Here is a 57,671-nt window from a genome sequence, read left to right as displayed (position 1 = left end):
CACCTCTGTAGCGGGTGAGATTTCTTACCGTCAAGATGATCCTCTACAAATTGATGACGTGGAGATTTTATACGCGGGTATGCCAGAGCAGTTAGCCAATGCAGGTTTACGTCCTGATTTAGCGGGTATTTCTCAGTTAGGTCGTGACATTGGCGTAAAAGCCACACCAGGTAACTATGCGCAAGGTTATATCCTGCGTGATACCGCACAAGCTCAAGTCACCTTAACCCATTTGTTTGGCCCAATGTTAGGTGCTGATAACTTTACGATGTTGGCTGAAATCGGTGGTGTCAGAATCAACAATATGCCAAGCCAAGACGTATTGCGCTTAAACGGGCCCAGCACCGATCGTAGCGGTGGCCCGTTAATTGGTGCTAATGGCGTGTCAGATGGTTTGCATACTGGCTTATCAAATGGTGCTGAAACAAACCCGTTCCCAACTGCGTCAGCCTGGGGTTACCGGATCTTAGCAAAAGCTGATTACAATAACGTGTTTGCTGGGGTGAACTTATCTCAACGTTTAGTGTTATCACATGACGTGAATGGTATTACACCTGACCCACTGTTTATGTTTGTTGAAGATCGTAAGTCGGCATCTTATGCCTTGTCTTTCGATTATTTGAGTAAATGGTCTGGTGAACTCAGTTACAACTGGTTCTGGGATGGTGTTGGTACAACAAACAACATTGCAGATCGCGATTTTATTTCATTCAATATTAAATACTCTATTTAAGGGACGAGCACGAATTATGAAAAAACTCACCCTGTTAGCTTCAGCTGTAGCGTTAGTGTTCAGCTGTAATGCACTGGCTAAATTACCGGCTGATCAAGTTGCCCGTTTAGGTCAAGATCTTACGCCAATTGGCGCAGAACGCGCTGGCAATGCCGATGGTTCTATTCCGGAATGGACTGGTGGTATTAAATCTGCTCCAGCGGGTTTTACCCCGGGTAATCACCATCCAAACCCATTTGCTGATGACAAAGTGTTATTTACTATCAGCAAAGCGAATCTTGAGCAATATCGTCAGTTTTTAAGCCCTGGCCAAATTGCTTTATTTGATTTGTATCCTGATACATTCAAAATGAATATCTACCCAACACGCCGTAGTGCGTCTTTTCCACAGTACTTTTATGATGCGACTAAACAAATTGCTGGTAGTGCTGAGTTAGTGCAGGGAGGCAATGGTTTACGCAATGCCGCTATTGGTATCCCGTTCCCTGTGCCATCTAACGGTGTTGAGGCGGTTTGGAACCACATTGTACGTTACCGTGGTGTAGCCGCTTCTCGTAATGGTGGCCAAGCTGCACCGACGTCGAATGGTACTTTCACGATCATTGGTTTTGACGAAGAAATCATGTTCAAGTATTCACATCCTGATGCGACGCCGGCTGCATTAGAAGCGGAAAACATCCTGTTCCGCTTTAAACAAAGCGTAAACTCACCTGCGCGTTTAGCGGGTACAGCGTTGTTGGTGCACGAAACCATGGACCAGGTGGCAACACCGCGCCAAGCATGGACTTATAACACCGGTCAGCGTCGTGTTCGTCGCGCACCAAACGTGGCTTATGATGCACCAGGTACTGCGTCAGATGGTCTTCGTACCACGGACGATTTCGATATGTTCAACGGTTCTCCAGATCGTTATGAGTGGACGTTAAAAGGCAAACAGGAAATGTTTATTGCCTACAACGATTACAAACTGCATAGCAACACCCTTAAGTATGACGATATTTTGCAAGCCGGTCATATTAATCCAGAACATGTGCGTTATGAAAAGCACCGTGTTTGGGTGGTTGAAGCAACCTTAAAAGAAGGTACCCGTCATGTTTATGGTAAGCGAGTATTCTTTATTGATGAAGACAGCTGGCAGATCCATGTAGCGGATTTATATGACAACCGTGGTGATTTGTATCGTGTTGCTGTTGCTCATGGCTTGAACTACTACGAAGTGCCAACGCACTGGAGTACTTTAGAGGTGTATCACGATTTGAACTCTCGTCGTTATATCGCTATCGGTTTAGATAACGAAGACAAGATGTATGATTTCTCGGTAACCCTGTCTGATAATGATTTCACACCAGCTTCGCTGCGTCGTGAAGGTACTCGATAACACTTAGTTCGAAACAAGGCTGGCTAGTAGCCAGCCTTTTTTTTAACAAGACCAGTGTCATTCACTGCTATATTTTAATTAACTGACGCGCTAAGCAGAGTGAACTCAGCTCATGTATAACAAAATTTTTACCGGATGTCTGGCCGCGATGTTCCTGGTTCAGGGTGCTTATGCACACGCCAGCGATGCAGACGAAAACACCGAAATGTCGCCTAAAGCGGCTTATATGATGCCGTTGGCAAGCCAATCGCTCTTAACTGATGTGGTTAAGGTCGGGCAGCAAGGTTTTGCAGCTGTGGGTCAACGTGGTCACATATTGCTGAGCAATGATGCCAAAAACTGGCAACAAGCTACTGTGCCTGTTCAATCATTACTTACTTCGGTCTATTTTACAGACGATCAGTATGGCTGGGCGGTTGGGCACGACGCGACCATTTTACATACTCAAGATGGTGGCAAAAACTGGCAACTGCAGCAATTCCTGCCAGAACAAGATAAGCCTTTGATGGATATTTATTTTTTCAATCGGCAACAAGGCTTGGCTATTGGCGCATACGGTCTGTTTTTTACGACGTCTGATGGTGGAGTGTCTTGGCAACCGACCTTCCACAAAACCTTAGTTTCAGCAGATGACGCTGAATATTTAGCTGATTTAGAAGAAACCGATCCTGAAATGTATTTATTAGAACGCGAGTCGGTGTTGCCACATTTTAATCGGTTAATTGTCAACGATCAGCAAATCATCATGGTGGGCGAAGCGGGTTTTATGGCCAAAAGTGACGACGCCGGCGCTAGTTGGCAGCGTTTAGAAGAATTTTACAATGGCTCCTTGTTTGCTGTGCATCGCACAGAACAGGGCAGTATTGTGACTGCGGGTTTACGCGGTCACGTTTTTTTAAGTGAGGATGATGGCGATAGTTGGCAGCAAATTGATTTGCCGGTGTCTGCTACCCTCAACAGTCTTTTTGCTGATTCAGCAGGTCGACTGTTTATCACTGGTAATGCTGGCGCACTGCTGCGAAGCGAAGATAACGGTCAAAGTTTTCAAGATATGTCACAAGCCGATGGTCGCGCTATTTTAAATGGTGTCGCCCTAGGTGAGCAGTTGTTACTGGTCACTGAGGTAGGCATTAAATTAACACCATTAAGTAAGTCTGAATAATATGAGTATGAATTGGCTGGTAAATAAAATTGAAATTGGCTTGTTTCGGCATCGGCTGATCGTGATTGTGCTTTTTGCACTCACCACGTTATTGCTGTTGTTTAAAGCAACAGACATTAAATTGGATGCCGCTTTTAGTAAGAACATCCCCTTAAAGCATGAATACATGCAAACCTATCTGAAGCATGAAGCGGATTTTGGTGGTGCAAATAACATTCTGATCGCCATGTGCGATGCCAGTGGTGATATTTTCAATGCCAATTTTTTTGATAGCTTTCGTCGTGCCCACGATGATGTGGTGTATACACCCGGTATTGAGCGGGTATTAGTTAAATCTCTGTTCAGTCCTAGTACGCGTTTTATTGAAGTGGTAGAAGATGGTTTTGCTGGTGGCCCAGTGATCCCGGCTAATTTTACGGCCGACGCGCATGGTCTTGCCAAAGTAAAAGAAAATACCGAAAAAGCCGGTGTGGTTGGCCGGATGGTTGCTGACGATTACAGCTGTGCCATGATCACCGCTTCGTTATTAGAGTTGGATCCAGAAACCAACTTACCCGTCGATACCATTGCTTTTGCCTCGACGTTAGAAAACGACATTCGGGCAAAATATCAATCTGAGCAAATCAGTGTGCATATTATTGGTTTTGCCAAAATGGTTGGCGATGTGGCTGAAGGTGCTAAGGGTGTCGTGGCGTTCTTTGGCGTTGCGATTGTAATCACTTCCATCATGGTATTTTTGTTCTCCGGCTCGTTAATGCTTACAGTATTGCCCATTGCTTGTTCATTAATTGCGGTGGTTTGGCAAATTGGTTTATTAACGGTACTGGGTTTTGGTATCGATCCGATGTCGATACTGGTACCGTTTTTAGTCTTTGCCATTGGTGTAAGTCATGGTGTGCAAATGATTAACTCCACCGGTAAACGGGTTGCTAGCGGCATGAATGCAAAAACGGCCGCCCAAGCCAGCTTCCGCAAATTGTTAGTACCTGGCGGTGTGGCGCTGTTATCGGATACGGTGGGTTTCTTAACGCTATTAATTATCGAAATTGGCGTGATCCGTGAGCTTGCTATCACAGCCAGTTTAGGTGTTGCTGTGATCATCCTGACTAACTTGGTGTTGTTACCGGTGTTAATGTCGTTTGTGCGCTTTAGCGATAAGTACAAGCAAAAAGTAGCTGCGCCTAATCTGCGCGCGGAAAAGGTATGGATGGCCTTATCGGCCTTCGCAACTCGGCCTTATGCAACGGTCATTTTACTCGCTACGGCCTTGTTATTTGCTTATGGCCATTGGCAAAGCCAGCAGTTAAAAATCGGTGATCTGCATGCCGGTGCCCCGGCTTTACATGAAGACTCTCGTTATAACCAAGATACCTTTATGATCACCGACCGTTTTGCAATTTCGGTGGATTATATCAATGTGATGGTTGAAACCATTCCAAGTGCTTGTACTCACCATGAAATAATGGATCGGATCGATCAATTTCACTGGTTAATGGAAAACGTACCTGGGGTGCAGTCAGCCGTTTCTTTGCCGTCGGTATCAAAAGTGATTAACGCAGCCTACAACGAAGGTAATGCGAAATGGCGAGTTTTACCCCGTAACACACAAAGTTTGGTGCAAGCGTCTTCGCGCGTTGAAACCAGCACGGGTTTACTTAACGCCGATTGTTCGGTGATGCCAGTGATGTTGTTTTTAGAAGACCACAAAGCTGAAACCATCGAGCGTGTTGTTGCTGCGGTGAAGCAATACGGTGCAGAATTAGGTGATGAGCAAACGCGGTTTGCGTTAGCGACAGGCCCTGCAGGAGTGATGGCCGCCACCAATGAGGCGGTGAGCGATGCGCAACAACCGATGATGTGGTATGTCTATGCTGCGGTCATCGTATTGTGTTTACTGAGTTTCCGCTCTGTTCGGGCAACGGCTGCCGTGATTATCCCGCTGTATGTCGTATCCGTGTTAGCGACCGCGTTAATGACGAAATTGGAAATCGGTTTAACCGTATCGACGTTGCCAGTGATTGCGCTGGGTGTGGGTATTGGTGTTGATTACGGCATTTATATTTTATCAACAATGAGCCAGCAGTTGCGTGAAGGTATGCCACTGCGCCAAGCTTATTTTGAAGCCTTAAAAGAGCGGGGCAGCGCAGTCTTGTTTACAGGTATCACCTTAGCGATTGGTGTAAGCACCTGGGTGTTTTCAGCACTGAAGTTCCAGGTAGATATGGGGATCCTGTTAACCTTCATGTTTATTGTCAATATGCTCGGCGCTATTGTGGTTTTACCGGCACTGGCGAGCTTCTTTTGGCGCAAAAACTAAGCGATTGCGCTTAACGCGTTTTGACATATTTATGCAGTGATGCAATGAGAAAATGGCCGTAAGGCCATTTTCTATTTAGGGTGCTTGAATAATCAACCAAATCTTCAGGCTAAACACTGGTTTAACCAGCATAAAAGCCAGAAATATCACTTCAAAAGCGCTACAATAATTACTACACTGCACCTGCACCATCCCTTATAATTTTGTGGATCATGCGACCTCGCAGTGATTGATAAAAGGATGTAATAATAATGACCAAGTTAGACAGTCTACCCTCAGTGTTACTACAAAACGTCAGCAAGCTCATCAAACAAAAAGTAAAAGAGCAAGTAACGTTAGTCGAAAAGTTTGCTTTAACCCTCTATGGAAATATGTCCAATGAAGATTTAGTCGGTCGTAATGACAGTGATCTCTATGGTGCTGCCCTCAGTTTATGGCAAACATTAAATCAGCATGCCGATGCTGCCGCGCGGATCCGGGTGTTTAACCCTGAACTGGCTCGCCATGGTTGGGAATCTAAGCACACTATTGTTGAGTTAGTTGTGCAAGATATGCCATTTTTAGTTGATTCGGTGCGAATGGCGTTAACCCGTCATGGCATTACCGCACACTTGTTATTACACAACCCGCTGCAAACTAAACGTGAGAAAGACGGCACCATAACCGATTTTTCAAAATTAGGTCGTTTAACCGATCCCACCACACAACAAACCGTGTTTCATATTGAAATTGACCGGATGACGGATGCTAGCGCTATCGACGCGTTAAAAGCCGAGTTGTTGTCTGTGATGGAAGATGTGTCTTTAGCTGTGCAAGATTGGCAACCGGCTAAGCAAAAATTAGAAGCGGTGATCGCGGCATTACCTAAGCATGCGGGTAAAGCCAGCAAAGAAGACATCGCCGAAACTACGGCGTTTTTAAATTGGTTAGTGAAAGATAACTTCACTTTACTGGGTTATCGCGCTTATGACATTAATCCGGTAAAGGGCGATTACCAAATTGTTGCTCATAAAGACAGTGCGCTCGGCTTAATGCGTCGTTCTGAACCACGTGATTTGATGTTATCCGAATTACCCGAGCGTGGCCGTGTGCAAGCGTTAAATAGCTCGTTGCTGGTATTAACCAAAACCAACAATAAATCTCGTGTACATCGCCCAGCCTATATCGATTATATCGGTATCAAGCGTTTTGATAAGAATGGTAAGGTGGTGGGTGAGGATCGCTTTATCGGTCTTTATTCATCCAGTTTGTACAACAACAGTGCAGCGGATATTCCATTACTGCAAAGTAAACTGCAACAAGTGATGACCCGTTCAGAATTCGCGGTGGGCACACATGCCTACAAAGCGTTATTGAATATTTTAGAAACGTATCCGCGTGATGAATTATTACAAGCGAACGTTGATGAATTATTAGATGTGAGCATGGGCGTACTGCAAATGCAGGAGCGTGACATGACACGTTTATTTTTGCGTGCAGATACCTTTGGCCGCTTTGTTACGGCGATGGTTTATGTGCCGCGAGAACGCTATAACACGCAATTACGTAAAGATACGCAAGCCTTACTGGCACAAGCTTTAGGATCGACTGAGCCAGTTGAGTTTACTACGTATTTCTCTGAATCTGTGTTGGCCCGCACCCATTATTTGGTGCGGATCAATGACCGCCAAGTTGAGTATAAAGTGAAAGAAATTGAACGTAACCTGGTTGAAGCCGCCCGTACTTGGGAAGATAAACTCGAAACAGCCTTAATTGGTGTTTATGGCGAAGCCAAAGGTCGTGACCTTAGTCGTAAGTATTTACATGCCTTTCCACGTGCCTATAAAGAAGACATGTTACCGAATGATGCCCTGGTTGATATCGGTAAGTTAGAAGGCTTAAATGCTGAACATAAGCTGGAAATGTTGTTCTACCGGCCACAAGAAGAGAGCAAAGACAGCAAAGCAGTACGTTTAAACTTATTCCATAAAGATCATCCTATCCACTTATCTGATGTGTTACCGATGTTAGAGAACTTCGGTTTACGGGTTATCGGTGAAACGCCTTATGCGGTGAAGTGTCCGGATGGTTCTGTTAGTTGGATCTTAAACTTCGCTATGGAGTTAACGGGGGAGTTACCGGCCGACTTTGCTGCAGCACAACAAAGCTTTCAAGATTCTTTAACCAAAGTTTGGTTAGGGCAGTTAGAAGACGATGGTTTCAACCGCTTAATTTTAGGTGCAGGCATTACTGGTCGTGAAGCGTCAATTATTCGTGCGTATGCTAAGTATAAACGGCAAATTGGTAGCACCTTCTCGCAGGCTTACGTTGAAAATACGTTCTCGCGCTATGCGGGTTTAGCCAGTTTATTGGTGCAGTTGTTCAGCATGAAGTTCGATCCAAAATCGAAAGTTACCGCTAAGTCGATTGAAAAACTGGAAGATCAAATTGCCGCACAGTTAGAAAATGTCGCTAACTTGGATGATGATAGGATTATCCGCCGTTTCGTTGATATGATTAACGCAACCTTGCGTACCAACTATTATCAAAAAGCGGCTGATAACAGCGACAAGCCATACATCTCATTTAAGATCAAACCTGATCTGATCCCTGAAGTGCCATTGCCGCTACCGATGTTTGAAATTTTCGTTTATTCACCTCGGGTTGAAGGTGTGCATTTACGCTTTGGTAAGGTGGCGCGTGGTGGGCTACGTTGGTCAGATCGACGCGAAGATTTCCGTACCGAAGTGCTTGGCTTGGTTAAAGCCCAGCAAGTTAAAAACACCGTTATTGTGCCGTCAGGTGCAAAAGGCGGTTTTGTATGTAAAAAACTACCGGAAACCGGCGGGCGCGAAGCCTTTATCAATGAAGGTAAAGATTGCTATCGCACCTTTATTCGTGGTTTGTTAGATATTACCGACAATATCGTGCAAGGCAGTATCGTTCCACCTACTGATGTTGTGCGTTTAGATGAAGATGATCCGTATTTAGTCGTCGCAGCAGATAAAGGCACGGCGACCTTCTCAGATATATCAAACGGTATTTCGGAAGAGTATTCCTTCTGGTTAGGTGATGCCTTCGCTTCAGGTGGCTCTAACGGCTACGATCACAAAAAGATGGGCATTACTGCTCGCGGCGGATGGGAAGCAGTTAAACGTCACTTCCGTGAAATAGGCATCAATTGTCAAACGACTGATTTTACCTGTGTCGGTATCGGTGATATGGCCGGTGACGTATTTGGTAACGGTATGCTGTTGTCAAAACATATCCGCTTGCAAGTGGCATTTAACCATATGCATATCTTCGTTGACCCGAATCCTGATGCGGCAAGCTCGTTTAAAGAGCGCGAGCGTTTATTTAATCTGTCGACATCAACTTGGGATGACTATGACAAGTCATTGATTTCAGAAGGTGGTGCTATTTTCAGTCGTAGTGCGAAATCCATCAAACTTTCACCACAAATGAAAGAGATGTTAGGCACGAGCAAAGCGACCATGACGCCGAATGAATTAATTCGTGAATGCTTAACCATGCCAGTGGATTTAATTTGGAACGGTGGTATCGGTACTTATCTGAAAGCGACGAATGAAAGTCATGCTGAAGTGGGCGATCGTGGCTCAGAAGCCCTGCGGGTGAATGGACGTGATTTAAAAGCGAAGATCTTCGGTGAAGGGGGTAACTTAGGTGCGACGCAGCGTGGTCGTATCGAGTTTGCTAACAACGGTGGTCGTATCAATACCGACTTCGTTGATAACGTCGGTGGTGTCACCTGCTCTGATAACGAAGTTAATATCAAGATACTCTTGAATGCGCTTGTCACAGGTGGTGATTTAACCATCAAACAACGTAATAAGTTGTTAAACGAAATGACGGATGATGTGGCGGCAATCGTGATTAAAGATTGTTACCGTCAAACGCAAAGCATTAGCTTGTCTTCATTACTCGGCTCTGAGCAAATTAAAGAATACACCCGTTTTATCCACGCTTTAGAAAAAGACGGTAAGCTAAATCGTGAATTAGAATTCTTACCTTCTGATGATGATCTTGCCGATCGTATGGCTAAAGGCATGGGCTTAACGCGTCCAGAACTGGCTATCCTAACGGCCTATGGCAAGATGGTATTAAAAGAGCGTTTAGTTACGCCAGATATCTCGGATAATGCCTATTTCCAACAGTTACTCAGTGGCGCTTTTCCAAAAGTATTGCAAACAAAGTTTGCTGAGCAAATCAGCCAGCACCCGTTAAAAGCCGAAATTATTGCCACTAAACTGGCCAATATGCTGGTTAATGAAATGGGGCCTAACTTTGTGCAACGAATGTTCGAAGAAACGGGCGCCTCAGTATCGGAAGTGGCCATTTGTTATGCTATCGTCCGTGAGTTGTTTGAAGTGGGAAGCCATTGGAAACAATTAGAATTACTCGACAATAAAATTGCCGCAGATTTACAAAGCCGTGTGCTGTTCCAGTTACGTCGTACTATTCGCCGTGCCACGCGTTGGTTTGTGCGTCATCGTGACAAGTCATTAGATATCAAACAAACGATTGCTTTCTTCCAGCCTGCTTATAATGATCTGGTTCACGATCTGTCGAAATACGTGGCCGAGCGTGAAATGCAGGAATTAACGGAAAAGAGCAAGGTGTTAACTGAACAGGGTATCCCGGCTGAGATTGCCCGTTATCTGACGCAGTTAAGCACGGTATTTTCGGTAATGGATATTGCCCAAGTGGCGGATAATCAACAACTGCCATTAGCGATGGTCTCAGAAATTTACTTCAAACTGGGCGACAAGCTGGAGTTACATTGGTTCCTCGAGCAAATCACTCGTCAACCGGTTGCCAACCACTGGCAAGCGCTGGCACGTGCCTCTTATCGTGAAGAATTAGATTGGCAACAACGAGGTTTAACTGCGGTAGTGGTGAAAAACTGCGGTAATGCTTGTGATACCGACGAAATAATTGACAATTGGTTAGATCAACACCATAGCTTAGTTGAGCGCTGGCGCTCAATGTTAGCCGAGTTTAAAACAACGCAAAGTCATGAATTTGCAAAATTCTCAGTGGCGATGCGTGAATTGATGTTGTTAAGTCAGTCAGTTTGATGCTGTTGTTTTAGCCGTAAAGTCATTACAATACCCCGGTTTTTCCGGGGTTTTTTATTGCAGGACCAACTATGTTTTATTCATTGACCAAGAAACTGTTATTTACCTGTGATGCTGAACGCTCGCATGACTTCGCTTTAGGCAGCCTAAAACGGCTAGCGCATTCTCCTGTTGCAGGCTTATGGCGGCAACAATTAGTGGCAAAACCCAAAACCATAGCAGGGATCCATTTTGATAACCCGGTTGGTTTAGCCGCCGGTCTAGATAAAAATGCGGATTGTATTGATGCTTTTGGCCAAATGGGTTTTGGCTTTATTGAAGTAGGTACAGTAACGCCACGGCCACAAGCGGGTAATGATAAGCCGCGGATGTTCCGTTTACCACAAGCCGAAGCCATTATTAATCGCATGGGCTTTAACAATAAAGGTGTTGACTATCTCGTTAACAATGTCAAAAACAGCCAATTCAAAGGCGTGCTGGGTATTAATATTGGTAAAAACAAAGATACCTCGAACGAGCAGGGTAAAGACGACTATATTCACTGTATGCGCAAGGTTTACGCCCATGCCAGCTATATCACGGTCAATATTTCTTCGCCAAATACGCCGGGCTTACGTGATTTACAATTTGGTGAAGCCTTACTCGATTTATTAATGGCGGTAAAAAACGAGCAATTAGACTTACAAGCTCAATATGATAAGTATGTGCCGGTTTTCGTGAAGATAGCACCGGATATGGATTTAATCGCGGTGGAACAAGTCGCTGATACCTTACTGCGCAGTAAAATGGACGGTGCTATTGCCACCAATACCACTTTAGACCGAAGCCAAGTGGTGAATTTACCTTTTGCCAATGAAGCAGGTGGCTTAAGTGGTTTACCCGTACAACACAAAAGTACGGAAGTCATTGCTCAATTACGCCATAAAGTAGGTAAGGACTTTCCTATTATTGGGGTGGGCGGTATCAACAATTCGGCTTCAGCGCAAGCAAAACTTTCGGCAGGGGCTGATCTGTTGCAAGTTTACACCGGGTTTATCTATCATGGCCCTAAACTCGTGAAAAACATCGTTGAATCGCTATAAAAAAGCGTTTTTAATGTGAATTGCGCTTTTCAAATCTGATCTGCGTGCTATAGTACTTTGTAGTTATCTGTTCTGTTTCAAGGAGTAAAGAACATCAGATGTTAACGCCATCAGAACATTGGGTTTGGTATTATTGCCAAAATTCAGATCGTTTGTTGTTAACCTTGAGTGCATCGTCATCGTTCACTTCCGAGTTAACGGGCGCTGTGCTCAATCAAAAAATCGTCTCACAGCCTTTTTCGTTAGAGGAAGCTGAGGCTTTTTGGCGTTTTCATGATGTGTTATTACCTTTGCCCTTGAGTGATGAAGAGCGAGAACAGTTTGCTTTGCATGCCTTAGCTAATCGTTATCGCCAATTATCTGCGCATAAAAGCTGGTATTTTGTTACTCAGCGCCAACAAGACATTGGTTTGTATCAATTAGTACAGTTACAGGGTAAAGATATTATTCCTGCTTTAGTGGTCGCCTCAGACTTAGAATGTATCGAATGTTTACTACTAACCAAAGGCGAAACCTTAGCGGGTAAGTTGCTCACTCGTGGCAGCGTGATCCGCGTATTGCGTAATCGTGCACAACTCTTTGAAATGAACGTTGATTTTGCCCAAACAGCCTAACGGCATCCCTTCTGCTTGGCGCCATGTTAAACTACAGCGTGGCTTTAAAGGGTAGGTTAACGTGTCATGCTTCGCATAAAAAAATTACTGCAGCAAGCGCTGCAGCGCACTACTAGCGATAGTGATAGCCCTAGCCATTCAGGGTTAAGTAAAAAACGCCGTCTGTTACTACTCTTTCTTGTCTTATTTCATCTGTCAGGTTTGTTGTCTTCGGTTGATGCCTTGATGTCATCTCGTACCGCGCAAGGCAGTATTGCTTGGTTAGTGTCGCTTAATACCATGCCTTATGTTGCCGTGCCGGCTTATTGGATTTTTGGCCGCAGTCGATTTCAGGGGTATGTGATTTCCCGACAGTCTACGGATAACGAATTAGCAGCCAAGCATCAGTTAAAAACCAGCAGTGTTGATCCCTTTATTCGCGATGAAACCTTAGCAATAAGTCAGTTAGATGCGGTGGAACGCCTAGCTAAAATGCCGTTTTTAACCGGTAATCAACCAGAATTATTAATTGATGGTGCACAGAGTTTTGCTAGCATGTTTGCTGGGATCCGAGCTGCAGAAGCGTATGTGCTGGTACAATTCTATATTGTTAGATACGATGAATTAGGTCGCCAGTTGCAGCAATTGCTGATTGATAAAGCGCGCGCTGGCGTGAAAGTGTATTTTTTATATGATGAAATTGGTAGTTATCGTTTTCCGCATCAGTATATTCGCGCATTACGAACCGCCGGTGTTGATATTCGGCCATTTCAATCCACTAAAGGCCCGGGTAACCGTTTCCAACTGAATTTTCGCAATCATCGCAAAATCGTGATTGCGGATGGTCAATTCGGCTGGTTAGGGGGCTTAAATGTGGGTGATGAATATTTGGGGCAGGATCCTCGCTATGGCGCATGGCGAGATACCCATTTAAAATTAACGGGCCCCGCAGTACAAGCCTTGCAGCTGTCTTTTGTGGAAGATTGGTTTTGGAGTACCGACAGCCTGCCGGCATTACAATGGCAAGCCCAGGCCGCAGCAAAGGGTGATGCTGCGGTATTAATCTTACCCTCAGGCCCTGCAGATCGATTTGAAACGGCCAGTTTACTGATCCAGCATGCCATACACAGTGCCAAACATCGGTTTTGGATTTCCAGCCCATACTTTGTGCCAGATGAAGGCACATTAGCGGCGTTAAAACTGGCGGCGCTTCGCGGTGTTGATGTACGGGTGTTGATCCCAGAGCGGACAGACAATGTGTTGGTCACCCATGCGGCCTATGCTTTTATTGGGCCTTTATTGGATGCGGGCGTAAGCATTTATCGTTATCAGCAGGGTTTTTTGCATGCTAAAAGCTTTATTGTTGATCAACAACTCGCCGCAGTGGGCACCATTAATTTAGATAATCGCTCGTTTCGACTAAATTTTGAAATTACGGCACTGGTGCTTGATGACACCTTTGTACAGAACTTGGCGGCACAATTTCAGCATGATTTTGCGCGGTCGCGCCAAATGAACTTAACCGAATTACAGGCTCAGCCTTGGTGGCATCGTGTGTTTGCACGTGCGGCTCATTTGCTGGCGCCGATCCTTTAGGAGTATTGCGATGCAAGTGCAAGCAAACTATCAACAGTTTATCGAAGTGTTACAGCACGCCCTGCGGGCTGAGCAACTGGTGAAAGTGGTGTTGAGTAAATACCACGGCCCCGAAGCCGCTCTACAACGCTTAGAAATGACACCCGTGCAACTTAAAGCACAATGGCAATTAAAGTGTGTTTATCATTATCAAACGAATCACATCACAAAAAACCTATTACCAGAGCAGGCCCTTAGCCTCATTGCCGGCTTAGTACAGAATGACTTTCGGCAAGCGAATTTACAAACAAGCACACAGCAATGTCAGCTTAGTTTAAGTAAAAAAGGCAAGTTTTTATTAAGCTGCCAAACCCAACACACGCAAACGGTCAGTGTGGCCAGTCATAATCGGCAAAAGCAGCGCTATGTCGAGCAAAGCCAGCCGTTTTTAAAAGCGTTAGGGGTCACTGATCAGCAAGGTCAGATTATTCCGGCGCTATCCAATAAATGGAAACAGCTGAATAAGTTTGTCGAAATTTTAGCGGCTGCGGTAAAAGAATCCGGTTTGAGTCAGCGGCAACAGTTACGCGTAGCCGATTTTGGCTCGGGTAAAGCTTATTTAACCTTTGCTATGCATGATTACTTTACCCATACCTTAGGTTTAACGGTGCAGGTTACCGGTGTAGAGTTGCGCCAACCTTTAGTGGATTTATGTAATAACACGGCGCAAAAGCTGGGGTTAAGCGGTCTGGATTTTGAACAAGGTGATGTAAAGCACTTTAAAGCTCGGGGTATTAATATCATGGTGGCGTTACATGCTTGTGATACCGCGACGGATCACGCACTGCATATGGGGATCCGTACCGGAGCAGAGATCATCATGTGCTCACCCTGTTGTCATAAAGAAATTCGCCCTCAGGTACGCTTACCCGACGTGCTAGCCCCCATGCTACAGCATGGTATACATTTGGGGCAGGAAGCAGAAATGCTCACCGACAGTTTGCGCGCATTGCTATTAGAAGCACACGGCTATCAGACCAAGGTGTTTGAGTTTATTTCGTTGGAACATACCAGTAAGAACAAAATGATCTTAGCAACAAAGCGCCAAAACCCTGAGGATAATAGCGCTGTGTTAGCCAAGATTGCCGCTTTAAAGCAGTTTTATGGAGTAGAGCAGCATTGTTTGGAGCAATTATTGGCGGCGTCCGCAAACACCGCCTCTTGTTAGAGTGTTAACGCAGAGCCGCCGCCAAATGTTTTACGGCAAGGTTCTGTGGGCCTTTTTTGGTGAGGTAATTGCTTGCGCTATAGCCCCACCAATCCCAACAGCCAAACGGGTTTAACGTGCTTTTTTCAACTTGCGGATATAACACCACCAGTTGATTGGCTTCAGCATAGTCATTTAAACCGGTTTGTCGCAGATAGGCTTCTCCGATCTGGCTAGCGTCTTGTCGACAGCCATGAAAGCTAATGTGCAAGTCACAACGTTGGCCGGCAGAACAGCTTTGCGGGATATACACATAACCATACTGTGCTAACTGACCTTGACTGGCGGGTGCTAACTGGTGTTGATCCAGTTTCAGTAACTGACCAATCGGATCCGTAGCGGCTTTTAAAGGTTTAGCCAAGATATGGCCCAGTAGTTTTGCTGCAGCGTCATACTGACAACTGGCGATAAAAGGTGATTCTGATTTATCACACTCAGTCAAACCGGCTTTTGCCGTGGGAAAGTGGTGCGCAAAAGGTTGATCGGCCACAACGGCTAACTGCGCTGCAGGTAACCAATGAGTATATTGTCTGGCTAAGGCCGCGCCGACTTTAGCTGACACGGTTTGATCGGCACTGCCATTGAACAACCACACTTTAGCGCCTTGTACCGCGCTCAGTGGCGCTAATTCTCCCGCCTCGCGTAACTGATTCAGTTTCGTTTCAATAGAGGCTAAATCAGGCTCTGAGTTCGGGTTCGCCATGCAGTGCCCCATAGCAATACGTAAATCGCCTTGAGCACAGTTAACCGGCCCAGCGGCTAAAATGGCGACCCCCGTCACTTCTTCAGCATAAGCTTGATGAAACTGACCGGCCATATAGCCGCCGGAAGACAAGCCTGAAACGGTGATATTTGCGGTTAAATTCAATTTAGGTAAGGGTTCGCTGGCGGCGAGAGAGGTACTGACTACCATAGCACTGAGCACAGCTAAACGACATGACAACATAGTCACTCCAAAAATAACAATTAGATGCCTTACTATCGGTCAGCATGCGACTAACGACAATAAGGCTTTAGTACAGTAGCGAGCGGTAATTAATCTTCAACCAGTAACGCTACACCGCGACCTCGCGGATCGGCCACGGCGATCGGTGTCTGATTTTCAATTTTAATTAATTGAATATCGCCAAGGTTCCAGTTTGGCGTGTGAAGCTGATATCCACGCTGTTTTAACTCTGCTGCCACTTCACTGGCTAAATTGGCATAGGGTTCTAAGCGAATTTGATCTTGAGGTAATAATTGATGATGAAAGCGCATCGCAGCTACCGCAGCAGCGGGAGTCATTTTATAATCGTAAATATTCAGCATCACCTGAAAGATACTGGTGAAAATGGTTGAGCCACCAGGTGTGCCAATCACTAATTCCAGTTTTTGATCTTTTAACACAATACTCGGCGTCATCGAGGATAACATGCGTTTTTTCGGCGCAATGGCATTGGCATCGCTACCAACCACACCAAAAGCGTTCGGCACACCGGCTTTGGCAGAAAAATCATCCATTTCATTATTTAATAAAAAGCCTGCATCGGTCACCACAACACCACTGCCATAATCTAAATTCAGGGTATAGGTATTTGACACCGCATTACCGGCTTTATCGACGATGGAAAAATGCGTGGTTTGCTCAGATTCTAAACCCGGGCGTACTTTTGCCGTCTCTGAAATAGCCTTGGCATTCACTTCACTGGCGCGCTTGGCTAAGTAACGCTGATCGAGTAAGCGTTGCTGTGGTAATTCAGTAAAATCAGGATCACCAAGATAATCGGCACGATCGGCAAAAACGCGTTTTTCGATTTCGGCAATTAAGTGAACGTATTGGGCCGAGTTATGGCTGACATTAGCAAAGTGGGGGGCATTCAGATCTTTTAATGTCAGCAATTGAATTAACGCAATACCTCCTGAGCTAGGCGGTGCGACGGTTATCAATTGTTTATCGCGCCAAGTAGTCACAATAGGGTTGCGCCAGACTGCCCGATAATTGGCTAAGTCTTCGGCACTGATTAAACCTTGCCCCCTTGTCATTTCAGCTAACAGTAATTTTGCGGTTTCACCTTGGTAAAAATCGGCTGGCCCATGCTCAGCAATTCGGCTTAAGGTTTTTGCTAAAGCCGGTTGTTTAAACTGTTCGCCTGGGCGCATTGCGCCAAAATAGTTAGCAAAGTTTGTCCGTCCGGCATAACGTTGAAGCGCATTCCCTTCATAATGATAGGCTTTATCTGGCACGGTAAAGCCTTCCTCTGCCAGTTTAATCGCTGGCGCGACTAAACTTGCCCAAGGCAAGCTGCCGAATTGTTGGTGTGCTTGCCACAAGCCCATGACGGTACCTGGCACGCCCGAGGCTTGATGACCCACTAAGCTCATGCCTTCAATCACTTCACCTTCGGCATTTAAATACATATCGCGGTGCGCTTTTGCCGGTGCCATTTCCCGATAGTCAAGAAAATAGGCTTTATTGTTAAACCACAGTGTCATAAAGCCACCGCCACCGATATTGCCTGCCTCAGGATAGGTTACCGCTAAGGTTAAAGCCGTAGCCACTGCTGCATCAACGGCATTGCCGCCTTGTTTTAGCACCGCAGCCGCTACTTCTGCACCATAACGATCTGGGCTGGCGACCGCACCGGCGCTAAGGGCGTTTTCTGCCTGCACGGGAGACATAACAGTGAGACAAACAATCAGCCCTAAGCGGCTGAACGGACGAGTGAAGAAAAACATAGCGAAGCTCCGAACAAAGATGAAACACAGAACATAGCATTGACGTTTAAGAAAAGAAATCGATGTTCTAATGCGTTTTTTGTCTTAGCAAAAATAAAGCGGCGTTGAGTGCTGTTTTGCATAGCATTTATGGGCTAACTTAACGCGGTCAGTGCCATCCAGCATGCAGTACACCTTCGATTGACTCAGCGCTTAGCAAGCGGCTGAGCAACAAAAAAAGGCGCCCAATAAAGGCGCCAAGTGTCAGGTTAGTGTTGTATCACCAAAAATGCTAACAACGAGCGTTAATATAAGCACTAGCTGATTTTACGTTTTGATCTATCGCAAGAAATAGCATAATCAACCGATATACTTGCTGAGCCCGCTGAAATAACGTACATCTAATAGCAGAACTTATTCACTGAAAAAGGTAGACAAGACGATGAAAGTTTCCGTGTTAGCGGCATTGCTAGGTGTTGCTTGTGTTAGTTCATTCGCAGCAAGCCCCGTTGGTATTGTTATTCATGGTGGTGCAGGCACGATCAACAAAGCACAGATGACAACTGAGCAGCAACAAGCCTATGAAGCGGCGTTAACCCAAGCCGTAGAGCAAGGTTACGCGGTACTACAGCAAGGCGGTAGCAGCTTAGATGCCGTGACTGCTGCAGTGATGCTGTTGGAGGATTCACCGTTATTTAATGCGGGCAAGGGGGCGGTATATACCTTTGACGAGCAGCATGAATTGGATGCGTCAATCATGCAGGGACAAGACCGACAAGCCGGTGCCGTGGCGGGGATAAGTACGATTAAAAACCCCATTTTATTAGCGCGCGCCGTGATGGAGCAATCTGAGCATGTCATGCTTGCTGGCGCCGGAGCTGAAACCTTTGCTGATACCTTACCACTTGAGCGAGTGAAAAATACCTATTACAACACCGAGTTTCGGTATGAAGCCTTGCAACGCGCTAAGCAAGCTATGGCACCGCAACCGCATCAAGCACAGATCCCATTTGATCCAGCCTGGCGCATGGGCACCGTGGGCGCGGTTGCGATAGATCAGGCTGGTAATTTAGCCGCTGCCACTTCAACCGGTGGTATGACCGCGAAACGCTATGGCCGCATTGGCGATGCTCCGGTGATTGGTGCTGGTAACTTTGCGGATAACAGCAGCTGTGCGGTTTCTGCGACAGGCCATGGTGAATACTTTATCCGCTATCAAGTGGCTTCTGATATCTGCGCACGGGTTAAATATCAAGGTAAAACGGCCTCTTTGGCCGCTCAAGAAGTCATGAGTGAACTGGCAAAAGTAGGGGGCACTGGTGGTGTTATTGTGGTGGACGCGGCAGGGCAATTAAGCTGGGCGTTTAATACTGAAGGGATGTACCGCGCAATGCGTGGCGCAGTCACGCCATTGCGGGTAGAAATTTTTAGTGACAACGCTGAGAATTAATCGTTAACCCTCCATGCAAAATTAACCTGATGAGCTAAGCTTAAAAAGTTAACTAACAGGTTGTTGTGGGGGAAATATGGATTTACTGAAAGTCGCTGATTATATGAATAAGCATCCCGTGACGTTTAATGCGGAGATGCCAGTAGAAATGGCTGTTGATCGATTAATTAAATGCCGACAAACCGGTGGGCCGGTTATTGATGAACGGCGCAAAATTATTGGGTTTATTTCAGAGCAAGATTGTTTAGCCCGAATGCTGATGTCAACCTATCACGATCAGCAATCATTTAAAGTGTCAGATATTATGCAAACGAATGTGCTGACGGTTAAAGATTACTACGGCATCATTGATGTAGCACAAACTATGTTGAAAGCGCAGCCGAAACTCTATCCGGTTGTCGACGATGATGGTTTTTTACTGGGGATCATTACCCGTTCCGATGTGTTAGCGGCAATAGACAAGGAACTGCATTCGCATTACGGTAAAGTAGGTTAAACACTGACGCCTCAGTATATTTACACTTCAGTTAGCAGGCGGTGTAGCGTATTACTGGATTGCCGCACCCTTACTTGGTAGCATTGCGCCCTCTGACTTCTGAGGGCGTTATTTTGTCTGCTACAGCACCATTTTCTGTTTCCGAATGTTACGCAAAATTAGCTGATTGCTTACTGCAAGATCAGTTTCGTTTCCGTCGCCAATTATCTGCGCTAAAAAAACTTGCTGACGTTGCTGCACAACAAAGTAAATTGTCTCGGCTTTGTGCCGATATTGAGCGCTCCATGGCGCTGCGCCAAGTGCGGGCGAAAGCTGTGCCGGCGCTTCATTATCCTCAAGAGTTACCGGTTGTTGCTAAAAAAGATGACATTAAAGCCGCCATTGCTGCGCATCAAGTGGTGATCATTGCCGGTGAAACCGGTTCGGGTAAAACCACTCAGATCCCGAAAATTTGTTTAGAGCTGGGCCGAGGTGTGGCCGGTACGATCGGCCATACCCAGCCCCGCCGTCTTGCCGCCCGCAGTGTTTGTGCGCGTTTAGCTGAAGAATTAGATTGTCAGGTTGGGCAGCAAGTTGGTTATAAAATCCGCTTTGGCGATCATACTCATGCCGACACCTTAATAAAGTTAATGACCGACGGTATTTTGCTGACCGAGATGCAGCATGACCGGTTTTTAAATCAATACGATACGTTGATCATTGATGAAGCGCATGAGCGCAGCTTAAATATCGATTTCTTATTAGGTTATTTGAAGCAATTATTACCTAAGCGTCCTGATTTAAAGGTCATTATTACTTCTGCGACAATTGATCCGGAACGGTTTTCGAAGCACTTTTTCGATGCGCCTATTGTTGAAGTGTCGGGGCGAACTTATCCGGTAGAAGTGCGTTATCGCCCTTACAGTGAACTGGATGATAAAGATGGCGATCAGTTGCAAGGTATCTTTGATGCCGTCAATGAGCTCTATCAAGAGCCGCCAGGTGACATTTTAATTTTCTTAAACGGTGAGCGTGAAATTCGTGATACGGCCGATGCGCTAGAAAAACTGCAATTACCGCACACCGAAGTTTTACCGCTGTATGCGCGGCTAAGTGCTGCCGAGCAAAATCGGATTTTTCAGCAACATGCAGGCCGACGCATCGTGTTATCAACCAACGTGGCCGAAACTTCCTTAACGGTACCAGGGATCCGTTATGTGATCGATCCGGGTACTGCGCGTATTTCGCGCTATAGCTATCGCTCCAAAGTACAACAATTACCCATTGAAGCGATCAGTCAAGCGAGCGCGAATCAACGTAAAGGCCGCTGTGGTCGGGTCGCTGCCGGTATTTGTATTCGTTTATATAGCGAAGAAGACTTTATCGGACGCCCCGAGTTTACCGATCCGGAGATCCTGCGTACGAACCTTGCATCGGTGATTATGCAAATGCTGGCGCTGGGATTAGGTGATATTGAAGCCTTTCCTTTTTTACAAAAACCCGATAGCCGCTTCGTCAATGATGGTTTAAAACTATTAGAAGAGCTCAGTGCAATTGCACAGCAGCGCGGTAAAGACCCACTAAAATTAACCGCGTTAGGAAAGCAACTGGCACGTTTACCTATCGATCCGCGTTTAGCTCGGATGGTGATAGCCGCCAGTGATAATGGCGCCTTGCGGGAAGTGTTAGTGATTGTGGCGGCGTTATCTATCCAAGATCCGCGAGAGCGGCCACTGGATAAACAGCAAAAAGCCGATGAATTACATAGCCGCTTTGCCGATCCGGATTCTGATTTTAGCAGTTGGCTTAAACTGTGGGATCACCTGCAACAACAGCAAGATGCCTTAACGAATAATCAATTTCGACGTAACTGCCGGTTAGAATTTTTAAACTACCTACGTGTGCGCGAGTGGCAAGATCTCGTTGCGCAATTAAGCCAGGTGGCCCAAGAGCAGCAACTAAAAAGCAACGAACAAGCCGCGAATTATCAGCAAGTGCATATGTCATTGTTAAGCGGTTTATTGGGGCAAATTGGCTGTAAAGACAGCGAAGCCGATTATTTGGGCCCGCGGCAAACCCGTTTTTATGCTTTTCCGGGCAGCCATTTGTTCAAACGCAAACCTAAATGGGTTATGGCCGCTGAATGGGTTGAAACCAGCCGTTTGTATGCGCGAAGTTTAGCTAAAATTGAACCCGAGTGGGTTGAACCCTTGGCGCAGCATTTGGTTAACCGCAGTTACAGTGAACCGCATTGGGAAAAGAAAAAAGGCGCTGTCGTCGCTTATGAACAAGTGACGTTATACGGTGTGATCATTGTTGGAAAAAGACCGGTTCTGTATAGCCGTATTGATGAAGCCGTGTCTCACCAATTGTTTATTCGCGAAGGCTTGATTAATGGCGAGTCGGGGCTACAAGATGCATTTTTACAACACAATCAGCAATTAATTGAGCAGGTGCAATCGCTCGAAGAGAAATCTCGGCGTCGCGATATTTTAATCGATGATGATGCGTTAGCCAGTTTTTATGCTGAGCGTATTCCCGTATATGCTAATAATCGTGTTGATTTTATTAAATGGTGGAAGAAAAAACGGCAACAAGATGCGACTTTTTTAAATTTCGATCCTGATGCTTTATTACAGCGGGATGCCTCAGATATTACCTCGGCTAAATTTCCAGAAAGCTGGCAGCAGGGAAATTTAACCTTACCATTAGAATACCATTTTGCACCTGGTGAACCTGATGATGGTGTCAGTGTATTGATCCCGCTGGCGCTGCTGAATCAGGTTGAAAATACCGGTTTTGATTGGTTGATCCCAGCATTACGTCATGAATTACTGGTGGCTTTGATTAAATCGTTACCAAAAAACTTGCGGCGTAATTTTGTGCCCGCGCCAAATTACGCCGATGCCTTGTTGCAAAGCATTCAACCAGAGGATGGCCCTCTGTTAGACGTTGTTACGTATAAATTAAAACGAATGTCGGGGCTGAATATTCCAGAAGATGCTTGGGAGCTGTCAGGCTTAGCGGCGCATCTGCGGATGAATTTTAAAATTGTCGATGAGCGTAAGCTCGTGGCTCAGGGGCGTTCGTTGGCTTTGTTAAAACAGCAGCTGCAAGGTGAAGTACAGCAAAGCCTTAGCGAAGTGGCAGAGCAAGGTATTGAGCAAGCGGCGCTGACGAACTGGACCTTTGGTGATTTACCGCAAGAGTATGTCAAGCTGCAAGCGGGTTTTGAAATTAAAGCCTTTCCGGCTTTAATTGATGAAGGCGATAGTGTCGCCATTCGGCTGTTGGATAATCCGCAGCGCGCGCAACAAGAACATATCAAAGGCTTGCGTCGCTTATTATTGCTGAATATTCCATCCCCAGTGAAGTATTTGCAAGATACGTTACCTAACCGCGCCAAATTGGGTTTGTACTTTAATCCTTTTGGTAAGGTATTAGAGCTGATTGATGATTGTATTGCGGCAGCCACCGATGAGTTAATTACGCAAGCACTGCCGGTACAAGATGCCAACGCGTTTCAGCAGCTAAAAGAGCGCTTACGTGCTGATTTAGCTGAACGGGTGCGGCAAATTGCGCTGCAGGTTGAGCGGATCCTTAATCAGTATCACGAAATTCAAAAGCGTTTGAAGGGCAAAGTCGATTTGGCGCATTATCAGGCGCAAGCCGATGTGAAAAGTCAATTAGAGCAATTGATTTTTAAAGGCTTTGTTACAAAACATGGCGCTTCGCGTATGGACGATTTACTGCGTTATCTCAGTGCTATGGTGAAGCGTTTAGAAAAACTGCCGGTCGATCCAAATCGAGATCGTTTGTTAATGCACGAATATCAACATGCCGAACAAGCCTATTTGCAACTACTTGGCAAATTTGCTGGGCAACCCTTACCTGAGGCCGTAAGCGCGATAAGTTGGATGCTACAAGAGCTAAAAGTATCACAGCATGCGCAGCAATTGGGTACGCCTTATCCCATTTCTGCGAAGCGGATCCTTAATGCCGTACAAGAGCTTAAATAATATACTTGCAGGCTGTGTTAAGCTTGCTAAGATTAAGGTTAAGTAGTGTAAGGAAATCGATATGGTAAACAGGAATGATAACCGGCATTTTTACCGCATGATGGTAAATGCTGATGTAAAGCTGATGATTAACGACCCAGAAGCCGCCCGAGTCATAGATGGGGTTTGTCGAGATTTAAGTGCTTCGGGGATGTCGGTTGAAACCGATGAGTTGATTGAGTTAGGCACTTTAATTCGCATCCGTTTAGAATCGCCGAATGCCAGCGTACCGCCGCTTGATGCGACTGCTAAGGTGATGCGTTGCAGTCAAGACAGCGAAGAGAGCTACAATTTGGGATTAGCTTTCATCGAGCTTAACTAAAGCAGTTAATCACTCAGTGTCTATAAAACGTTGCTATGCTTTTAATAAAAAGGCGTAGCAACATTTTTATTGGCTGATGCCAGCAACATTGCCATAATATAGGCTACTGCTGCTGACATATTCTCATGTCAATTACATCACACTGGCATACTCTGTCATACAGAGCTTTAATCTGCATTGCTGCAAATATTCAGCAAATCTCAAGCACCCTTAATATATTTTGCAAATTAAGCCTTTCAAGTAAAAGCCTTCAGGAAAAAAGCTGGCAATCAGATGGTCACTGTCTTGTTGTAAGCGTTCGATAAACAAACAATCTCGCTTGGCATCCAGCGCCGCATCGGCCACGACTTTTTGAAATAATGCTTCTTCAATTAAGCCTGAGCAAGAAAAGGTGAAGAGCAAACCGCCAGGTTTAACTAATTGCATCGCTAAGCGGTTTATATCTTTGTAACCCCGACAGGCACCATTGAGTTGTGATTTATTATCCGCAAACTTCGGCGGGTCTAATATAATCAGATCGAAGGTTTTGCCTTCTTCTTGATACTGTCGTAATAACTTAAACACATCGGCCTTTGTATGGGTGAGGGCATTTAAATCTAAGTGATTAAGCTCGGCGTTACGGCTGGCGGTAGTTAAGGCTAACTCTGACATATCCACGTTAGTCACATGACGAGCACCGCCTAATAAAGCAGCTACGCCAAAGGTACCGGTATAGCTAAAGCAGTTTAACATCTCGGCATTTTTGGCATACCGACGCACGGCTGCACGGCTGGCACGTTGATCGAGGTAAAAACCGGTTTTGTGGCCTTCAATAATATCAACAATCAGCGTCATACCGTGCTCTTTAATGAGCACTTCGCCGCTTTCGCGGGGTAAATGTAACCAGCCTTTAACCAGTGGTAAGCCTTCTTTTTTACGGATATCAACATCTGAACGCTCGTAAATACTGTGCTCAGGAAAAACCTGACGCAAAGCGCTTACCAGCATTTTGCGTTTGGCATCCGCCCCCGCGGATAATAACTGCACCACCAATACATCGGCGAATTTATCGATAGTAATGCCGGGAAGATCGTCCGACTCGGCTGCTATGATGCGCAGGCCATTGGTATCTTCGGTATTAAAGACACTTTGACGGATCTGCCATGCTCGGCTGATTTTACGTACGAAGAAATCAACATCAATCGCTTCATCTTGTTGGAAAGTCCAGATGCGGGCGCGAATTTGTGAACTCGGTGAATAGGCTGCCCGTGCCAGCCATTGTCCTTTACTACTGAGTACTTCAACCGTGTCGCCGCGATTAGGGGTATTTAACACCTTATCTATGGCATTGGAAAACAGCCACGGATGGCGGCGGTTTAGAGCCTTTTCACGACCATCTTGCAAGACAATTGTAGGTAAGTTTACGGTTCTATTCATGATTTTATGTACGCTGTGCTAGACTAAAGGGCGTATTTTAGAGAAGAGACCGACAAAGCTAAAGTAAATTCGTAAAGCTATCGTTATGGAGTGCTATGAACAAGCCAATTCCGCAGCAAATGCTTGCCGTTTCGGTACAGCAACCCGGTAAAAACAGTGTTTTAGTATGGCAAAGCCAACCTATACCAGAATTGATGACCGGTCAGCTATTAATTCAAGTAGCGGCTTGTGGGATTAATCGTGCTGATTTGATGCAGCGCCAAGGGTTGTATCCGCCACCGCCAGGCGATAGCGACATTTTAGGCTTAGAGGTGGCTGGCATCGTGGTGGCGGTGGCGGATGCCCGTTTAGAGGCTTGGCTGGGCCGGCAAGTGTTTGGTTTAGTCAATGGTGGGGGTTATGCCGAATATGTGGTGATGCCAGAAGCGCATGCTATGCTCGTACCAACTGGCTGGAGCATGGTTCAGGCCGCAGCAACCGCAGAAACCTTTTTAACGGCTTACCAATTATTATTTACCGAAGGCCAAGCGCAACCTGGCCAGCGTGTGCTTATTCATGCGGGAGCCAGTGGTGTTGGCACTTCTGCTATTCAATTAGCCAAAGCTAAAGGGTTGCATAGTGCCGTTACGGTGGGCAGTGCTGACAAAGCCGAGGCATGTTTAAAGCTCGGTGCTGAATATGCTATCAACTATCGGCAGCAACAGTTTAGTGACGCGTTAAAACAGTTTTGGCCAGAAGGCTTTAATCTGATCTTAGATCCGGTTGCCGGGCCTTATATTAATCAAGACGTCGCCTTATTAGCTCAAGATGGTAAGATCATTATTTATGCGATGATGGGAGGACGCACGGTGCCCGAATTCGAACTAGTGCCGTTATTTCGAAAACGCGGTCAGCTTTGGTGTTCTACCTTACGTAATCGCGATTTAGCCTATAAGGGCAAGTTAACTGCGGACTTTATTCACGATTTTGCAGCAGATATGGCCCGCGGCAAGGTTACACCCGTGATCCAGCAACAATTTGCTGCCTCAGATGTCGAGCAAGCACACCAACTGCTGGCGTCGAATCAAACCATTGGTAAATTAGTTTTAACATTTTAATTAATTGGTGTTTCGCCAAGTGAAAGGACGACATAACGCATGGCAGTTAGTTTTGGCAAGGCCAACTATGCAAAAACGGTGCAAAGGCTGATAGAGCGGATTTATAACCATAGTCCGTTGAAAGACTCCATTTATGAGCAAGCTGTGCTCTGGTTTGCCGCTAAGCCACAGGAAGATGCACAGGCTGCTGCGTTAGAGCAGCAATTGTATTTATTTGAAAACAATCACAGCGGCGCGAAAGGTAAGGCAGGTACAGCGCGTAATTTAAAAGAGGCCGAAAGCCAATCTCAAGAATTCAATAATCAAATTGAAGAGGCAAAATTTCAGCGTTATAGCGAGCTAGAAGCGATTTGTTATGACGTATTACAGCTATGCCAAAGTGACACCTTTGTGGATACGAACCAGCAAACTGCCAAGATGCTCGGTACGATCCAATTGATGTCGCCCACTAAAGGCCGACATGTCGCCAAAACCAACCAAAAAGTGCGTCATCTTTATAAAGCATTACTCAGCTTACGCCTGTTAGACCGTTTAGTCATGGACGGTCTGATTGATCATCCGTATATCATGGAATGTTATCAAGCCAGTAAAGAACTTCCTTATGCGGACAATGCTATTCACCATCCTTATCGCGATAATATTCATGTCACGGTGTTAATGGCGGCGATTTTACAAGATATCGGCCGTTGTCATCCCAGCTGTCAATTGCTGTTGAAAGGGCCTGAAGGTAACTTCGATGAGTTTCGTGAACTCGAGGCGGATGAGCGCAATACATTTTTACAGGACAGTTACACTGAAGCGTTTAACTATGTGCAGCATGCACTGAGTAAGGGCCGCTATCGTGGGCGCGCTCGTGATGAGCGAGATCGCTTTGTGCGTGATGAGGAGCAAAAACGTGAGTTATTGCTGTTGCTGCTGAAACAAGCGGCCCGGCCGCAAGAGGGCATTGGTAATGTGCTGCGGATCCCGCAAATCTATACTTCGATGGTGTTATCAACCAAGCAATCTTACAATTATGAAGATCTGCCAAAGGCCGCTTTGGCGCTAGATAAAAGTGCTGAGCTTGGCAAAATTAGTAAAAATAGTGTGGCGGGTTTTTTGCGGATTGTCGGGATGTTTCCGCAAGGTTATGGCTTGCCTTATATTCCAAAAGACTCTGATGGTAATGACATGGATCGTTATGAATACGCCATCGTTGCCGGGCTTTATCCGAGCAATTTCCGCCAGCCGTTTTGTCGTATTGTGACCTACAGTTTAACTTACCAAGCGTCTGCGCGAGCTTGTGTGTTAAGCATTGAAAATAACTTATATTTTGCGCCTGCCCGTAAAAAGCTTGAAGTGATACCAGAAGAGCGTTTGTTAGATATTTTACGCAAGCTCGTTTACGACTTCCAAGAGCGCATGGCTTCACCGCTCATTCCAAAGTTTTGGCATCCTTATGATTATTTTCTACATACCAAAAACCAAAACTTGTGGAATAAAGCCATAGTGATCTCGAACTAAGCTAGCAAAGTACCCTAAGCCGAGCCAGCTCGTGCTTAGGGTTTTGGGGGGGATTCAGGCTCTATCAAGCTGTCAGAGGGAGCGAAGGGGGGCGCATCTTCTTGGATATTGGGCACAAAGTTGTTGTGTTTTACTGTTGGCTCAGAGGCAACATCTGACTGGGCGACCCCTTCTGCAGTTGCTTCATTTGCTGTCGTGTTTTGTTCTGCTAGCGGCTCAACATCATCACGCATTTGTTGCTGTACCAGCTCTTCATCAACTCGCGGATCTAAAGCGGCCGCTAAAGGCGATGACACTAAATCACCCGAAGCCAGTTGATAATCGGAAGGTTGCTGTTCGGATAGCAGTCGGGTCGCCACTTTTTGGTTGTAATTGACCCGCGCCAAGCGCAAGAACAAGATCACACAACATACCGCCATATAGAGGTAAAGCATGCTATTACCAAACAGCTGCATGCTAAAAGAGGCCACTAAGGGCCCTAAGGTTGCACCAATACCAAAGGTCAGTAAAATGGTGGCGGATAGCGCGACACGCTCACTTTGTTCAATACGCTGATTGGCCATGGCTGTCGCCAGCGGATATAAAGTAAAGGCGAGGATGCCAAAACAGAAGGTCGCTGCTAACAACAGTAGGGTGTTAAGAGGGACTAAGGCAATCACTAACACAATCAGGCCTAACAAAGCACTATTGACCCGGACCAGACGACTTCGCGGGATCCGATCCGATAGCTTACCCATCGGCCACTGCGCTAATAAGCCGGCTAAAATAGTGGCAGACATAAAACTGGCAACTTCGCTATTGCTAAGGCCAATACCCGCTGCAAAGGCGGGTGCTAAACCGTAAAATGAACCGGAAATCCCCCCCGCAATTAAAATGGTGGTGAGAGATTGCGGTACTTTACGCCAAAACGCCATGATTTTGAGCGGTGCAGGATGCAGCGGCTGTGGGTGGATGCGCCGAGTGAGTGCAATTGGCACAATGCAAAGCGCATAACAGATACCAACCAGTAATAACGGCTCTATTCCCAGCTGTGGAAAGAACGACAACAGGGTTTGACCGCCTACCATGCCAAGGTAAGACACTATCATATAACCCGCAAACACGGAGCCACGCTGTGAGCTATCGGCTTGCTCGTTCAGCCAGCTTTCAAGCACCATATACTGACACATCATGCCGGTGCCAACGAGCAGACGCAGCAGCAACCAAATTTCAAGTGTATCGGTAAGTGCGTGGCACAGGGCCGAGGCCGTTACAATACTGGCGCTGGCCACAAAGGTGCGAATATGACCCACCCGCGCAATGAGTCTATGGCCTACTTTGGAGCCCGCAACCAGACCGAAATAATAAGCCGACATCATGCCACCAATCCACAGTTGCTCGACACCATCGCGGGCTAATGACAACGCTAAATAGGTGGTCAGTAGGCCGGCTCCCAACACCATAATCAGCGTGGTGGAAAACAGCGACGAAAAACTGCGAAAAGGCGATGGCATCCTTTACCTCTATGTGTTGAACTGTGTTACGCGTTACTTAACGCGCATGCCGGGCTGAGCACCGTCATCTGGGCTTAACAAGAAAATATCACTGCCGCCAGGCCCCGCTGCGAGCACCATACCTTCAGATAAACCAAAGCGCATTTTGCGCGCAGCTAAGTTAGCGACCATCACCGTTTGGCGACCGACGAGGCTTTCTGGAGTATAGGCTGCTTTAATGCCTGCGAATACCTGACGGGTTTCACCCGCACCAATATCTAAGGTTAATTGTACTAACTTGTCAGCGCCTTCAACCGGCGCGGCGGCAATAATTTTGGCGACGCGCAAATCGATTTTGACAAAATCATCAATGCTGATGGTGTCGCTAATCGGTTCACGCTGTGCACTTACTATTGGCGCAGCAGCAGGTGCTTTTGCTTTTGCGGTTGTGCTGCTGGCATCTGCTGTGGGTTGTAAGTTTTCGGTAGACGCCGCAACCATGGCTTGCACTTTAACCGGATCGACACGCTGCATTAAGGCTTTAAACGGGTTAATCGCATGATTTAATAAAGGGCTTTGGTAGTGTTGCCACAGCAGTTCGGTATTTAAAAAGGCTTCGCTATCCGCGGCCATTTTCGGTAACACCGGCTTAAGGTAATGCATTAACACGCGGAATAAGTTTAAACCCATAGAGCAAACATCATGCGTTTCTTGTTGTTTGCTCTCGTCTTTGGCTAATACCCAAGGCGCTTTGGCATCAATATATTGATTCGCACGATCAGCAAGCGCCATAATGTCGCGAATGGCCTTCGCAAATTCACGTTGCTCATAGCATTGCGCAATGCTGCTACCGGCATTAATAAAATCTTGATACAGCTCTGGCTCGGCCAGCGTTGCCGACAAGGTGCCATTAAAGCGCTTACTAATAAAACCGGCACAGCGACTGGCGATATTGACCACTTTGCCGACGAGATCAGCATTCACTTTTTGCGTGAAATCTTCGAGGTTTAAATCGAGATCGGTAATACCACTGGTTAATTTGCTGGCAAAATAATAGCGAAGGTATTCAGGATCTAAGTGCTCTAGATAGGTACGTGCTTTGATAAAGGTGCCGCGCGATTTTGACATTTTCGCGCCATTTACCGTGACAAAACCATGTGCATAAACCGCGTTGGGTTTGCGAAAGCCCGCGCCCTCTAACATGGCAGGCCAAAACAGGCTGTGGAAATAAATAATATCTTTGCCGATAAAATGATAAACCTCGGCATCTGAGCCGGGGGCCCAGAAGCTGTCAAAATCGACATTGATACGATCGCACAAATTTTTAAAGCTGGCTAAATAGCCAATGGGGGCATCTAACCATACGTAAAAAAACTTGCCTGGCGCATCTGGAATTTCAAAGCCAAAGTAAGGCGCATCTCGGCTGATATCCCACATTTGGAGGCCATCTTTAAACCACTCTTGTAGTTTATTGGCCATTTCATCTTGCAAGGCACCGCTGCGCGTCCAGGTTTGCAACATTTCTGCAAAGGCCGGTAAGTCAAAGAAGTAATGTTCACTGTCTTTTAAAATGGGCGTTGCGCCTGACACAACCGACCGTGGATTTTTAACTTCTGTTGGGCTATAGGTTGCGCCGCAGACATCACAGCTGTCGCCATTTTGATCTTGTGCGCCGCACTTGGGGCAATCGCCTTTGACAAAACGATCTGGTAAAAACATGGATTTTTGTGGATCGTATAACTGGCTAATGACTTTACGTTTAATATGTCCCGCAGCGTTTAAGCGGTTATAAATGGTATTAGCAAACTCGCGGTTTTCTTCGCTGTGCGTAGAATGATAATTGTCAAAGGCTATGCCAAAGTCAGCAAAATCAGTGCTGTGTTCAATTTTAGTTTGCGCAATCATCTGCTCAGGACTAATGCCTTGCTGCTGCGCTTTAAGCATAATCGGTGTGCCGTGGGCATCATCGGCACACACGTAATAACATTGATGGCCACGTGCTTTCTGAAAGCGGGCCCAAATGTCGGTTTGGATATATTCCAATAAATGACCAAGGTGGATGGGGCCGTTTGCATACGGCAGGGCGCTGGTGATCAGAATTTTCCGTGTTGACATTAAAGATCGCTCTTACATAAATGACTGAAAATATATGCGCTAATGATACTATAGCCGCCATTAAATCGCATCCGGCATTGTCAGATTGCTGGGAAAAATGCCACCCTTTTTGGTTTTTGAGGAGTCTCGATGTTTAATTGGCTGAAAAAATCAGCAGTAACCCAAACACCACAGGCTGAGCCTTGGCAAAACGCGTTGTTGGCAATTCGCCAACAGGCCCCGGTATTTAAAGCGATCCACACGGTTATTTTGGTCGCGTCGGGCAAAGGTGGCGTGGGTAAATCGACTACGGCTGCAAATTTGGCCATGGCGATGGCTAACGCGGGTGTGCGCACCGGCCTGCTTGATGCCGACATTTATGGCCCTTCCTTACCTACCTTATTTGGCTTAACGGGGCAAAAAGTTAGCTCGCCCGACAATAAATTAATGCAACCCCTGCAGCAGCATGGGGTAACATTACAATCTATTGGTTTTTTAGTGGATCCGGAGGTTGCCAGTGTTTGGCGTGGCCCAATGGCAAGCCAAGCTTTGCTGCAACTGATTAACGAAACAATTTGGCCGGAATTAGATGTATTATTGATTGATTTACCCCCAGGCACCGGTGATATTCAGTTAACTTTGTCACAAAAGTTACCGGTAACCGGCGCGGTTGTGGTCACTACACCTCAAGATTTAGCACTGGCCGATGCCCAAAAAGCCATTAGTATGTTTCGCCAAGTGTCTATTCCTGTACTGGGCTTAGTTGAGAATATGAGCTTTTACCTTTGCCCAAGCTGTGGTGCGCATGATGATGTATTCGGTAGTGCCGGGGGGCTCAGGTTGGCTGAGCGCCATCAAGTCCCGGTACTAGGGCAATTACCTCTGCAAGGGAGTATTCGTCAGCAGTCGGATCTGGGCGTGGCGTTAACACAAGGCGATGCGGCCATGGCCGCTTTGTATCATGATATTAGCTTATCGCTTTTACAGCGGGTAAGCGGTGAATTACCGGAGTACGCTTCGGTTGAAATTAAAATAACGGATGATTAAACATGAGATTATGTGACCGCGATATAGAGCGCTACCTAGCCGAAGGCAAAATTTGCATCACGCCAGCCCCCGATGTTGACATGATCAGTGGCGTGAGCGTCGATATTCGTTTGGGTAATAAGTTTCGGGTATTTGTGGCGCATGCCGCACCTTACATCGATTTAAGTGGCCCCCGCGCCGAGGTGGATGCGGCGTTACATTCCGTTATGAGCGATGAGATCGTGTTAGCCGATGATGGGGTATTTATTCTGCATCCCGGTGAATTAGCCATTGGTGTAACGTTAGAGTCAGTGACCTTGCCTGATGATATTGTGGGCTGGTTGGATGGCCGTTCGTCGCTAGCGCGTTTAGGCTTAATGGTGCACGTGACGGCACATCGCATTGATCCAGGCTGGTCAGGTAATATCGTTTTAGAGTTTTACAACAGTGGTAAGTTACCCTTAGCTTTACGCCCTAATATGAAAATAGGCGCGTTAAACTTTGAACTGATGACTGGCCCTGCTGCCAGACCTTACAATAAAAGGCTGGATGCGAAGTACAAAGAACAAACAGGGGCGGTTGCCAGCCGGATTAGCCATGACCATAAAGGTGGCTGATCTGAAAAATAAAAAGCCCACGTATCAGGTGGGCGCAAGCTTATAAAGCAAAAATGAAGCGCAATGATTATGCAATAAAACTGCATAGTCTGGCAACTGTGTGCTAAGCATAGTGATTGGTTTCTGTGTTTTAAATGCATAAAAAATGATTTTTTATTAGCTCAATACAGCTTTAAAGGAAGTGAAATGAAATTATATGGCTCACAAACCTCACCTTATGTGCGGCGCATTCGTTTGTTACTGGCGGCACAGCCGTATGAGTTTGTTGATATGCAAATTTTTGCAGAAGGCGATCGTGAAAAGCTTTTAGCCTTGAACCCGACACTCAAAGTGCCGATGTTTGAGCATGACGGGCAAATGGTGTTCGATTCAGGGGTTATTTACCGTTACCTCACTACGGTTTTATCATTACCCGCCTTAAGTTGGTATCAAGAGAATCAATTAACGGTGATTAACGCTATTAATGATTCACTGGTTACGTTGTTTTTATCTGCGCGCAGTGGCTTAGATACTAATGAAGATCGGTTGTTTTTTAATATACAAAAACAACGTATTGCCGCTTCGATGTTCGTGCTAGAGCAACAAGCGCAAAACCATGAGTTTGCAGAGTGGAATTATATAGCGATGTCACTTTACAGCTTACTAGACTGGGTGATCTTCAGAGAACTGTTAGAATTAGACGAATACCCGGCGCTGCAGGCCTTTTATGCTGAAAATAAACAACAGGCTGCCATTGCAACCACCGATCCGCGTTTAACTTAAGATCTTGGTTAGTAAATTAAAAATAGCGAAATAGCGCCATGGCGACGTTCATGCCATGGCGTAACATCTTAGCCTTGCTGCAACACTTCCGGTTCAATTAACACGCTTTGCGTCGCATCAGATAACCAAATTTGGCTTTCGCTAATATTACATTGAATTTGCATATTACGGTTAAATAGCTTAGCCATATCCGCTACTGCTTGTTCGGGAATGTCGATAACGGTTAAATTTTGATAGCGAGCTAACGCCGCGCTGTTGGCTTTCCACCACACTGGAACAACGCGGCCACCATAGCAATATAGTGTTACCTTTTTAGCGCGGTTACAGGCTTTTCTCAGCCATTTTTCATCAACTTGACCAAACTCAACCCAATGTGCAATTACACCATCTAAACCTAAGTCCCACAATTCTGCTTCATCTTCACTACCGCTAAGCCCTTTGGTAAAACCTAAGGTTTTATTGGCATTAAGGGCAAAAGCCAGTAATCGCACCATTAATCGTTCGTTATTTTCAGAAGGATGCTGCGCCAAGGTTAAACTGTGATCGGCGTAGTAATGCCGATCCATATCCGCAATTTGCAATTGTACTTTGCACACTGTCGCTTTAAGCGCCATAACCATTCCCAGCTTATAAAAAAACGCAGTGTACCTTAAAGCCTAAAGCTTTGAATAGTGAACTGATGGCAGCAATGGGTTAGGGCAATGCTATCTGTAGTCTGTTACACAACCTTCGGGGCAAAAGAAATATTCGGCGCTTTAAAATATATGAGCTTGTATGTATATACAGTTTTAGGTGAATTTATTGTTATCAAGTAAATTGCAAGTTTAGAACATGCTTTCTAGAATAACTTTAAAAGAGCTAGATGAAATCTGTTGATTTACGCAATGTTGTTAGATAGTTTAACTATTTAACAAAAGAGAGAAAGTCGTTTAAATGGTTAGAAATAATGAGTGCTCCAAACTATTAAGCTGTTATGTCCTCTATGAAGATTTTGTGCATTGAACAAAAGCAAAAATTTTAAGCTCTCGCTTGTTGCATTAATTGTCTGCATTATTGGCTTTCAGTTTTCTACGCTTAGCATTAATTTTTATACTAACCCGTTTTATATAGGTTCTTTCATTTTCGCTATTGCTTTGTTGGTTATTACGGTTAATTTTATCTGCCCCAATTGCAGGAAAAATCAGGTTGTGCTCTCTTTAAAGCAGTTTAGGCTTCCGAGTAATACATGCTGCAATTGTGGTTACAGTGTTGGTAAAAATGGCACTGAATAACATCGGTGGTAAGAACATAACAAACAAATATTATCGCCAGCAAAAAGCGCTGGCTGCGAGGTCAACCCGCTGCGCGGCTTTCCGCGCTAAATTGGGGAGTTGGTGCTTAATGGATAGGTTTCTGTTAATCATTTTTTTGAGCAGTTTAACTTTTGCAATCAAGGCTCAAACGAGTATCGAAGAATGCTCAGAAGATATAAAGCCATTGGTTCCTCTAGAGTTACTTTGGCCAGGTTCACCTTCTGGAGGTATTGAGCCAGAGTATATTTCAGAAGCAGTAACTTTAAAGTTCATCGTTACTGAGCTCGGTGAAGTTGAGAGCATTGAAACGGTAGATACAACCTCGAGAATTTATACACGGGTTGCTCGACGAACAATTTGGAAAACCAAGTTCCTAAAACCTACTACCAAGTGCTTTAAAAATTGGATAATTCGTTATGAAAAGCCACGCACCTAACAAAACGTCTCAAACGGACACAAAACAGTTGGCCATCGTTTCGCGATTATAGCTAATATTCTTTAGCCGCTTAGCAAAGCGTAATGTGTTATATGGAAATCAAGTATGGGTTTAGATACTGTTGAAATTGTGCTTTGGGCGGAAAAAGAGTTTGGTGTAGAAATGCCAGACCAAGAAGTGACAAATATTTATACGGTTGGTGAGTTTGCGACTTACATTGCTACCAAAGTCAATGAATCAAAAGGGACATCATTCGATTATTCAGATATTCTTCCAAAGCTTTTAGAGGTATTAGAATCTGACTATGGTGTCGACAAAGATAAAGTTACCTTGGATAGTCGATTCGTTCAGGATCTGGATTTTGATTAAATTGCACACAACAAGCGCCATTAGAAATGCGCTATTCGGGCGATTCAACTCGCAACAAGTTGCTCGCATTTGTGACGTGCGTTAGCGGAGTTTCACCTTCACAATACAAGGAAGTTAAAATGAAAATTAAGGCAAGTTTACTGGTTACTACTTTACTGGCGTCGGCGTTCTGTTTCGCGGCTGACACTTATCAAGTATCTACATCTGTGTACTCTCAAGGAAAACGAGTGGCAGCTCCAGCCATGATGGTTGAAGCAGATAAAATGGCGTCAATTACTATGGATAGTGGCTTTAGTTATACCCTCACCGTTACGCCAAACCAAGATGAGACCGCAGGTGTTGTAGCTGTTGTTACTGTGGGTGATAGCACGATACATCCTTCATTTACTGTTGCCTACGGCAAAGAAGCAACAATAGCAATTGTTGAGCAAAAACTCACGTTAATGATTAATAAGGTTAACAGCTAACAATTTGCTTCATTCGGCTTACGGCCCTTCGACGCTGACAAGTTGGCACACATGCGCGGGACGTTACGTATCCTCTTAATTAAATTATGGAGTGTTAGATAAATGGAAAATCAAGAGTACGCTGGTTTCTGGATTCGTTTTGGAGCGGTTTTAATTGATCTGGTCGTTATAATAATTGTCTGCTTCGTTCCTTTAACGCTTATTTATGGAGAGGAATACTGGGTTGGTGAACAGTTATATTATGGGTTTTGGGACTTAATATTTAGCTATATCCTGCCCTTTGTAGCAACTATTTGGTTTTGGCTTCGTTTTTTCGGAACACCAGGAAAAATGGCTTTACGTCTGAAAATAGTAGATGCAAAAACCGGTGGCAAGCTATCCCTAGGTCAGGCTATTGGTCGATATTTCGCATATATAGTTGCAGCTCTTCCCTTATTGTTGGGCTATATCTGGGTTGGAGTAGATAAGCGAAAACAAGGTCTTCACGACAAATTAGCCGGCACCGTAGTAATTCGCCAACTAGGTAAAGAGCCAGTTAAATTTGACCAAAATGCTTAACAAAGACACCAATTTCGAGCCTATCGGCGCCGGACAACCTACACTATGTTCCGGCTGCCTGTTATGGCGATATTAAATTAATAGTAGTCTTGCGAAAGATTTTAATGTTCAACTTAATTTAGGAGTAAATTTATGATGGGTGGAATAAGTATTTGGCATTTTTTAATTATAATGGTTTTGCCATTGATCCACGTGATCCTATCAAGCCGTTCCCACGGTGGTGCAAAGTTTGGTTGGTCTTTAGCGGTTGTATTTTTTCCGTTACTTAGCTACATCATTTACTTGATAGTGACTCAGCCTGCAAAGAGAGTACAACAGCGCTAATGGCATTTAATAAGGCCAGTGAGCAACGCTGCCGTTGTTTGCTGCACCTCAAATTTGCTGCATTGCTTTTCGGCCGCGGCTGGCTGCGTTAGGCTGCTGGCATGAAAAATTACCCTACAATAACATTAGTTGCCTTTATTGTTCTTTGTGGATGCACTCGCTCATCGTATTTTGCTGAGCTTGATCCAAGAGCAAAATCGGTGAATTCATCGAAATATGGAAAGGGTAAATATTTTTATCATTACTCTAAATTTATTTTTTCAAGTGAAAATGCTGCCCAAGAGAAAGAAGACTATTTCAATTTTGTGCAAACAGAAATTGAGCAAAAAATTGCTGGAAATCAGGCTTGTACCATTATCCAAGAGTCGCTGTCGTACTACGGCGAAGGCGGCGTTGTCAGTGTTCTGGTGAAATGCAATGAAACCTAACACGTGCTTTAAACAACCCGCTTAAACTCGCTGGAGACTCAGTAAGTTGGTCAAGTAATATGTATTGTACTTGTCTTTTTTAAAGCACATGTTGAGGTGTTTATAATCCTATTTATGACACACCCTCGAAGTTAGATACTTAACGTTGAGCGTTATTTTTTAAGCGGGATATACTCTTTATCGTCGCCGATGACGCTGGGGAATTTGCCATTTTGCCAATCCGCTTTTGCTTGCTCTATCCGCGCTTTACTGAAAGACACAAAGTTCCAGTGTAAATAAGGGGGCACAGTAAATTTTTCGCCTCCTAGCATGATAAATCGTCCGCTTTGCAGAACCGTCATTTCAGTGTCGGTATCATCGAGCAAGACAAACTCACCCGCACCATAGGTGACCCCGTTAATGTCTATTTTTCCGCTAATAGGGAATATCGCGGTTTCATGCGTTGGATGGGGTCTGGTAATTTTGCTGTTTTCATCTGCCGTTATGTCGATATAAAACATCGGCGAGTAAGTTTTAACGGGTGAGCTCATGCCGTAAGCTTCGCCGACAATAAGCCGCATCATAACACCCTCGTGAATGAGGTGAGGTAGTTGCTGTTTTTTTACATGAGTAAAAGAGGGATCAAGTTCAGCCATCTGCTCTGGTAGTGCGATCCAGCACTGTAAGCCATTAATGGCGTGCTTGTTTGCTCTTACTTCAAAGGTTTCTCGCTCGGAATGGGTTATGCCTTTACCTGCGGTCATCCAGTTGACATCTCCTGGATGTATTTCGACATGATGTCCTAACGAATCTCTATGCAAAATACTGCCTTCAAACAAATAAGTCAGTGTGCTTAGGCCAATATGTGGATGCGGTCGCACATTGATACCTTGCCCAGCAGGAAAATCATGTGGGCCAATTTGGTCAAAAAATATAAAAGGCCCAACCATTTTTTTATCTTGGTGAGGCAGCACTCTTTTTACTTGTAAGCCACCTAAATCGTGTGTTGTTGCCTTCAGTACTTTTGCCATGTGGTACTCCTTAACAATGCAGAAATTAAGTCTACTCAGCACGGTATCATTCTAAACAGGGTAATAATATTAGAATAAAAGAAGCGAATAGTTCTATTTAAAAGAACTAATGCGCAGGTTCTGATTGACATGGACCAGAATAACCTTGGAAGCTTTGAGGTCAGATACCGAGATCTTTTTTTAAGCAGAGCTTAACGTTTTCGCTGTTGGCGAGATACTTTCTTTTGTGTCGCCAAAAGAAAGTATCCAAAGAAAATGCGACCCAATTTCGCTCGAAAGCCCGACTGCTCATACGTTGTCCAAGGCGAAAACGTCACTCGCGCAAGGCTTCGTCGCCGCACTCAAACACCCGTTTTCTTAAAACCTTGGCCAACGATGATCAGCCGGCTCGCTGCCAAGGGAGTGAATATCCGTTGAGGTATGTGCTTAGCTTCTATAGCTTGTTGGTGACTATCGGCTTAAAATAATTCATCTAACAACGAGGCACTTTTTTAAGGATCCAAAAGAAAATTTATAGCCAATTGCGAAAAGGTTAATGGTTATGGTAAAAACAAAGTAAATTTAATGCTTAATTGCCAATTCAAATTGTTTGTTTTCAGAAAACGGGATCTGGTGTTACTACAGTTTTATTTCGTTGTGCAATCAATAGTATTTTTCATTCCGAGGATGGTATGGCTAGAGTTCGCTGCATGTTTATTTTAATTGGAATGAGTTTTTTAGTGTTAACGTCTATTGGTGATAGCTATTATCGAGATTGGGTATACGCCAATCAAATATCCGATTTTGGTTTGGCAGATTATCTGCCAAGTATTACCGGAACCATTACCTCAATTTTTTTATTAATCGGTTTAGCAAAAGACTGGATAACTAAAGCACCCGAATCAGCATTGTGGATCACATGTGGTTGCGCAACTTATGAGTGTTTACAGCCAGCTGTGGGAACCGGTGTGTTTGATCTTCAGGACTTTATTGCTGTTTTTGTTACCGGGGGGATTGTTGTGTTTACGCTTAACAAAGTAAATGCAAGCATCTTGCGTACTGTAAAACATCAAGCGTAATAAGCATCATAGCCAGCGGTCGCTTGTTCCGCAAAAAACTGATTTGTTAGATTGTTCGAAACCTTCAGAGTCAGATAACGAGCACTTGATATACCCTTATTCTAAACACCTTGCTCAACAGTATTCAGTTGCCTCGTCGCAAGAGCGGGGCATATTCTTAGAAGTAAGCGTTTAGCTGTTGAGCTTTCATGTGAGTTGCCATGAGTGACTATGACCGGCTTTCGGGGCTGTAGTCGCATTCTGACTTTATTCGTAAATGCGCTAGCAAAGAGCTCATCGTAAGGTGAGGGCAGTGATAACAAAGCGTTTTATCCGCCTAAGCGATAGCCACCTAGGCGGTATTAAAAATGCTATATCAAGGCTTAATGAGCTTTGGTTTGCTCGGTGGCATGACGATATAACTCATTGACCTTATGCCAATTCACAATAGTCCACCAAGCCGTAGCGTAATCACCACGCTTGTTTTGATACTGTAAATAATAGGCATGCTCCCAAACATCCAGCGCAATTATGGGGGTACCTTGCACTTCCACCACATCCATCAAGGGGTTGTCTTGATTAGGTGTCGATGTCACCTGTAGTTTGTGCTCCTTATCCACGATTAACCAAGCCCAACCAGAGCCAAAACGGGTAGCGGCTGCTTGATTAAACGACTTTTGCATGGCATCGATAGAGCCAAAATCACGTTCGATGGCTTTTTTTAAGGCCGCTGAAGGCTCGCCAACATCAGCCTGTGGCGCCATTAATTGCCAAAAGAGTTGATGATTATAATGACCACCACCATTGTTTCGTACCGCCGTATTAAAGCGTGATATTTGCGACATCATCGCTTCAAGTGACAGTGAGGCTAACTCTGGGGTGCTTGCTACTTGGGCGTTTAAGTTATTCACATAGGCTTGATGGTGCCTGCCATGGTGAATTTGCATGGTGTCTTTATCGATAACCGGTGCAAGTGCATCTGCAGCATAAGGCAGCGGTGCTAACGAAAAGGGTTCAGCGTGAGCACTGGCAGCAAGGAATAAACAAAGTAAGGTTGCAGGGAGTTTCGCTTTGAGAATAGTTAACACGGTATTGTACTCCTATGAAGATGAGGTTTTACCAATTTAGGGACTAACCAATCTTACAGTAGTATGATGCTGCCCGATCACTTTAATTTTAAAGTAGGGACCAATCGGCAATAAAACGCGACTAGGTGTTTTAATAATTGGGGTAATAGCGACTGTTTAGTCTTGGCGTTGTGTTAACAAGCGCTAGAAATGTCGTTATCGTTAGCGTCATTCATTTTTAAGCGGCAGGCATACTATGGCCGCGTGATGCACCTTTTTACCGGCATTAATGAGCATTAGCTCTGCAATTTAAAGTGCTTACGACAGCAAATAAAGCAGCATAATAGCTAAGAGGTTGCGCGAAAAACCTCAGATATAAAAAAAGCCAGCTCGCTTTAAGCTAACTGGCTTTTAATAAAAATTTATTGGTCGGTACGAGAGGATTCGAACCTCCGACCCCTTCACCCCCAGCGAAGTGCGCTACCAAGCTGCGCTACGTACCGACTCAAGCGCGTATCATAATGATTCTCAGCGATAATGCAATGCTGATTGAATCGTATGTTGAAAAAAGCAGCATCATAGCGAGGTATAGGGATACAATTTGTGATAACCCGTTATTCATAATTGAACTGAATGGCTATATCCTTTAATTTAACCTCGTTGCCTTTTAATCGAAATACTGGTTAATTCTGAATAACACAGTAAAATAGGCGCTCTTTTACCCAGACAAAGTAGTGAGTACTGTGGCAGAGCAAGATATTTACGCCGATATCCGGCCTTATCATGATGACGAAGTCGCGCCAGCGATCGCCCGTTTAATTGCAGATGACGAATTTATTCATGCCATTCTCCATTATCGTTTCCCGCATTTGGCCGGGCCTTTGGGCTGGTTATTATCACCGCTGGTGAAATTCTCGTTAAAACGCCGTTGGTCACGTTTAGATAACGTACAAGCGGTGCAGCGTCAGGTCGCGACCTTTATGGAGCGAATGATCGAAAGTAGTACCAATAAAATCACGGTATCTGGTTTAGAACATTTAACACCAGGCAAAGCTTACTTGTTTGTTTCTAATCACCGTGATATTGCGATGGATCCGGCTTTAGTAAATTGGTGTTTATATCACCATGGTTTAGATACCGTGCGCATTGCCATTGGCGACAACTTATTACGCAAGGCCTGCGCTTCTGAGTTAATGCGATTAAATAAAAGTTTTATTGTTAAGCGCGGTGCCAAAGGCCCACGTGAAATGCTGAAAAACTTTACCTTGTTGTCGTCTTACATTAAACATTCGTTAGAGCACAAACACTCTGTGTGGATCGCGCAAAAAGAAGGTCGTGCTAAAGATGGCTTAGATGAAACGGATCCGGCGATTTTAAAAATGTTTTATATGGAAGGCAAAAAACGCGGTGAAAGCTTTGCTGAATATATGGCAGGGCTAAATATTGTGCCGGTATGTTTGTCTTACGAATATGATCCTTGCGATGTCGATAAAATCAACGAATTGTGGCAAAAACAAACCTCTGGTTCTTACCAAAAAACGGAATTTGAGGATATTGATAGTATTATCAAAGGGATCGTTGGCTTTAAAGGCCGGGTTCATGTGGCATTTGCAAAACCACTTACCGAGGTTCCTGCAGATCCCGATGCACTTGCTCAGCTAATTGACCAGCAAATTTGGCAAAACTACCGTTTGTATCCGGTTAATTATCTTGCTGCAGGTTTAACACATGCTTCGGTTGATGAAAAGCTGGTGGAGTTATGGCAACAGCGTTTGCAAACGGTACCGCAAGGCGCGATCTCATTAATGAGTGCCTTATATGCTGCTCCGATCATGAGGCAGTCTGAACTAGAGTGAGTTATTTAGTTACCGTTACACTGCTGTGGGCGTTTTCGTTTAGCTTAATTGGCGTTTATTTGGCTGGCCAAGTGGATGCTTATTTTGCGGTGCTAATGCGTATTGCGCTCGCGGTGCTGGTGTTTTTGCCCTGGCTGCTACGTAAACCTGTGGCTTTAGCCGATGCATTTTTATTGGCCGCACTTGGCGCGGTGCAATTAGGCTTAATGTATATCTTTTATTATCAGTCTTTTTTATTACTGAGCGTGCCACAGATCCTGGTGTTTACCATCTTTACCCCGGTCTATATAACATTGCTGTATGATGTGCTTGATGGTCATTTTAATCCCCGCTTTTTATTTGCAGCCTTACTCGCCGTAGTGGCGGCAGCTGTGATGCGCGATACACTACCCGCAGTGAATTATTGGTTAGGCTTTTTAGTGGTGCAGGGGGCAAACTTTTGCTTTGCCGCAGGCCAGGTGGGGTATAAAAAGTTTATGGCCAGCAAAGCGCACCTAAGCGCAGGCCATCAGCAATTTGGCTGGTTTTATGTCGGTGCTTTAGTGATTGCGTTACCGGCTTGGTTATTACTGGGGCAAGCACAATATCCCACTACGCCAGTACAATGGGCAGTTTTGTTTTGGCTAGGATTAGTGGCTTCTGGTGCAGGTTATTTTTGGTGGAACAAAGGCGCTTCGCAGGTTTCTAGCGGTACCTTAGCGGTGATGAATAATGCCTTGATCCCTACTGGTTTGCTGGTCAATATTCTGATCTGGCAGCGTGATACAGACATAAGCAAGTTAGTCTTGGGTATCGCTTTGTTATTGCTTTCATTGTGGTTGTGTCGTCGCCACGCAGTATAGGAAATAAGTTTTATGGCTAGACAAGTTAGTTACACCTTTAAAGGCCAAAAGAAAGTTATCGCCTTTAGTTATGATCGTTTTGTTGATTTATATGAAGCCGTTGCGGCAGCTGAAGGGATAGATCTCACGGCGTTTTTAGCCATGGAACAGCAATTACATCATACGGCTAAAGATAAAGCCGCAGTAAAAAACTTTCGCTCGCAATCATTCAGTAAAATGGGATTTGCAGATATCGCCTTTGTGCGAGAGAATCCCTAACACAATATGCGACCAGCGTGCCAGGCCAAGGTTTTTGCCGTACCCGCTGTTATTTGATGATACCAAATTAGAGAAAATAGTATGAAAATCACCTGCAATTTTGACAGTGGTAATATCGAAGTGTTACACGCCACGGACCCAGCAAACATTCAACTGGCAATCCGTAAAGATCATCAATCAGAGTTCTTTCAGTGGTTTCACTTTCGTTTAAACACCTCACACACTGAACCGCACACCATCAAAATTATGAATGCTGGCCAATCGGCGTACCCAGAAGGCTGGGAAGGTTATCAAGCGGTGGCTTCTTATGATCGACAAACGTGGTTTCGCGTAGATACCAGTTATGCAGACAACGTATTAACCATTCATCATTATCCAGAAGCGGAGTCAGTTTATTTTGCCTACTTTGCGCCTTATAGCTATGAACGGCATCAAGACTTATTGCACTTTGCCCAAAATGATTACAACTGTCGGTTAGTCGAATTGGGTGAAACACTGGATGGCCGTGATATGACCATGCTGGTTGTCGGCGAGCCGGCTGAGCATAAAAAGAAGATTTGGATCATTGCACGGCAACACCCTGGCGAAACGATGGCCGAATGGTTTGTTGAAGGCTTACTGGATCGATTATTAGATGAAGATGACGGTGTTGCTCGGTTACTGTTAGCCAAAGCGGTATTTTACATTGTGCCCAATATGAACCCAGATGGCAGTGTTCGTGGTCATTTACGGACTAACGCCGCAGGAGTTAATTTAAACCGTGAATGGCAAAACCCGAGCATGACAGAAAGCCCAGAGGTGTATTTAGTTCGAGAAAAAATGCAAGAAATCGGCCTAGACATGTTCTTAGACATTCATGGTGACGAAAATCTGCCATATAACTTTGTGGCCGGCGCAGAAGGTGTACCGTCTTACAATGCAAAAATGCAACAACTTGAGCAGGCATTTAAAACGGCATTACAACTGGTAACTCCAGAGTTTCAAACCCAGTTTGGTTATGACAAAGACGAGCCGGGTAAAGCAAATTTAACCGTAGGCAGTAACTGGGTTGCAGAGCGCTTTGGTTGTTTAGCGTACACTTTAGAAATGCCGTTTAAAGATAACGCCAACCTGCCAGACGAGGCTTTCGGTTGGTCAGATGTACGTTCAATGAAACTCGGCCATGACACCCTTACCGCAGTATTAGCCGTAGTTGATGAGTTACGATAGGACCTATTAGACATGGCGATTATTTCTTGTCCGGTGTGTGCAAACCGGATCTCAAACAAAGCGGCAGAATGTCCAAAGTGTAAAACCAATTTAGGTGAAGCCAGCCCAGAAAAGCTGGCCTCGAAACACCGAGAGCAAATGGCTCGCCAAGCGCAATCACTGATGAACCAGTCGATGCTGGCCTTGCTGTTATTTTTGGCCGGATTTGGAATTTTGTATTGGTGGCAGCCTGAGAATGGCAGTTACAACCAATATGTTTCAACCGTAGCGATAGCCCTAGGCTTTGGTTGGTATGTGGTGTGTCGCGCACGAATTATTTGGTTAAAGCGAAAAAAATAGTATGGATTTTACAGCGATGGTCAGTGCGATGGCACCTGACACTTATAATAAACTAGCAGAGGCGGTAGCCACCGGTCGTTGGGCCGATGGCACGCCGTTAAGCGCAGAGCAAAAAGAGCAAACACTGCAACTGGTATTAGCGTATCAGTCTAAGGTGTTGAAGTCTCAAGATATCTTCACTGTGGGTCCAGACGGACAAATAGTTCATAAATCCAAGGCAGAGTTGAAAAAACAGTTTTCAGATCCTGCCGCTATTGCAAGGTTTTCGCACGATGATCTTTAAACGCTGGTTTAAACCGAAATGGCAGCATCCAGACGCCGCTATTCGTCAGCAAGCTCTTGAAACATTACAACCCACCAGCGCTGAGCATAAGCAAGTATTGCATGAGCTCGCTTTTAACGATGCCGCAGAAGCGGTGCGTAAAGCCGCTTTACATCGGTTAGACGATTTTGCGTTATGGTGGCAAGCCAGTAAACACGACACGGCAGAGCGTTTAAAACACTATGCCGAGCAACAAGTTGTTGATCAACTGTTAGCGAATCGGGTAGCTGCACCGTTAAAACAGAAATTTATTGAGCAGTGTAATCGCAGTAGCATTTTAGAGTCGCTAGCGCTAAAAGATGCCGATATGAATGTGCGCTTTGCCTTACTACAGCGGTTAGAGCGCCCGGAGTTAATTCAACAAACTTTGTTAGATGCGGCCTTTCCTGTCGCCTTAAAACAGCAATTGTTGTCACAGATCACAGATGAAAAACAATTAGAGAAACTTAGTAAGCAACTTGAACCCTCGCTTGCTGAAACCTTGCAGGCTCGCTTGGCGAAAATGGCGGCGGATAAGCAAAAGCCACCTCGCTTACGCAAAGAGATCACCTTGTTGCTGGCTAAGCTGAATGCACTGCGCGAGCGTCATACGCTGGCCGAGCTACCGGCGTTACAGCAAGAGTTGCAACAACAATGGCAAGTGTTAGCCGCGGAGTTACCTTTATTACCCGAACAAGAAGCGCAGGGTTTTTTAGAGAAGTTTCAGCAGCTCGACCAACGTTTAACCGAATGGTTAGCGCCAAAATTAGCCCAACTGCAGGCCGAGCAAGCCTTAGTTGAGCGTAAAGCGCGCCAAGTGTTAAAAACCCAGCAGTTGCAGCAAGCGGTCAGTGAGCTAGAACAACAATTGCAGGTGCAGTTACAACAAGTCGCCAGTACTGAGCAAAATGGTTTACTGGATGCCGCCGCCACAGCATTATGTGAAGAGTTGGATGCGGCCGAGTTAGCCCATGCTGAGCAAAGCGCCTTACAACAACGTTTAACGGTGGTGCAGCAGCAATTAGCCCGTTTACCCGAGTTGAATAAAGCGCTTACGTCGATCCAGCAATTGCTAAATGCGTTTAGTGAACAGCCATTGCCTAACAGTGCTGAGCAGTTAGCGGCAGCAGAGCAGCAATGGCAAAATTTTACTGATGCTTGGCGCAGTGCCAGTAAAGGTTTCAGTGCAAGTTTACCTGCTGAGTTAAACGAACAATTCAAGCAGTTACGTCAGCAGTGGCAACAAGCACTGAGCCATATTAAACAACAGCAACAAAAAGAGCTTCGTCAGCTTCGTAGTAAGTGTGCCGAATACAAACGCTTACACGCGGCAGGACGTTACAAAGTGCTGTTTGGTTTGTATAAAGGCATGACGGCGGATGTGGCAAATTTATCTGCAGAAGCACAGCAGCAATTTGAAAAAGAGTTTGCCGAGATCAGCAGTTTACAAACTGAATTAGAATCTTTGCAGCAGTATATTGCCACACCACGTAAAACCGCGTTGTTAAACGAAATGACTGCGCTGGCAAATAGCCCTTTGCAAGATGCCAAAGCGCGTGCTGAGCAAGTGAAACTGGCCCGCGCAAACTGGAAGTCTTTAGGTAAAGCAGATCCCGCTGCCGAAGAAAGCTTGAATCAGGCTTTTGATGCAGCTTGTGAAGCGGCTTTTGAACCTTGCCGCCAGGTGTTTGCTCAGCAAGATGCTGAACGCGAACTGCATTTACAGCAACGTCAGCAATTATTACAAGAGCTTGGCAATTTAGTCGAAGCAGAATTGCCAGAACGTGATTTAGATGCCGCTTTTCGGCAGTTAAGCCAACGTTGGCGTGAAAGTGGCGCGGTTAATCGGCGTGATTACCAAGCGTTGCAACAACAATTTCAAGAACTGAGCAAACGCTTAAAAGACAAAGTGGCCACGGCGCAGCAGCAACAAGCGGCGGGTAAGGCGGCTTTGATTGCGGAAGCGAAATTGGCCATGACCTTAGAAGACGGCGCCAAAACAGCACAGGTGCTGAAAGAGTTGCAGCAACGCTGGAAGACCTTTGGTTTTGCCGGCCGTCAGCAAGATCAAGCGTTGTGGTTAGAGTTTCGTGCACTGTGTGATAGCTTTTTTGAAAAACGCAACGAAGAGTACAAGCTACAGCAGCAAGCTGAGCAGCAAGTTGCCCAGTTGGTATCAGAGCAATTAGCAACGCTGAATACAACCTTAGCGCAAGCCACTAGCGCTGGCGCATTGCAAGCGGTACAAGCGCAGTTGCGTCAATTGAGTTTACCCGATAGCGTTGGGGTGCGTCAGCAATATCAAGAGCTCAGTCAGCAATTGCAACAACGGCAAAAGCAGTTGCAAAAGTCGGCACAACGTCAAGAGTTACAAACCTTATTTGACGTATTAGAGCAGGGCGATATCAAAGCAGAACAATTACCACAGAGTTATCGTGAAGCCTTAAGTTTGCCGCAGCCAAGTTTGACTCGCTCACAACTGACCATCGCGTTAGAGCTGATGTCAGAGCAAAATGTTGAGCAAACCAGTGCGGCAGAGCGCCAACAAGTGCAACTGGCCTTGTTATCGTTAAAGCATAATGCGGGGCAACAATTAACACCGGAGCAGCTATTACAGCAATGGCTTGCGCATGGTCCGGTTGCCCAACAAGAAAAACCGTTGTTAAAGCGCGTTGCCGCGCTGTTTTAACGGTTAAAGCGTTAATTCGCCACGCAGATCCTGTTGCATCTGCTGGCGAATTTCTTCTGCAGTGAATGGCTTACTCAGCAGGTAATGTAACTTAGTTAAGGTCGCTTCCAAGGTCATATCAAACCCACTGATCACCCCGCTATCACGCAACGCCTTGCCCGTGGCATAACCATCCATATTCACTTTGCCTTTAAAACATTGTGTGCAATTGACTAAAATTTGCCCTTGTTCACTTGCTTGCTGTAACACTTGCAGTAATTCTGGCCGCTGTGGGGCATTACCCACACCAAAAGATTTAATAATTAAGGCGCGTACTGGTGGTGCCAGCATATTGCGGATCACGTCTGTGGTAATACCGGGATACAGCGTGACGACACTGATCGGTTGGGGAGTGATCTCGGCAACCTCGAGTGGGAGGGCTGTTTCAGTATGGGTGATTTTGCCTGCATGCAGGTTAATATGGATCCCCGCTTCAAGTAACGCCGGCATATTGGGTGATGCGAAAGCATTAAAACCATCGGCATCGGCTTTAGTGGCACGGTTACCACGAAATAATTGATTATTAAAAAACAATGCTACTTCAGCGATGGGGTAATTTGCCGCTAAATACAGAGCATTAAGTAAATTAACTTGGCCGTCTGAGCGCAGTTGCGCTAACGGGATCTGTGAGCCGGTAATAATCACCGGTTTTGATAAGTTCTCTAACATAAATGATAAAGCGGAAGCGGTATAAGCCATGGTGTCAGTACCATGCAGCACCACAAAGCCATCATAGTGTTGATAGTTTTCTTGAATATCTTTGGCAATAGTAAGCCAATGCGCTGGTGTCATATCTGACGAGTCGATAACCGGATGATATTCATGAATATCGAATTCTGGCATTTCTGACCGATAAAACTCGGGCATGCGTTTTACGGTGTCGGTTAAAAAACCCGGTACTGGCACAAAGCCTTTATCGGATTGTTGCATACCAATGGTACCGCCAGTGTAAGCGACATAAATACGTTTTCTTTGCATAAAACACCTAAAAAAAATGCCCGGATAATACCGGGCATTGTAATCAGAATTACGCTTGCTGTCAGTTTATCTGGCAGCTTAAGCAGTAAGAGTAGATACCGTTTGGATCGTTAAACTGATTCATTAAAACAAAATCTTGTTTAACTTGCTGTGTTAACTGACGAAGCGCACGTTGCTCAGGTTGCATCGTTGCACTAGGTAACCAGCCTTTCGCTTTTGCTGCACCAAATAAATCAGCAATGATTTGCTCAGTGGGGCTAAGTTCTGGTTGCACTACAGTGATGTCGTATTGGCTTAAACCGGCCATTTCTGCAGCACGAGCAATCGCATCATCAAAAGTACCCAGTTTATCGACTAAACCTAACTCAAGTGCTTTAGAACCTGTCCAAACACGGCCTTGTGCAACTTTATCAACTTCTTCATTGCTCATATTGCGGTTTTTACCCACCATGGTTAAAAACTCGGTATAACCGCGTTCGATCAGCAATTGCATCATGTCTTTCGCAGGCTCAGATAAGCCTTTAAATAAAGGCATACCGGCAGAGAAACCGGCCAGCTCTGTTGTACCGACACCATCCACATTTAAACCAATGGTCGACATCGCATTTTCAAATGTGTGTAATAAACCAAAGATCCCGATTGAACCTGTAATGGTAGTTGGTGAGGCCCAAATTTCGTTGGCAGGTGCTGCAATCCAGTAACCGCCTGACGCTGCAACTGCACCCATTGAGGCGATAACAGGCTTACCTGCTTCACGTAATAGGGTGATTTCTTGGCCGATGACTTCAGAGGCAAACGCGCTGCCGCCGCCGCTGTCGATACGCAGCACGACCGCTTTCACTTTATCATCATGGCGCGCACGACGAAGCAGCGCAGCTGTAGAGTCACCGCCGATCATGCCAGGTTTAGCTGTGCCATCAACAATGGTACCGCGAGCGACCACCACGGCAATTTTTTCTGTGATCGGGTTATCAAATTGCTTAGCCGGGATCACCATTTTTTTGTATTCATCAAAGGTGACATGGTTGTAGGTGTTATTGTCATTTTTGCCGACAATGGCGATCATGCTATTACGGAACTGTTCACGGGTTTGTACGGCATCTACCCACTTGCTGGTTAAGGCATATTGGCCTAAATCACCTTCAGCGGCTTGCAGTTTGCTGTACATGGCGGCGAAGGTTTCATCGAAGTTATCAATACCAAAGCCACGACGCTCGGCAACTTGTTGTTTGTAATCAGCCCATAATTCATTTAACCAAGCTGAGTTCGCTTCTTTTGCGGCATCTGACATGTCATTACGAGTAAAAGGTTCTACCGCGGATTTGTAAGTACCAACGCGGAAAACATGTGTACTGACCTTGAGTTTTTCTAAGGCATTTTTATAGTACATAGGGTAGCTACCATAGCCCTCTAATAACACTGCACCCATCGGCTCAAGTGCAATTTGATCGGCATAGCTTGCTAAGAAGTATTGATTTTGGCCGTAGTAAGCACCGTAAGCAAAAATCTTTTTGCCATTGGCTTTAAAGGCTTCTAAAGCTTTACCTACGCTTTTTAATTTATCTAAAGAACCGCCACCTAGCGCAGACAGATCCATCACCATCACTTGAATGCGGTTGTCTTTGGCCGCATGGTTAATCAGTTTAACCACATCGGTAACCAGCATTTCTGGCGCTTCTTCTTGACCACCGGCCGCTTCATTAATTGCCGCAGCCATGGGGTCAACATAACGTTTTTGTTCAACAAGATCACCGCGAAGGTTAAGATATAATGCGCTGGTATCGGCAATCTGTACTTTATCGCCACCACTAAACAGGGCACTGCCGATGACCAACACCAAGCAAATAAAGATAATATTTAAAACGGTAGCGCGAAAGCCCCGATAAACTGACCAGATTGCGCCAAATAAGCGCCTAAATAATCCTTTCTTTTTCTCTGACATAATATGTGTCCTGTTAATTCTCATTTAAAATTCATAAACATCCACGCTTAATGCTAGCGAATTTTTCAACAAAGGCTATGTGGAATTTGTAAGAAAATGTATATCACTTGCGTATCGGCAGCAAAGCAGCTACATTTTAGCGATTAAACAGGTACGACCAGAGAGGGTGATGTGGCATATCAACACTTATTAGCGCCATTAGATTTAGGCTTTACCCAACTTAAAAATCGGGTAATTATGGGGTCAATGCATACCGGCCTAGAAGAAGAAAAAAACGGTTTCGAAAAGTTGGCCGCGTTTTATGAAGAACGAGCCAAAGGCGGTGTGGGTTTAATAATTACCGGTGGCATTAGCCCAAACTTTCGGGGAAACTTGGTGCCTTTTGGTAGCCAACTGAGTTTTTGGTGGCAAGTTGCCAAACACAAACCAGTTACCGCGGCGGTGCAAAAGCACGGTTCAAAGATTTGCCTGCAATTATTGCATGCGGGCCGTTATGGATATCATCCTTTTAATGTCGCGCCGAGTAACATTAAATCGCCTATTACGCCTTTTAAACCTTCTGAGTTATCCGATCGACAGATCCGCGGGACCATTAAAGACTTTGCCCATGCGGCCAGCCTCGCTAAAAAAGCCGGTTATGACGGTGTGGAAATCATGGGCTCTGAAGGCTACTTGATAAACCAATTTATTTGTCAGCGTACCAATCATCGTACTGACGCTTGGGGCGGTAATTTTGAAAACCGCAGTCGTTTTGCTTTAGAAACCGTGCGAGCGGTGCGCGAGAAGTGTGGTGCTGACTTTATTATTATCTATCGGCTCTCTATGCTGGATTTAGTTGAGGATGGTAATACCTTTGATGAGGTTGTTGCACTTGGCCAAGGTGTGGCAGCGGCAGGCGCAACTTTAATTAATACCGGCATTGGCTGGCATGAAGCGCGTATTCCAACCATCACGACTCGGGTGCCCCGAGCGGCTTTTACTTGGATCACAGAGCGGGTTCGGCAACAACTTAGTGTGCCGGTTATCGCCACTAACCGCATTAATGATCCTGGCGTAGCAGAAGATATTTTAGTAAAAGGCCAAGCTGATCTGATTTGTATGGCACGACCCTTTTTAGCCGATGCCGACTTTGTTAATAAAGCGGCTGCAGATCAAGCGGACGAAATTAATACCTGTATTGCCTGTAATCAGGCCTGTTTAGATCACGTATTTCAACAAAAACGTGCCAGTTGTTTGGTTAACCCTAGGGCATGTTATGAAACCGAGTTAAATTTTAATCCCGCTAGTAAACGGAAAAAATTGGCCGTTATAGGTGCTGGTCCGGCCGGGCTTGCTTTTAGTGTTTACGCGGCGCAGCGTGGCCATGAAGTACATTTGTTTGATAAAGCCGCAGAGATTGGCGGCCAGTTTAATTATGCCAAACAAATTCCTGGTAAAGAGGAATTTCATGAAACACTGCGTTATTTTGCCAAAATGTTGAAGGTACACGCGGTAACATTACATCTTAATGAGCAACAAACTGCGGCAAGTATTCTGGCTGAGCAATTTGATGAGGTCATTTTAGCTACCGGTATCGTGCCGCGTGATATTGGTTTAGCTGGGCAAGATCATCCTAAAGTGCTGAGCTATTTAGATGTATTGCGCGATCACAAAGCCGTTGGCCAAAACGTCGCCATTATTGGGGCGGGCGGCATTGGTTTTGATGTAGCTGAGTTTCTATTAGAAAAACATTCACTGACCTTACAACCTGATGCGTGGTTAGCCGATTGGGGCGTTGATAAAACTTATCAAAGCCGCGGCGCTTTATTAAGTAGCCAGGCGCCAGCTAAAGCCGAACGTAAAGTCTATTTATTACAGCGCAAAGCCAGTAAGGTGGGTGGTGGTTTAGGTAAAACCTCTGGCTGGGCACATCGCGCCTCTTTGCAGAAAAAAGGCGTAGAGATGATGGCGGGGGTGAACTATCTGCGCGTGGATGACGCTGGTCTTTGGATCAGTTTAAACGACAAAGAGCGCTGTTTAGCGGTGGATAATGTGGTGATTTGTGCCGGACAGGTTCCGCTGCGTGCCTTACAAGCCGAGTTACAGGCGGCCGGCCAACAAGTACATTTAATTGGCGGTGCTGATGTTGCTGCTGAGCTGGATGCAAAAAGGGCGATCCGTCAAGGTGCGGAACTTGCTGCGGCCATTTAGTATTTGCTGATTTCTAGCCGCAATTCATTGCGGTAAACAAGGGGTAAACTTTTCTTGCGGCCACTTTTCAAGTGGCCGTTTTTATTTTCTTGTTTTTTGGTACTACATAATTCTAGTTTTTGATGCTATGTTAAATCTACATCGATTAATGAAGGATTCTGAAATCTTGATGGAAATATCCCGACCGCGCTATAAGAACAGCTTACCTATAAATGTGCGGCGATAAAAAATGTAAGCGGTTACATACTAATAAAATACAGAGGAATAACTATGTCTGGAGTGTTAACTATGATACTGGCTGGTGGCGAAGGCACCCGCTTATCACCTTTAACAGCGGTGCGTGCGAAACCGGCTGTTCCTTTTGGTGGAAACTATCGTATTATCGATTTTGTTTTAAATAACTTTGTAAATGCTGACTTACTGCAGATTTTCGTTATTACGCAGTTTAAATCACATTCATTGATGAAGCATTTAAGTCGCGCATGGCGAGTAGGGGGGGTATCCAATCGTTTTATCGATCCCATTCCCGCGCAAATGCAAACAGGTAAGCATTGGTACTTAGGTACGGCAGATGCTATTTATCAGAATTTGCATTTGATTGAAGGTTTAGATCCAGAGCATGTTTGTGTGTTCGGTGGCGATCATATCTATAAAATGGATATTCGCCAGATGTTAGATTTTCATCGTAATAAAAACGCGAAACTAACCGTTGCTGCTATCCCTGTCCCGAAAGAGCAAGCTCATGAGTTTGGTATTATCGAGGTCGATGCCGACGGTCGGATGATAGGTTTTGAAGAAAAGCCAAAAAATAATCCTAAAACAATCCCAGGTCAACCGGACATGGTACTGGCATCGATGGGTAACTATATTTTTGAAGCCAATTGTTTAGTGAATGTGCTAAATGCAGATGCCGCACAGCCCGATTCAAAACATGATTTTGGCCACAACATTATTCCAGGACTTTATCCGCAGGGTGAAGTGTATGTTTATGACTTTTCTACCAACCATATTCGCGGCGAATCACAGAGCAGCGCTGGTTACTGGCGTGATGTAGGCACCATCGATTCTTATTACGAAGCGAATATGGATTTAATCTCGATTGATCCCCCGTTCGATGTTTATAACCGTTTTTGGCCGTTACGCAGCTATACGCCGCCAGTACCGCCAGCAAAATTTGTGCACGATCAAGCTAATCGAACCGGCCAAGCGATAAGCTCAATGGTTGCCGCGGGTTCTATTATCAGTGGTGCGATTATTTATCAGTCAATCCTCGGTTATAATGTTAACGTCCATAGCCACAGTTATATCGAAAAGAGTGTGCTAATGGGCAATAACGACATTGGTCGTGGTTGTCGGATCCGTCGCTGTATTATTGATAAAGATGTGCGTATCGCACCCAACACGGTGATTGGTGAAGATTTAGAAGCCGATCGCAAGCGTTTTCATGTGTCTGCAGGCGGAGTTGTGGTGATCCCTAAAGGCGCCCGGATCGGCTTTGATAATGAGTAAGCTCGGCACAACCGATTAAGGAATTAGTAGTGCAGATTTTGTTGTTATGTAGTGAATACGAAGGCTTGATTAAAACCGGTGGTTTGGCCGATGCCTGTTATGGCTTAGCCATTAACCTAAAAGCCGCAGGCCATGAAGTCACCGTGATGCTACCTCGCTATGCGCCTTTATATAGCCGTCCGACGGGAGAGTCTGACGCGTTGTTTTTTGAGTTAGGTGGTCAGGAATATGGCTGTGCGGTACGTCAGCTATTATCCCACGATGTCGATATTCGCGTAGTAGAGCACGATGATTTCTTTCAACGTGATCGCCCCTACGATGACGGTAAACATGGTTATGCTGATAATCCGCTACGCTTTGGCTTTTTTTGCAAAGCGGCGTTGGAGTGGGCTAAACATTATTTACCTGAAGTCGATATCATTCATGGTCATGATTGGCAAACTGGGGTTGCCGCAGCTTATTTAAAACAGCATTACGCCCATGATCCGGTATTAGGGGGAATACCCTTTGTTTATACCATCCATAATGGTGCGTATCAGCTCACAACTGATCATTATTGGTTTGGCCGTTTAGGGTTACAGGCTAATGATGATCAATTTTTAAATATGCTTGAACAAGGTATCCGGCATGCCACTAAGCTGAATACCGTTAGCGTAGGTTATCGTGATGAATTAATGACTGAGCCTGCGGCTAATGGCTTGTCGGCACTCTATCAACGCCGTGCCGCTGATTTTTTTGGTATCTTAAACGGTTGTGACTATCAACAGTGGGATCCCGCCACGGATGATGCGCTGATCGCTAACTTCAGTATTAATGATTTAAGCGGTAAAGCGCAATGTAAATCCCATTTACGCCAACGCTTTAATTTAGCCGAGCTCGATGTGCCATTATTCGTTTCGGTAAGCCGTATTACCGGGCAAAAAGGCTTTGATTATTTAATACCAGCCTTACGCCGGTGGTTAGCTAACACCACAGCGCAAGTATTTTTGGTGGGTAGTGGTGACGCTGAGTATTGTAGACAGCTTTATCAGTTACAACATGATTTTAACGCGCAATTTCGTTTCTTCGAAGGTTTTGACGAGCGTTTAGCTCATCAAACGGAAGCCGCCGGTGACTTCTTTTTAATGCCGTCGTTATTTGAACCTTGTGGTTTGAATCAACTTTACAGCTTAAAGTATGGCACCGTGCCTTTAGTGCGGTTAACGGGGGGGTTACGCGATACGGTTCAACCTTGGCCTGGTGCTGCGGCAACCGGCATTGGCTTTACTGAAATCAGTGTTGAAGCCATGCAAACGGCCTTAGAACAAGCGGAAACGCTGTATCAACAACCGAATCAGTACCAGCAAGTACAACACCGTGGCATGCTGCAAAATTTTAGCTGGCCTGCTGCCGTTAACGAATACCAAGCCCTGTATCTGAAGGCAAGAAATGTGCACCTTGCTGAGGATTTATGCAGTTAACAGTTTTATTGAAAAATTGCCGTGAGAAATTCAGCAATATTTGGTAGCCTGAGTTAACGCTTTTGAAAAGGTTAAGTTTATGGATGCATTAACGCTACTGACTACCCGATATTCCTCGCCACGACTGCGCGAACCTGCGCCAGAAGGTGAGGCGCTAAACTTAATTAAGCGTGCCGCTATACAAGTACCGGATCACGGTGCTTTGAGGCCTTGGCGTTTTGTTGTGGCTGAAGGCCGTGACGCGCTAACACGCTTAGGGGATATATTTGCCGAAGCAGCGATTGAAGAAGATCCGTCTATCTCAATTGATATGCAGGAGCGTGCCCGACAGTTACCCATGCGAGCACCCATGGTGATCATTTGTATTGCTAAGATCACTGAGCATGCAAAAGTGCCGTCTGTAGAGCAAGTGCAATCGGTTGCGTGCAGCGTGATGGCGATGCAACAAATGGCGTTTGCGCTAGGTTTTGGTGGTATTTGGCGTACGGGAGCTTACGCACAATATGATTATGTGAAACAAGCTTTTAAACTGGATGCCGATGATGAAATTGTGGGCTTTTTGTATCTAGGCACCCCCAGTGGTCAAGCACCACAAAAGAGTGCTTTAGAGCCAGAGGCTTTTTTTAGCGATTTTTAAGCTTAAACCCTTTTTATTAAACGCTGCCACTGGCCAAAACGCTGAGTGCTAAGTGTGATGCTTTGATCAATAAAACAGTCAGTGGCTTTTGCCATCTGGCTGTTTTTTTAGGTTACGGTTATTTACCTGGAGCATTCTTGTTTTGGTCTCTATGATGTGTTTGCGTTATCGATAATTTTTCACCCCTCCACACTGTGACTTAAAACCAAGCGGGTTAAACCCCGTAAACTATTTTGCTTAAATTTTACCCTGTGACAACTCTG

At 45.2% G+C, this 57,671-nt stretch carries 46 protein-coding genes and 1 tRNA gene (1 of these 47 only partly in view); 36 read left to right on the top strand and 11 right to left on the bottom strand.

Features of this window, described 5'->3' with window-relative positions:
• The 9 genes from ORJ01_RS15105 to ORJ01_RS15065 all read left to right on the top strand — a co-directional run.
• Nucleotides 1–733 carry the 3' end of a DUF1302 domain-containing protein gene (locus ORJ01_RS15105; RefSeq protein ID WP_306178742.1) on the top strand. It extends 1,343 nt beyond the left edge of the window, so the window shows 733 of its 2,076 coding nt (coding positions 1,344–2,076); the start codon falls outside the window, past its left edge; its stop codon occupies nt 731–733.
• Nucleotides 734–746: 13 nt separating this feature from the next.
• Entirely contained in the window at nt 747–2,111 is a 1,365-nt protein-coding gene (locus ORJ01_RS15100) for a DUF1329 domain-containing protein (RefSeq protein ID WP_306178753.1), read from the top strand.
• Between the two features lie 112 nt (nt 2,112–2,223).
• Complete coding sequence (locus ORJ01_RS15095) at nt 2,224–3,273, top strand: YCF48-related protein (protein WP_306178741.1); 1,050 nt, start codon at nt 2,224–2,226, stop codon at nt 3,271–3,273.
• A 7-nt stretch (nt 3,274–3,280) separates the two neighbouring features.
• On the top strand, nt 3,281–5,590 hold the full coding sequence (locus ORJ01_RS15090) for an RND family transporter (RefSeq protein WP_306178752.1): 2,310 nt from the start codon (nt 3,281–3,283) through the stop codon (nt 5,588–5,590).
• A 251-nt stretch (nt 5,591–5,841) separates the two neighbouring features.
• Nucleotides 5,842–10,668: an NAD-glutamate dehydrogenase gene (locus ORJ01_RS15085; RefSeq protein WP_306178740.1), complete on the top strand. Its 4,827-nt coding sequence runs from the start codon at nt 5,842–5,844 to the stop codon at nt 10,666–10,668.
• A gap of 71 nt (nt 10,669–10,739) precedes the next feature.
• The gene (gene pyrD, locus ORJ01_RS15080; RefSeq protein ID WP_306178739.1) at nt 10,740–11,750 is read left to right on the top strand and encodes a quinone-dependent dihydroorotate dehydrogenase; all 1,011 of its coding nucleotides are present in this window, start codon (nt 10,740–10,742) and stop codon (nt 11,748–11,750) included.
• 98 nt (nt 11,751–11,848) lie between these two features.
• Nucleotides 11,849–12,364, top strand: a complete 516-nt coding sequence (locus ORJ01_RS15075; protein WP_226751670.1) for a cell division protein ZapC domain-containing protein — start codon at nt 11,849–11,851, stop codon at nt 12,362–12,364.
• 66 nt (nt 12,365–12,430) lie between these two features.
• Nucleotides 12,431–13,939 carry a cardiolipin synthase gene (gene cls / locus ORJ01_RS15070; RefSeq protein ID WP_306178738.1) on the top strand — a complete coding sequence of 503 codons (1,509 nt, stop codon included), beginning with the start codon at nt 12,431–12,433 and terminating at the stop codon, nt 13,937–13,939.
• A gap of 10 nt (nt 13,940–13,949) precedes the next feature.
• A complete protein-coding gene (locus ORJ01_RS15065; protein WP_306178737.1) occupies nt 13,950–15,146 on the top strand; it encodes an SAM-dependent methyltransferase in 1,197 nt (398 codons plus the stop codon).
• 4 nt (nt 15,147–15,150) lie between these two features.
• On the opposite strand, the gene ORJ01_RS15060 is transcribed toward ORJ01_RS15065, so the two are convergent.
• Both ORJ01_RS15060 and ggt read right to left on the bottom strand, forming a co-directional pair.
• The gene (locus ORJ01_RS15060) at nt 15,151–16,131 is read right to left on the bottom strand and encodes a PHB depolymerase family esterase (RefSeq protein WP_306178736.1); all 981 of its coding nucleotides are present in this window, start codon (nt 16,129–16,131) and stop codon (nt 15,151–15,153) included.
• An 89-nt stretch (nt 16,132–16,220) separates the two neighbouring features.
• Nucleotides 16,221–17,843 (bottom strand): gamma-glutamyltransferase, encoded by a 1,623-nt coding sequence (gene ggt / locus ORJ01_RS15055; RefSeq protein ID WP_371930775.1) that lies wholly within the window; start codon nt 17,841–17,843, stop codon nt 16,221–16,223.
• A gap of 478 nt (nt 17,844–18,321) precedes the next feature.
• Here ggt and ORJ01_RS15050 point away from each other — a divergent pair, with 478 nt between their 5' ends.
• The 4 genes from ORJ01_RS15050 (at nt 18,322) to ORJ01_RS15035 (ending at nt 24,184) form a co-directional block, all read left to right on the top strand.
• Complete coding sequence (locus ORJ01_RS15050) at nt 18,322–19,329, top strand: isoaspartyl peptidase/L-asparaginase family protein (protein ID WP_306178734.1); 1,008 nt, start codon at nt 18,322–18,324, stop codon at nt 19,327–19,329.
• Nucleotides 19,330–19,405: 76 nt separating this feature from the next.
• The gene (locus tag ORJ01_RS15045) at nt 19,406–19,825 is read left to right on the top strand and encodes a CBS domain-containing protein (protein ID WP_226751664.1); all 420 of its coding nucleotides are present in this window, start codon (nt 19,406–19,408) and stop codon (nt 19,823–19,825) included.
• Between the two features lie 113 nt (nt 19,826–19,938).
• Entirely contained in the window at nt 19,939–23,823 is a 3,885-nt protein-coding gene (gene hrpA / locus ORJ01_RS15040; protein ID WP_306178733.1) for an ATP-dependent RNA helicase HrpA, read from the top strand.
• 61 nt (nt 23,824–23,884) lie between these two features.
• Nucleotides 23,885–24,184: a PilZ domain-containing protein gene (locus ORJ01_RS15035; protein ID WP_306178732.1), complete on the top strand. Its 300-nt coding sequence runs from the start codon at nt 23,885–23,887 to the stop codon at nt 24,182–24,184.
• Between the two features lie 210 nt (nt 24,185–24,394).
• On the opposite strand, the gene ORJ01_RS15030 is transcribed toward ORJ01_RS15035, so the two are convergent.
• Nucleotides 24,395–25,600, bottom strand: coding sequence for a class I SAM-dependent rRNA methyltransferase (locus ORJ01_RS15030; RefSeq protein WP_306178731.1), 1,206 nt, complete (start codon nt 25,598–25,600; stop codon nt 24,395–24,397).
• A gap of 95 nt (nt 25,601–25,695) precedes the next feature.
• Here ORJ01_RS15030 and ORJ01_RS15025 point away from each other — a divergent pair, with 95 nt between their 5' ends.
• Nucleotides 25,696–26,697 carry an NAD(P)H-quinone oxidoreductase gene (locus ORJ01_RS15025; RefSeq protein ID WP_306178730.1) on the top strand — a complete coding sequence of 334 codons (1,002 nt, stop codon included), beginning with the start codon at nt 25,696–25,698 and terminating at the stop codon, nt 26,695–26,697.
• Nucleotides 26,698–26,736: 39 nt separating this feature from the next.
• Nucleotides 26,737–28,200: a hypothetical protein gene (locus tag ORJ01_RS15020; RefSeq protein ID WP_306178729.1), complete on the top strand. Its 1,464-nt coding sequence runs from the start codon at nt 26,737–26,739 to the stop codon at nt 28,198–28,200.
• Between the two features lie 35 nt (nt 28,201–28,235).
• On the opposite strand, the gene ORJ01_RS15015 is transcribed toward ORJ01_RS15020, so the two are convergent.
• Nucleotides 28,236–29,693, bottom strand: coding sequence for an MFS transporter (locus ORJ01_RS15015; protein WP_306178728.1), 1,458 nt, complete (start codon nt 29,691–29,693; stop codon nt 28,236–28,238).
• A gap of 33 nt (nt 29,694–29,726) precedes the next feature.
• Nucleotides 29,727–31,787 (bottom strand): methionine--tRNA ligase, encoded by a 2,061-nt coding sequence (gene metG, locus ORJ01_RS15010; protein WP_306178727.1) that lies wholly within the window; start codon nt 31,785–31,787, stop codon nt 29,727–29,729.
• 129 nt (nt 31,788–31,916) lie between these two features.
• On the opposite strand from metG, the gene ORJ01_RS15005 reads away from it, so the two are divergent.
• The 3 genes from ORJ01_RS15005 (at nt 31,917) to ORJ01_RS14995 (ending at nt 34,171) form a co-directional block, all read left to right on the top strand.
• Nucleotides 31,917–32,813: an Mrp/NBP35 family ATP-binding protein gene (locus ORJ01_RS15005; RefSeq protein ID WP_226751656.1), complete on the top strand. Its 897-nt coding sequence runs from the start codon at nt 31,917–31,919 to the stop codon at nt 32,811–32,813.
• A 2-nt stretch (nt 32,814–32,815) separates the two neighbouring features.
• Entirely contained in the window at nt 32,816–33,409 is a 594-nt protein-coding gene (gene dcd / locus ORJ01_RS15000) for a dCTP deaminase (protein WP_306178726.1), read from the top strand.
• A gap of 186 nt (nt 33,410–33,595) precedes the next feature.
• Nucleotides 33,596–34,171 carry a glutathione S-transferase family protein gene (locus ORJ01_RS14995; protein WP_306178725.1) on the top strand — a complete coding sequence of 192 codons (576 nt, stop codon included), beginning with the start codon at nt 33,596–33,598 and terminating at the stop codon, nt 34,169–34,171.
• Between the two features lie 68 nt (nt 34,172–34,239).
• Here ORJ01_RS14995 and ORJ01_RS14990 read toward each other — a convergent pair whose 3' ends face one another.
• Nucleotides 34,240–34,785 carry a YaeQ family protein gene (locus ORJ01_RS14990; RefSeq protein ID WP_306178724.1) on the bottom strand — a complete coding sequence of 182 codons (546 nt, stop codon included), beginning with the start codon at nt 34,783–34,785 and terminating at the stop codon, nt 34,240–34,242.
• A 643-nt stretch (nt 34,786–35,428) separates the two neighbouring features.
• On the opposite strand from ORJ01_RS14990, the gene ORJ01_RS14985 reads away from it, so the two are divergent.
• From ORJ01_RS14985 to ORJ01_RS14965, 6 genes are all read left to right on the top strand, one after another.
• Entirely contained in the window at nt 35,429–35,899 is a 471-nt protein-coding gene (locus tag ORJ01_RS14985; protein WP_306178723.1) for a hypothetical protein, read from the top strand.
• Between the two features lie 105 nt (nt 35,900–36,004).
• On the top strand, nt 36,005–36,268 hold the full coding sequence (locus tag ORJ01_RS14980) for a hypothetical protein (protein WP_306178722.1): 264 nt from the start codon (nt 36,005–36,007) through the stop codon (nt 36,266–36,268).
• 119 nt (nt 36,269–36,387) lie between these two features.
• Complete coding sequence (locus tag ORJ01_RS14975; RefSeq protein ID WP_306178721.1) at nt 36,388–36,735, top strand: hypothetical protein; 348 nt, start codon at nt 36,388–36,390, stop codon at nt 36,733–36,735.
• Nucleotides 36,736–36,837: 102 nt separating this feature from the next.
• Entirely contained in the window at nt 36,838–37,293 is a 456-nt protein-coding gene (locus ORJ01_RS14970; RefSeq protein WP_306178720.1) for an RDD family protein, read from the top strand.
• A 132-nt stretch (nt 37,294–37,425) separates the two neighbouring features.
• Entirely contained in the window at nt 37,426–37,617 is a 192-nt protein-coding gene (locus ORJ01_RS16210) for a PLDc N-terminal domain-containing protein (protein ID WP_371930772.1), read from the top strand.
• A 101-nt stretch (nt 37,618–37,718) separates the two neighbouring features.
• A complete protein-coding gene (locus ORJ01_RS14965; protein WP_306178719.1) occupies nt 37,719–38,045 on the top strand; it encodes a hypothetical protein in 327 nt (108 codons plus the stop codon).
• A gap of 152 nt (nt 38,046–38,197) precedes the next feature.
• On the opposite strand, the gene ORJ01_RS14960 is transcribed toward ORJ01_RS14965, so the two are convergent.
• Entirely contained in the window at nt 38,198–39,055 is an 858-nt protein-coding gene (locus ORJ01_RS14960) for a pirin family protein (RefSeq protein ID WP_306178718.1), read from the bottom strand.
• Between the two features lie 689 nt (nt 39,056–39,744).
• Here ORJ01_RS14960 and ORJ01_RS14955 point away from each other — a divergent pair.
• Complete coding sequence (locus ORJ01_RS14955; RefSeq protein WP_306178717.1) at nt 39,745–40,113, top strand: hypothetical protein; 369 nt, start codon at nt 39,745–39,747, stop codon at nt 40,111–40,113.
• Between the two features lie 362 nt (nt 40,114–40,475).
• Here the strand turns inward: ORJ01_RS14955 and ORJ01_RS14950 are convergent, their stop codons facing one another.
• Together ORJ01_RS14950 and ORJ01_RS14945 are read right to left on the bottom strand one after the other, a co-directional pair.
• The gene (locus ORJ01_RS14950; protein ID WP_371930771.1) at nt 40,476–41,180 is read right to left on the bottom strand and encodes a superoxide dismutase; all 705 of its coding nucleotides are present in this window, start codon (nt 41,178–41,180) and stop codon (nt 40,476–40,478) included.
• A gap of 405 nt (nt 41,181–41,585) precedes the next feature.
• Nucleotides 41,586–41,662: transfer RNA gene (locus ORJ01_RS14945), tRNA-Pro, on the bottom strand.
• Nucleotides 41,663–41,893: 231 nt separating this feature from the next.
• On the opposite strand from ORJ01_RS14945, the gene ORJ01_RS14940 reads away from it, so the two are divergent.
• From ORJ01_RS14940 to ORJ01_RS14910, 7 genes are all read left to right on the top strand, one after another.
• On the top strand, nt 41,894–43,015 hold the full coding sequence (locus ORJ01_RS14940) for a 1-acyl-sn-glycerol-3-phosphate acyltransferase (protein ID WP_306178716.1): 1,122 nt from the start codon (nt 41,894–41,896) through the stop codon (nt 43,013–43,015).
• Nucleotides 43,012–43,857, top strand: a complete 846-nt coding sequence (locus tag ORJ01_RS14935) for an EamA family transporter (RefSeq protein ID WP_306178714.1) — start codon at nt 43,012–43,014, stop codon at nt 43,855–43,857. The genes ORJ01_RS14940 and ORJ01_RS14935 overlap by 4 nt, the downstream gene beginning before the upstream one ends.
• A 12-nt stretch (nt 43,858–43,869) precedes the next feature.
• Nucleotides 43,870–44,115, top strand: a complete 246-nt coding sequence (locus ORJ01_RS14930; RefSeq protein WP_226751645.1) for a DUF2960 domain-containing protein — start codon at nt 43,870–43,872, stop codon at nt 44,113–44,115.
• Nucleotides 44,116–44,196: 81 nt separating this feature from the next.
• Nucleotides 44,197–45,324 carry a M14-type cytosolic carboxypeptidase gene (locus tag ORJ01_RS14925; RefSeq protein WP_306178712.1) on the top strand — a complete coding sequence of 376 codons (1,128 nt, stop codon included), beginning with the start codon at nt 44,197–44,199 and terminating at the stop codon, nt 45,322–45,324.
• Nucleotides 45,325–45,336: 12 nt separating this feature from the next.
• On the top strand, nt 45,337–45,663 hold the full coding sequence (locus tag ORJ01_RS14920; RefSeq protein WP_226751643.1) for a zinc ribbon domain-containing protein: 327 nt from the start codon (nt 45,337–45,339) through the stop codon (nt 45,661–45,663).
• Nucleotide 45,664: 1 nt separating this feature from the next.
• Nucleotides 45,665–45,946, top strand: coding sequence for a YeaC family protein (locus ORJ01_RS14915; protein WP_229585601.1), 282 nt, complete (start codon nt 45,665–45,667; stop codon nt 45,944–45,946).
• Nucleotides 45,936–48,653: a DUF349 domain-containing protein gene (locus tag ORJ01_RS14910; protein WP_306178711.1), complete on the top strand. Its 2,718-nt coding sequence runs from the start codon at nt 45,936–45,938 to the stop codon at nt 48,651–48,653. The genes ORJ01_RS14915 and ORJ01_RS14910 overlap by 11 nt, the downstream gene beginning before the upstream one ends.
• 3 nt (nt 48,654–48,656) lie before the next feature.
• On the opposite strand, the gene ansA is transcribed toward ORJ01_RS14910, so the two are convergent.
• Both ansA and sppA read right to left on the bottom strand, forming a co-directional pair.
• Nucleotides 48,657–49,670, bottom strand: coding sequence for an asparaginase (ansA, locus tag ORJ01_RS14905; RefSeq protein WP_306178709.1), 1,014 nt, complete (start codon nt 49,668–49,670; stop codon nt 48,657–48,659).
• A gap of 61 nt (nt 49,671–49,731) precedes the next feature.
• A complete protein-coding gene (sppA, locus tag ORJ01_RS14900) occupies nt 49,732–51,612 on the bottom strand; it encodes a signal peptide peptidase SppA (RefSeq protein WP_306178708.1) in 1,881 nt (626 codons plus the stop codon).
• A gap of 171 nt (nt 51,613–51,783) precedes the next feature.
• Here sppA and ORJ01_RS14895 point away from each other — a divergent pair, with 171 nt between their 5' ends.
• The 4 genes from ORJ01_RS14895 (at nt 51,784) to ORJ01_RS14880 (ending at nt 57,408) form a co-directional block, all read left to right on the top strand.
• Complete coding sequence (locus ORJ01_RS14895) at nt 51,784–53,802, top strand: NADPH-dependent 2,4-dienoyl-CoA reductase (RefSeq protein ID WP_306178706.1); 2,019 nt, start codon at nt 51,784–51,786, stop codon at nt 53,800–53,802.
• 270 nt (nt 53,803–54,072) lie between these two features.
• Entirely contained in the window at nt 54,073–55,311 is a 1,239-nt protein-coding gene (gene glgC, locus ORJ01_RS14890) for a glucose-1-phosphate adenylyltransferase (protein ID WP_306178705.1), read from the top strand.
• 29 nt (nt 55,312–55,340) lie between these two features.
• Complete coding sequence (locus ORJ01_RS14885; RefSeq protein ID WP_306178704.1) at nt 55,341–56,771, top strand: glycogen synthase; 1,431 nt, start codon at nt 55,341–55,343, stop codon at nt 56,769–56,771.
• A 79-nt stretch (nt 56,772–56,850) separates the two neighbouring features.
• Nucleotides 56,851–57,408 carry an NAD(P)H nitroreductase gene (locus tag ORJ01_RS14880; RefSeq protein WP_306178703.1) on the top strand — a complete coding sequence of 186 codons (558 nt, stop codon included), beginning with the start codon at nt 56,851–56,853 and terminating at the stop codon, nt 57,406–57,408.
• The last annotated feature ends 263 nt before the right edge of the window (nt 57,409–57,671 follow it).

This window comes from Alishewanella sp. SMS8 (assembly GCF_030737935.1).
Taxonomy (GTDB): Bacteria; Pseudomonadota; Gammaproteobacteria; order Enterobacterales; family Alteromonadaceae; genus Alishewanella; species Alishewanella maricola.
Note: the sequence above shows the minus strand (reverse complement) of the source record. Positions and strands in the feature narration are given on the sequence as shown.

Excerpts from the sequence above, each read along its gene's own strand:
- ORJ01_RS15095 (WP_306178741.1), top strand. The coding sequence starts at position 2,224 with ATGTATAACAAAATTTTTACCGGATGTCTGGCCGCGATGTTCCTGGTT.
- ORJ01_RS15090 (WP_306178752.1), top strand. The coding sequence starts at position 3,281 with ATGAATTGGCTGGTAAATAAAATTGAAATTGGCTTGTTTCGGCATCGG.
- ORJ01_RS15085 (WP_306178740.1), top strand. The coding sequence starts at position 5,842 with ATGACCAAGTTAGACAGTCTACCCTCAGTGTTACTACAAAACGTCAGC.
- pyrD (WP_306178739.1), top strand. The coding sequence starts at position 10,740 with ATGTTTTATTCATTGACCAAGAAACTGTTATTTACCTGTGATGCTGAA.
- ORJ01_RS15075 (WP_226751670.1), top strand. The coding sequence starts at position 11,849 with ATGTTAACGCCATCAGAACATTGGGTTTGGTATTATTGCCAAAATTCA.
- cls (WP_306178738.1), top strand. The coding sequence starts at position 12,431 with ATGCTTCGCATAAAAAAATTACTGCAGCAAGCGCTGCAGCGCACTACT.
- ORJ01_RS15065 (WP_306178737.1), top strand. The coding sequence starts at position 13,950 with ATGCAAGTGCAAGCAAACTATCAACAGTTTATCGAAGTGTTACAGCAC.
- ORJ01_RS15060 (WP_306178736.1), bottom strand. The coding sequence starts at position 16,131 with ATGTTGTCATGTCGTTTAGCTGTGCTCAGTGCTATGGTAGTCAGTACC.
- ggt (WP_371930775.1), bottom strand. The coding sequence starts at position 17,843 with ATGTCTCCCGTGCAGGCAGAAAACGCCCTTAGCGCCGGTGCGGTCGCC.
- ORJ01_RS15050 (WP_306178734.1), top strand. The coding sequence starts at position 18,322 with ATGAAAGTTTCCGTGTTAGCGGCATTGCTAGGTGTTGCTTGTGTTAGT.
- ORJ01_RS15045 (WP_226751664.1), top strand. The coding sequence starts at position 19,406 with ATGGATTTACTGAAAGTCGCTGATTATATGAATAAGCATCCCGTGACG.
- ORJ01_RS15035 (WP_306178732.1), top strand. The coding sequence starts at position 23,885 with ATGGTAAACAGGAATGATAACCGGCATTTTTACCGCATGATGGTAAAT.
- ORJ01_RS15030 (WP_306178731.1), bottom strand. The coding sequence starts at position 25,600 with ATGAATAGAACCGTAAACTTACCTACAATTGTCTTGCAAGATGGTCGT.
- ORJ01_RS15025 (WP_306178730.1), top strand. The coding sequence starts at position 25,696 with ATGAACAAGCCAATTCCGCAGCAAATGCTTGCCGTTTCGGTACAGCAA.
- ORJ01_RS15020 (WP_306178729.1), top strand. The coding sequence starts at position 26,737 with ATGGCAGTTAGTTTTGGCAAGGCCAACTATGCAAAAACGGTGCAAAGG.
- ORJ01_RS15015 (WP_306178728.1), bottom strand. The coding sequence starts at position 29,693 with ATGCCATCGCCTTTTCGCAGTTTTTCGTCGCTGTTTTCCACCACGCTG.
- metG (WP_306178727.1), bottom strand. The coding sequence starts at position 31,787 with ATGTCAACACGGAAAATTCTGATCACCAGCGCCCTGCCGTATGCAAAC.
- ORJ01_RS15005 (WP_226751656.1), top strand. The coding sequence starts at position 31,917 with ATGTTTAATTGGCTGAAAAAATCAGCAGTAACCCAAACACCACAGGCT.
- dcd (WP_306178726.1), top strand. The coding sequence starts at position 32,816 with ATGAGATTATGTGACCGCGATATAGAGCGCTACCTAGCCGAAGGCAAA.
- ORJ01_RS14995 (WP_306178725.1), top strand. The coding sequence starts at position 33,596 with ATGAAATTATATGGCTCACAAACCTCACCTTATGTGCGGCGCATTCGT.
- ORJ01_RS14990 (WP_306178724.1), bottom strand. The coding sequence starts at position 34,785 with ATGGCGCTTAAAGCGACAGTGTGCAAAGTACAATTGCAAATTGCGGAT.
- ORJ01_RS14985 (WP_306178723.1), top strand. The coding sequence starts at position 35,429 with ATGGCACTGAATAACATCGGTGGTAAGAACATAACAAACAAATATTAT.
- ORJ01_RS14980 (WP_306178722.1), top strand. The coding sequence starts at position 36,005 with ATGGGTTTAGATACTGTTGAAATTGTGCTTTGGGCGGAAAAAGAGTTT.
- ORJ01_RS14975 (WP_306178721.1), top strand. The coding sequence starts at position 36,388 with ATGAAAATTAAGGCAAGTTTACTGGTTACTACTTTACTGGCGTCGGCG.
- ORJ01_RS14970 (WP_306178720.1), top strand. The coding sequence starts at position 36,838 with ATGGAAAATCAAGAGTACGCTGGTTTCTGGATTCGTTTTGGAGCGGTT.
- ORJ01_RS16210 (WP_371930772.1), top strand. The coding sequence starts at position 37,426 with ATGATGGGTGGAATAAGTATTTGGCATTTTTTAATTATAATGGTTTTG.
- ORJ01_RS14965 (WP_306178719.1), top strand. The coding sequence starts at position 37,719 with ATGAAAAATTACCCTACAATAACATTAGTTGCCTTTATTGTTCTTTGT.
- ORJ01_RS14960 (WP_306178718.1), bottom strand. The coding sequence starts at position 39,055 with ATGGCAAAAGTACTGAAGGCAACAACACACGATTTAGGTGGCTTACAA.
- ORJ01_RS14955 (WP_306178717.1), top strand. The coding sequence starts at position 39,745 with ATGTTTATTTTAATTGGAATGAGTTTTTTAGTGTTAACGTCTATTGGT.
- ORJ01_RS14930 (WP_226751645.1), top strand. The coding sequence starts at position 43,870 with ATGGCTAGACAAGTTAGTTACACCTTTAAAGGCCAAAAGAAAGTTATC.
- ORJ01_RS14925 (WP_306178712.1), top strand. The coding sequence starts at position 44,197 with ATGAAAATCACCTGCAATTTTGACAGTGGTAATATCGAAGTGTTACAC.
- ORJ01_RS14920 (WP_226751643.1), top strand. The coding sequence starts at position 45,337 with ATGGCGATTATTTCTTGTCCGGTGTGTGCAAACCGGATCTCAAACAAA.
- ORJ01_RS14915 (WP_229585601.1), top strand. The coding sequence starts at position 45,665 with ATGGATTTTACAGCGATGGTCAGTGCGATGGCACCTGACACTTATAAT.
- ORJ01_RS14910 (WP_306178711.1), top strand. The coding sequence starts at position 45,936 with ATGATCTTTAAACGCTGGTTTAAACCGAAATGGCAGCATCCAGACGCC.
- ansA (WP_306178709.1), bottom strand. The coding sequence starts at position 49,670 with ATGCAAAGAAAACGTATTTATGTCGCTTACACTGGCGGTACCATTGGT.
- sppA (WP_306178708.1), bottom strand. The coding sequence starts at position 51,612 with ATGTCAGAGAAAAAGAAAGGATTATTTAGGCGCTTATTTGGCGCAATC.
- glgC (WP_306178705.1), top strand. The coding sequence starts at position 54,073 with ATGTCTGGAGTGTTAACTATGATACTGGCTGGTGGCGAAGGCACCCGC.
- ORJ01_RS14880 (WP_306178703.1), top strand. The coding sequence starts at position 56,851 with ATGGATGCATTAACGCTACTGACTACCCGATATTCCTCGCCACGACTG.